The following is a 56502-nucleotide window of genomic DNA, read 5'->3' on the forward strand; positions in this document are numbered from 1 at the left end:
CAGCCGGACAGCTTACGCGGCCCGAAAGCGGACATTTCTATGTAGCCAAAAGCGGACATTTCAATCTAGCTACTACAACCAAAACTATCGATAATTCACGTTATGTAAAATTTAGTACCTTGGCTCATTAGTGTGTCACTTCCTGTCCCATTCCAAGAACTGCTTGATCCATCCAGCCAGTCCGATGCGTGACTAACACCCGGCACCCCTCGGTTCCCCGGGCGGCTCACAACGGCTCGTCCCGAGCGTCCTTCCTCCTGTGTCCTTCATCCCGCGACGTCGGGCAGCGCTGTCGGCCCATAAGCCATCTGCGTGCGCCGGCTCGTCGTTGATGCATGCCCGTTCGCGGGCCCTTTCCCATCCACGAAATCACCGGAGCCCGTTCATGGATATCGATTGTCACCGTATCGGCGGCACCTTGGGGATCGCCGCATGTTCGTTTGCCGCCGCACTTTCTTTCGCCGCGCAGGCGCAAGGGGCGACCGCCTGCTATGCCGTCGCCATGCGCGGAGGGCCGCTCTACGTCACGTCGGATGTGTTGCGCGAAGCCGCGCTCAGGGTCGCGAACGCGAAAGTCGACACTGCCGAGCATATGCCGCTGAGACCGGAAGCGCCCCCGCCCGACCCGAAACGTTGCGACGGGGCGAACGATCACCTTCCTGCGGCCGGTCCCGACAAGCGCAACTACTTCGGCAACGTCGTGAGCCCGTTGAAATTCCTGCGTCTCGCGGCCTATCAATGCGCTGGTGCAGAAGGCCGGAGCCAGTTCTTCTCGATGAACGAGGCCATTTATTATCGCCAGTGCGGAGGCGGACAATACTCGAACTACATTCACTTCTGGGGCCGAGCGAACGGGAACCCGAGCACGTGTTTCGCCAGCGACTACCCGACGATGTTTGCCAGGGCCGCCAAAGACAGGACGTCGGCGGAACTGCTCAAAGCGATGAAGACGGTTTACGCGGGCGGCCTGAGCGGAGCCGCCGCGAACGATCAGGCGCTCGGCAACGCGATGGCGGCGATCCTGATCGCCGAAAGCAATCGCGACTATCTCGTCAATCTCGAGAACTACATGCTGCTGGACCTGGCCGACCTGAAGAAAGCCACGCCGGAGCAAATCATCGGGGGCCACTGCGTGCCGAATGCCGACTCCTGCCAGAACCGTCGCGAGTCGCAGGACGGCAAGCACCCGCTCGCGTGGGGCGGCGCGCAGGAAACCATGATGGTGAACGGCTGGGGCCAGGCGGCAGGCGCCAATAGCCCCTTCGGCATGAGATTCGAAGGCCATCTGTCCGGCGAGTGGGCGGTCGCGAAAGAAAAGGTCAAAAGCGCGAAGGTCGCCGAATGCGGCGAGTTTCCGCCCAGCTACGGAGATCTGAACCCCGACCAGCAGAACGCAGTGAAAAGTGTCTTCGAGGGCATTCTGCCGATCCGCTGAGGTTCGCCGTCGGTCGACGCGCCCGAAAAAAAGCCGCCGCCCCCTACTCGGAAGCGGCGGCCTCGCGATGCTCGACCTGTCGTCAAACCGCCATCACGGTCACCGACTTCGTGACGAGATACGGCTCCAGCGCTTCCGGCCCGCCCTCCGACCCGTAGCCCGAATCCTTCACGCCGCCGAACGGCATTTCCGGCCACGGCGTCGCCGGCTGGTTGATCCACAGCATCCCGACCTCGAGGCGCTGCGTCAGCAGATGCACGTTCGCGAACGAGCGCGTGAACGCGTAGCCGGCCAGCCCGAACGGCAGACGGTTCGCCTCGGCGATCGCGTCCTCGAGCTTGTCGAAGCCGCGAATCGCCGCGACCGGGCCGAACGGCTCGTTGTTGAACACGTCGGCTTCGAGCGGCACGTTCGCGATCACGGTCGGAGCGAAGAAGTTGCCTTCCGCGCCGATGCGCTCGCCGCCGGTCTCGATGCTCGCACCGACCTTGCGCGCGTTGTCCACGACCGACGCCATCGCGGTCAGCCGTCGCGGGTTCGCGAGCGCGCCGAGCGTCGTGCCTTCGTCGAGGCCGTTGCCGACCTTCAGCCCTTCCGCATGCTTGACCAGCGCGCGCGTGAATTCGTCGCGGATGCTGTTGTGCACGAGGAAACGCGTCGGCGAAATGCAGACCTGCCCCGCGTTGCGGAACTTCGCACCGCCGGCGGCCTTCACCGCGAGCGCGACGTCCGCATCCTCGGCGACGATCACCGGCGCGTGGCCGCCCAGTTCCATCGTTGCGCGCTTCATGTGCTGGCCCGCGAGCGCGGCCAACTGCTTGCCGACCGGCGTCGAACCCGTGAACGTGACCTTGCGGATCACCGGGTGCGGAATCAGGTACGACGAGATTTCGGCCGGATCGCCGTACACGAGGCCGATCACGCCGGCCGGCACGCCTGCGTCGACGAACGCGCGCAGCAGCGCGGCCGGCGATGCCGGGGTTTCTTCCGGCGCCTTCACGAGGAACGAACAGCCGGTCGCGAGCGCCGCGCTCAGCTTGCGCACCACCTGGTTGACCGGGAAATTCCACGGCGTGAACGCCGCGACCGGGCCGACCGGCTCCTTCACGACCGTCTGCTGCGCACCGAGGTTGCGCGGCGGCACGATCCGGCCGTACACGCGGCGGCCCTCGTCCGCGAACCATTCGATGATGTCGGCCGCCGACAGCACTTCGATGCGCGCTTCGGTGAGCGGCTTGCCCTGCTCCTGCGTCATCAACTGCGCGATCGTGTCCGCGCGTTCGCGCACCAGTGCGGCCGCCTTGCGCATCGTCGCCGCGCGCTCGTGAGCGGGCACCTTGCGCCATGCTTCGAAGCCGCGCTGCGCGGCGGCGAGCGCGCGGTCGAGATCGGCGATGCCCGCGTGGGCCACCTTGCCGATCGGCTTGCCGGTCGCCGGGTTCACGACGTCGATCGTCTTGCCGCTCGCGGCGTCGACCCACTCGCCGTCGATCAGCAGTTGCGTATCCGTATAAGTCACGTTAGCCATCCAGACACCCCTACATTGCGTCGATAAAACGCGCGCTGCCGCGAACGGCCGCGCGCCGGTTGACAGAAAAAGCCACGCCGCCGGGGCAGGCACGCACCGGGCGGCATGGGCGGCAGGCACGGCGGCCCGCCATCGTTGCGCAGCGTGCCGCGCTCAGTGCGCGGCCGCCGTCGCCTTGCGGAGTTTCGCGACGTCCGCCGCCTGCACCGCCGGCGCGCCGTTGTTCCAGCCGGCGCGCATGAACGTCAGCACGTCGGCGATCTGCCGGTCGTTCAACTGGTTCGAGAATGCCGGCATCGGATAGGCGGACGGCACGCCGCCGATCACGAGCGTGTCGCTGCCGTTCAGCGTCACGTTGATCAGCGACGACGCATCGGCCTCCAGCACGTTCGGATTGCCGGCGAGCGGCGCAAGCAGCGGCGCATAGCCGCGCCCGTCCACGCCGTGGCAGTGCAGGCAGTAAGCGTTATACACCTTCGCGCCCGGATCGGTTGCCGGTCGGCCCAGCGCGGCCTGCGTCGCCTTCGGATCGTAGCGGTACGGCGGCGCGCCCGTGCCGCCTGCCGCCGGCAGCGATTTCAGGTAGCGCGAGATCGCGGCCAGATCATCGTCGGTCAGTTCCTGCGTGCTGTGGTTGATCACGCTCACCATCGAGCCGAACGCGGTCGCGTGCTGGTTCGCGCCGGTCTTCAGGAACTGCGCGACGTCGGCCTCGTTCCAGCGGCCGAGCCCCGTATTGTGCTCGCCGGTCAGGTTCGATGCGAACCAGTTGTCGATCGAGGCGCCCGACAGGAACGCCGCGCCGCTTTCGTCGAGCGCCTTCTCCTGGAAGCCGACGCCGCGCGGCGTGTGGCACGAACCGCAGTGTCCGAGCCCCTGCACGAGATACGCGCCGCGGTTCCACATCGCGTCCTTCGCCGGCTTGTCCGCGTAGGGCGTCGTGTCGAGGAACACCATGTTCCACAACGCGAGCGGCCAGCGCATGTTGAGCGGCCACGGGATGTCGGACGGCCGGTTCGCCTGCTTCACCGGTTCGACGCCGTGCATGAAGTACGCATACAGCGCCTTCACGTCGTCGTCCTTCAGCTTCGCGTACGACGGATACGGCATCGCCGGATACAGGTTGTGACCGTCCTTCGCGACGCCCTTGCGCAACGCGCCGGCGAAATCGGCTTCGGTATAGCCGCCGATGCCCGTCTCCGGATCGGGCGTGATGTTGGTCGTGTAGATCGCGCCCATCGGCGTGACCATCTTCAGGCCGCCGGCGAACGGCGTGCCGCGTGGCGCGGTGTGGCACGCGACGCAGTCGCCGGCTTTCGCGAGATACGCGCCGCGCGCGACGAGCGCGCTGTCGGCGGGCGCCGGCTGCGCGGCATGCGCGACCGTGCCGACCGCCAGTGCGGACAGCGCGAGCAACGAGGCGCGGAGCGCATTCAGGCTCGGGTTCAGGGTGAGATGTCGCATGGTCGTCCCCTCCCCTCAGGCCGTTTTCAGCTGGTTGCCGACCGGCAGCTTGCGCAGCCGCGTGCCGGTGGCCGCGAAGATCGCGTTCGACAGCGCCGCCGCGGTCGCGGCCGTGCCCGGCTCGCCGATTCCGCCCGGCGCTTCGCCGCTTTTCACCAGATGGACTTCGATCGGCGGCGTCTCGTTGATTCGCATCACCCGGTAGTCGGTAAAGTTGGTCTGCACGACGCGGCCGTCCTCGATCGTGATCTCGCCGTACAGCGCGCCCGTGATCCCGAAGACGATGCCGCCCTGCACTTGCGCCTCGATCGTGTTCGGATTCACGTACATGCCGCAGTCGACCGCGCACACGACGCGCTTGACCTGCACCTCGCCGCCATCCACCGCCACGTCGATGACGATCGAAAAGAAGCTGCCGAACGCGTGCATGACCGACACGCCGCGCCCTTGCCCCTTCGGCAGCGACGCGCCCCAGCCGGCCGCCTTCGTGGCGACGTCGAGCACGTTGCGCGCGCGCGGCGTCTTGTCGAGCAGTGCGCGGCGGTACTGCACCGGGTCGGTCTTGGTCTGCGCGGCCAGTTCGTCGATGAAGCTCTCGACGACGAACGTGCTGCGCGTGGGCCCGACGCCGCGCCAGAAGGCGGTCGGCACGTGGCGCGGCTCCTGGCGCACGTAGTCGACGAGCTGGTTCGGCAGGTCGTACGGCAGCTCGGCCGCGACCTCCACCGCGTCGGGATCGACGCCGTCCTTGACCGCGGGCGGCGCGAAGCGCGCGAGAATCGACGAGCCGACGATCCGGTGCTGCCACGCGATCGGCTTGCCGTTCGCGTCGAGGCCGGCCGAGATCGTGTCGTAGTAGCACGGCCGGTACATGTCGTGCTGGACGTCTTCCTCGCGCGTCCAGATCACCTTCACCGGCGCCGCGACCTGTTTGCCGACCTTCACGGCTTGGCCGACCATGTCGGTTTCGAGCCGCCGGCCGAACCCGCCGCCGAGCAGATGGTTGTGCACGACGATCTTGTCCGGCGCCAGCCCGGTCAGTTGCTGCGCCGTGTCGCGCACGCGGGTCGGCACCTGCGTGCCGACCCAGATCTCGCAGCCGTCGCCGCGCACGTGCACCGTGCAGTTCACGGGCTCCATCGTCGCGTGGGCGAGCAACGGCTGTTCGTAGACGGCGTCGACGCGCGTCTTCGCGTTCGCGAACGCCTTGCCGACGTCGCCTTCCTTGCGCGCGACCGCGCCCTTGCCGTTCGCCGCCGCATGCGCGAGATCCGCGAAAAGATCCTTCGTCGACACCTTTGCGTCCGCGCCTTCGTTCCACTTCACGACGAGCGCCGATGCGCCGCGCTTCGCGGCCCACGTGTGATCGCCGACCACCGCGACCGCGTTGTCGACGCGCACGACCTGGCGCACGCCGGGGATCTTCCTCGCGGCCGTGTCGTCGACGCTCGCGACCGTGCCGCCGAACACCGGGCTGTTCACGATCACCGCGTACAGCATGCCGGGCACGCGCACGTCGAGCCCGAACTGCGCGGTGCCGTCGACCTTCTCCGGCGAATCGAGGCGCTTCGCGGGCGTGCCGATCAGCTTGAAATCCGCCGGCTGTTTCAGCACGACGTCCTTCGGCACCGGCAGCTTCGCCGCGGCGTCGGCCAACTGGCCGTACGATGCGCGCCGGCCGCTCTGCGCATGCTGCACTTCGCCGTTCGCCGCGCGGCAACTGGCCGGATCGACGTTCCATTGCTTCGCGGCCGCCGCGACCAGCACCGTGCGCGCCGTGGCGCCCGCGCGGCGCAGCGGTTCCCACGCGTAGCGCACCGACGTCGAGCCACCGGTGAGCTGGCCGCCGAGCAGCGGGTCGAGGAACAGCTTCTCGTTCGGCGGCGCATGATCGAGCGTCACGCTCGACAGCGGCACTTCGAGCTCTTCCGCGATCAGCATCGGCAGCGCCGTATAGACACCCTGCCCCATCTCGACCTTCGGCATCACGAGCGTGACCTTGCCGGCGCGGTCGATCTGCACGAATGCGTTCGGTGCGAACACGCCGGGCGCAGCGGGTTCGGCTGCGTCGCCGCCGATCACCGAGCGGCGCGCATCGTCGCCCGCCGCCGGCAGGCTGAAGCCGAGCAGCAAGCCGCCGCCGGCCGCCGCGCCGAGCGACATCCCAAGTTTGAGAAACCCGCGGCGCGACACGCCCGCGCCGGCCCGACCTGCTTCGATCAGTCCACGTGACATGTCAGGCCTCCTTCGCGGCTTGTTTGACGGCCGCGCGAATCCGGTGATACGTGCCGCAGCGGCAGATGTTGCCGGCCATGGCCGCATCGATGTCGGCATCGCTCGGATTCGGGTTCGCCGCGATCAGCGCGGTGGCGGCCATCACCTGCCCCGACTGGCAGTAGCCGCACTGGACGACGTCGAGCTCGCGCCACGCCTGCTGGACCTTGTGGCCGGCCGGCGTTGCGCCGACGGCTTCGATCGTCGTGATCTTGCGGCCCGCGACGGCCGCGACCGGCAGCACGCACGAACGCGCGGCAACGCCGTCGAGATGCACGGTGCACGCGCCGCATTGCGCGATCCCGCAGCCGAACTTGGTGCCGGTGAGGCCGACGACGTCACGCAACACCCAGAGCAAGGGCATGTCGTCGGGGGCGTCGACCGAGCGGGTTTCGCCGTTGATGTTGAGGGTGATCATTCAGCCTCCGGGGCCGTTGTATTGGGGAAGCGGCGCGAACGGGGCGTGCTGCGCCGTGGGGTCGTCGTCGCCATTGCGTCGTGCGCAACGGCTGCCGCGCGGCCCGGGTGCGGGCGAGCCGCGGCGGTGGTGTTGCATGCTTGCGTCGTTACTCGGCCACGTCGATGCCCGACAGCACCTTGATGACCGGCGGTGCGGTGAACCAGTCGGCCGACTTCGTACGGAATTCGCCGAAATACGGGCTCGCGAGGTGTGCGTCGAACGCCGCCTGGTCGTCGTAGATTTCGTACAGATGCAGGTTCGGCGAACCGTCCTGCTCGCGGAACAGGTCATAGCGCCGGTTGCCCGGTTCGGTGCGCGTCTTGGCGACCATGCTGCGCAGTTCGGCCTCGGCGGCCTGCGCGTGTTCGGGTTTCAGGAACAGCGAAGCAATCACGTGAAGCGCCATTTTTTTCCACTCCTTTGAAAACGGAAACGAGCATGCCACAAGCCGGCGTCTCGCGACGCCAGCGTGCAGCGGTGGTCTATCGCCGAGCGGGGATCAGGCCAGTTCGTCCGGGCCGACCCGCACGACGACCTTGCCGAAATTCTTGCCGGCGAGCAAACCGATCAGCGCTTGCGGCGCGTCGGCGAGATCGGGAACGACGTCCTCGAGCGTCTTCACCTTGCCTTGCGCGACCCACTCGCTCATGTCCTTCAGGAACGGCGCATAGCCGGTTGCATAGTGATCGAGAATGATGAAACCCTGCACGCGGATGCGCTTGCGCAGGATCGCGCCCATCAGCGCCGGCACGCGGTCGCGGCCGGTCGACACGGCCTTGTCGTCGTATGCCGCGTCGTTGTAATGCGCGATGATTCCGCAGACGGGCACGCGCGCATGGTCGTTCAGCAGCGGCCACACCGCGTCGAACACGGCGCCGCCGACGTTTTCGAAATAAATGTCGATGCCGTTCGGGCACGCGTCCTTCAGCTTGGCGGCAAACGCCGGATCGCGATGGTCGACGCACGCGTCGAAGCCGAGCGTGCCGGTCACGTACGCGCACTTGTCGGCGCCGCCCGCGACGCCGACCACGCGGCAACCCTTCAGCTTCGCGATCTGTCCGACCACCGCGCCGACCGCGCCACTCGCGGCCGCGACGACCACGGTTTCGCCGGCCTTCGGTTCGCCGATCGTCAGCAGCCCTGTGTACGCGGTGAAGCCCGGCATGCCCAGCACGCCGAGCGCGTACGACGGGTGCGCGAAGTCGCGGCCGAGCGGGATCAGGTCGCGCCCGTCGGACAGCGCATAGTCCTGCCAGCCGGCGCTGGCCACGACGAGATCGCCTTCGCGAAACGCCGGCAGGTTCGACGCCACCACGCGGCTGACCGTGCCGCCGACCATCGGCTGGTCCAGCTCGGCCGGCGGCGCATAGGACGGCGCGTCGCTCATCCGGCCGCGCATGTACGGGTCGAGCGACAACCAGACGGTGCGCAGCAACACCTGGCCGGGGCCAGGCACCGGCACGTCGCCGGTTTCGGCGCGGAAGTTGTCCGGCGTCGGTGCGCCGACCGGGCGCGAATTCAGGACAATCTGGCGGTTTGCGGTTTTGCTTTGCGGCATGTGAGCCTCCGTCAACGGGAATGAACGTGCTGCGTGCGCACGCTCGGATCAGGGATGGACCAGCGGAAAGGGTGCGCCTGCGGCGGCGTCGGCGGTCGAGCCGGTGCGATCGCAGGCAGGCGATTGGAACGATCGGGACAGCGTAACGCGGTGTGAGGCATTCGTCATGAATGATTGAGTAGACCAGTCGTCTAGAATCAGGGCAAAAACAAGGCGCGCCCAAGCGCGCCCGGATTACGACTGCGCCCCGTTGCGTGGCGCGGCAGGCGGCAGGTTCAGCATGCGCCGCGTTTCGGCCATCGCCCTTTCGAGCGGTTTGCGGTTGCGGTGAATCTTTTCCAGCAGCGTCGCGCCCAGCCACAGCTCGTACAGGATCGCGGCGGTGTACGACGGATCGTCGACGCCGCTCAGCGAACCGTCGGCGAGGCCGGCCTCGATGCCGCCCGCGAGCCGCTCGATGATCTGGCTGGTGCCGCGCCGCAGTACCGTGCGCATCGCTTCCGACAGATCCGACACTTCCGCACCGAGCTTCACCGCGAGGCACTTGCCTTCCGGATCGTCCGCGCATTGCGTGTGCAGCCAGTTGCCCCAGTACGTCATCAGGCGCTCGGCGCCGGTGCCGGCCTGCTGCTTGAGCAGGTTGTCGAGATGCGCGAGATAGCCTTCGAAATACGATTCGAGCAGCGCTTCGCCGAATGCCTCTTTCGAGCCGAAATAATGGTAGAACGAGCCCTTCGGGATGCCCGCCGCGGCGAGAATCTCGTTCAGACCGACCGCCGAGAACCCCTTGTGGAGCATGATCGGCTTCGCGATATTCAGGATGTGCTGGCGGACTTCGGCGCCTGAAGATGCATTCATGATGGCGTATGGTAGCAACGATTAGACCGGTCGTCTAGTAATGTCGAACCGGCATGTTGAGCGGCACTTTACCCGATCCCCGCCACGGGCCCAATGCCTGGCCGGCGCGCTTCTCGCCTGCCCGGGGCGTACGCGCGTGGCACGACATCGCGGCGACTCGGTTGCGCCGTCAGCGCGGCGCTTCGTCGGCGCGCTTTCTCATGCGCGCCCGACGCTCGCTCCGTTCGGCGGCCGGGGCACTCTTGACCCCGCGCAACGGCGGCCGCCGCAACAGTGCCGCCATCTCGCGCCTCAACGCATCGAGTTCGTTGCCGCGCGCCGCCTCGGTCGCCAGTGCGCCATCGAGCTGCCCTTGAAGCACGCCGCAGCGATGCAGCGCGTCGCCGAGTTGTGCCTGTAGCGCGGCCATTTCTTTCCGCTGCTGCGCATCGCGTTGTTCCGCGCGCGATGTCGCCGCGTCGAGTTCCTTTTGCAATCGCGCGGCGGCGAGCCGCTCGCGATCGATTTCCTGAAGCGCCCGCTTCTCCGATGCGCGCAGGCGCTCCTCGGCGCGGCGGGCGTCGTCGCGTAACCGGTCGAGCTGGGTAGTGAAATCCGCACGGGCCTCGGCGAGCGCACGATCGCCCTCCGCGTTGTCGGCCGTCAGGCGTTCGATATCGGCTTGCAGCGCTTGCCGGGAGGCATCGTCGGCCGCCCTCGCCTGCTCCAGCTCCTGAATGCGGACCTGCGCGGCCAGCAACGCAGCCGTGCGTTGCTCCAGCGCGGTTTCGGTGCGGGCCAGTTCGGCCTGCAACGTCGCGACTTCCGTTTGCGCCGTGGCTCGCTGCGCTTCGACTTCCGCGCGCAGCGCGTCGAGGGCCGCTGCCGCAGCGGTGCTCGACCGGTTCCACAGCGCCGCGACGAGTTCACCGGCCGCCGCCTGCAGATCGGCCGGCAGGTCCGGATGCTCGATGCGCACGCGGCTTTTTTCCCGCAGCTCGGCCCAGAACTCGCCGAGAACGGCCGTCGGCGTGCTCATGCTGCCCTTGCGAACGAGCTGGTACAGGCGGTTCGCCGTCGGCGTGATGCCGAAGCGGAAGAACAGCAGCGCGCAGACTTCGCGGTACAGCTCGCGTGTTTTCGGGAAGTCGGCCTTGAGGCGCTCGATTTCGGCGGTCAGGCGAGGTTCATCGGCGACGAGATCGGACATGGCGGGTTCTATCGAGGAATTTCGTCGATAATATAACGTAAACCGTTAAATATCCAATCATCGGCCGGTTTCAGTTTGACATTATTTCTATAATGTCGAGAATTTCTCAGGGGAAGATGAACGAAGCCGGCCCCGCTCGTTACAGCGTGGCGCGGTGCGGCATCGAAACGCCGGAATCCCCTATCGGGTCATGTCCGCAGATTTCACCGAGCGTCTCGGGGCATCCGCTGGATCGGGACAGCCGCCCTTTGCACGGCAGCCGAACAAGTACGATCGCGCCACACGCGCGGCAACCAAACACCAGCGTGGGCGCGCCGACGGCGCGAAGCGCGCCTGCCTTCAGCGGCCGGGCGCCGCTTCCCTGAAGAAGTCGATCAATTGGCGCGTCAGGAAGGCCGGATTCTCGTCCGGCAGCCAATGGCCGGTGTTCGGCGCAACGGCTCCGCGCACGTCCAGCGCCAGCTCCCTCGCCATGTCGAGTTCCTTGGCGCCGTTGCTCTTGTCGCCGGCGAGCGCCAGCACCGGCATCGGGAGCTTGTGCTTCATGAACGCCTTGAACTGCGTCTCGTCCTGCGCAAACGCGCGATAGAGTTCGAATCCGGCGCGTAGCGCGCCTGGCGCCGCATAAGCGGCGGCGTAGACGGCGATATCGTCGTCCGACAGTGGGACGTGGGTTCTCTTCTTGTAGAAATCGAGGATGTACGCGTGCTCCTTGCCCGCAATCAGCATTTCGGCGATATCGCGCTGCTGATGCAAGCCGAAATGCCAGATCTGCGGATCGGCACGGGCCTTCGCTTCGTCCCAGATTCGCGTGCCCGGCACCGGAACGTCGAGCATCGCAAGCTTCGCGATCTCGGCAGGCCATTGCGCGGCGTACGCGTAGGCAACCATCACGCCGATGTCGCGGCCGACGAGGTGAATGCGCGTCGCGCCCAACTGGCGGACGAGCGCCCGGATGTCGCCTGCCATCGAGGCCTTGTCGTAGCCGCCGAGCGGCTTGTCCGATTCGCCCGCGCCGCGGTAATCGACCGCGACGACGCGATACCCCTCTTCCGCCAGCACCGGCATCACGTGACGCCACGTGTACCAGGTTTGCGGCCAGCCATGCAGCAGGATCACCATCTCGCCGTCGTCCGGCCCGCCGGTCACGTAATGGAGGCGTACGTCGTCGACCTGCGCGTAGCGCCGGCTGAATCGCTGATGGAAACCGGCCGGCAAGCCGGCCGCCGGCATCCCTGACATCGATCGTTCATTCTGCATGGGTCGTCATCCGTTACGTTGCCGGTCGCTCAGACTGTCGACCTGCTTCACGCCCCGGAGCAGCCATGGCCGAAGTTGCCTCGTGAGGAGCGGCATGATGATCCAGGTCAGCGACGAAGTCAGGAGTGCGGAGCTGAGCGCGAGTTGGACAGGACGCTCCAGCGCGGGAAGGAGCGCGTTCAGAAGGAAGGTGATCGACAGCAGGGCCGGATAAACCGCCAGCCACGTCACGAGAAACGTCTTCCACTTCGGTGCAGCGGGCTTGCCGGCAATCGCGAACCACGCATTCATGCCGACGGCGGCGTCGCGATGTTCGTCCGATATCTCGTCGCCCTTCGCAACCAGCTTTCGCCGTTCCCCGGAGGCCTCCCACGCATGCAGGTGCTCCGGCGAGTCGAAACGATAAACCAGATAGTTGATGCCGCTTGAATCGCTCAGGCGAACGTTTCCGAGATGCCCCGGGTAACGCCGCGCTGCCGCGTCGATCTCGCGCGCCCATCGATCGAATTGCCTTTCCCGTCCCGGATGAACGACGCGGCCGACGACGATCGTGCTCGACTCGCGAATCGTGTCCGACGGGGAAAGGCGTTGACTGTCGTGCATCTGATTGCTGAAGCGAAGGGGCGGTACATTTCGTCGCTCGGCGGTGCCCGATGGCGTCCGAGAAAAAACAGACGCCGTTTGGGCGAACATGCCGGGCTGTCGCGCGAGCAAATCACGGTCCTGCCCGCACGCCGGCAGCGGCGCTTGTCGCGCTTCGACGCTCGCGCGAGCGGCCTGCGTCGACGGCGCGGCAGCCTCATGCGATGCCGTCGAATTCGCTACCAACGAACGCGCGCTGTAATTTTTTCAGCATGATCGAAAGCGTGGGGGCGCTACGGGTGAGCGGAAAGTGGATCGCCGGGGGCCTAATCGTCGCTCAGGGCCTTCGTTCGGTCTGTCATTCGCGTGCCACCGTAGGCCGGTAACGTTCGAAGCCGCCCCGATTCCGACAAGCGAACCGACATGCAGCGCCCGTCGCGCGCCACGCCCCACGTTTACGCAGCCACGTCCCGCGCCCTCGCTATCAGCCTCGCGATCAACCTGCTGCTGCTCGCCGTCGAGACGGCGGCGGCATGGTTCGCGCATTCGTCGGGGCTGCTCGCGGACGTCGCGCACGCCGCGATCGATCTTGCGGCCGATGCGCTGATCCTCGTCGCCTGCCGGTTCGACGCGCGCCTGCCGCCGGAGCGGCGCCCGACCTACGAGCCGCTCGCACTCGCGGGCCTCGGCGCGTTGCTGGTCGCGACCGGCGCGCAGATGATCTGGCATGCGCTGACCCGGTTCGATACGCCGCCCGTCGTGCAGCCGGGCGCGACCGCGCTCGCGCTGGCTGCCGTCACGCTCGCCGGCAAGGCCGTGCTGTCGTACTGGATGCTGCGCCAGGCGCGCGAGACCGGCTCCGCGCTACTCGAGGCGAGCGGCTGGCACGTGCGGACCGATGCGCTGTCGTCGTTGCTCGCGGCGCTCGCGATGAGTGCGGCGCTGCTCGGCTTCGGCCGCCTCGACGATCTGGCGGCGCTCGCGATCGGTGCGCTCGTGATCCGCACGGGCGCCGGGTTCATCCGGCGCGGCTATGCGCAGTGGCCGGCACTGGCCGATTGGGCGAATCGCTCGACGCGCGGGTCGTGAACGCGGATCGTCGCGCCGCTCGTCGATGCTTCGATGCGCGTGATCGACTGCACGGAATGAAGAAGAGGCTCGCCCCCGCGAGCCTCTTTTGCGAGATGTCGCCATCGGCATGTCGTTCCTGGCGTACCGATGCTATCGCCCACCCGAGCGGCACGACACTCCCGGGCAAAATCCGCACGAGCGCCGCCGGGCAACGGCCGCGGCATACACATCGGACGGTTTCGCGCAATGGAATATCGGGCCGCCTTGCACGGCATCCCGCGACGCACACGTGTGCGCCGCAGGCGGCGTGATGGGGGGATGCGCGGGCATCGTGCGCGACGACCGCAGGCGGGTTGACCGATCGGGCTCCGCGTAACAGGCTATTGCTTGTATTTTGTTAATACAGTCTGTAGTATGTATTTTGACGATACATGCCATAGACTGTATTTTCAGATTACAAACGATCACCTGTCATCTCGCGGAGCGCCCGATGGCCTTTCCTGTCCAGACCTTGACCCAATTGCGCCCGATCCTCGTCGGTTTCCGCAAATCCGCGGGGCTCACGCAGGCGCAACTGGCCGCCCGCCTCGGCATCACCCAGCAATCTTATGCTCAGCTCGAAGCCAACCCGTCGGCGGTCAGCATCGAACGGCTTTTCAAGGTGATGAACGCGCTTGGCGTTCGCATGTTGCTCAGCCTCGACGAGCGGGATGCACCGGCGGAAGCGGCCGATTCGGCTCCCGATGCCGAACCGGTGGTGCGCCGCAAGCCGGTCGCGAGCAAGCGCGGCACCACGGCCGCCACAACCCCGACCGGGGCCGCCGTTAGAACTGCGCGGAAGCGCCCGACAGCGACGACTCGGGCCAGGCCTCGCGCGTCGGAGCGGGAGGACTGGTGACGATGGTCGCACGCGCCCGCAGCAACCGGCTCGACCTGTGGATGAACGGCATTCCTGTCGGCTACTGGGAAATCCGGCGTGGGGTCGAGCGTCTCGTCTACCTGCCGGACTGGCTCGACGATCCCCAGGGCCGGCCGCTGTCGTTGTCGCTGCCCTTCACGCCCGGCAACCAGCCGCACCAGGGCGCGATCGTGGCCGACTACTTCGACAATCTGCTGCCGGACAGCGAGCCGATCCGCCGTCGCATCGCGCAGCGTTACCGGCTCCGGTCGACAGCGCCATTCGACTTGCTCGCGTCGATCGGCCGCGATTGCGTCGGCGCGATTCAAATGCTGCCGCCCGACGAGACACCGGTCAATCTCAACGGAATCGAAGGCGCGCCGCTCGACGACGCAGCCGTTGCCGATGCGCTGCGCCACGCGACCGCCGCGCCGCTGCCCGGCCACGGGGAACCGCACGGCGACCTGCGCCTGTCGATTGCCGGCGCGCAGGAAAAGACCGCGCTGCTGCGTCAGCGCAACCGCTGGCTGCGGCCGTCGGGCAGCACGCCGACGACCCACATCTTCAAGCTGCCGCTCGGGCGCGTCGGCAACATGCAGGCCGACATGCGCACGTCCGTCGAAAACGAATGGTTGTGCTCGAAGATCGTCGCCGCGTACGGCTTGCCGGTCGCACCGTGCGAAATCGGCCGGTTCGACGATCAGAAGGCGCTGATCGTCGAGCGCTTCGACCGGCGCCCGTCGCGCGACGGCTCGTGGATCCTGCGGCTGCCGCAGGAGGACATGTGTCAGGCGACCGGCACGCCGTCGGGGGCGAAATACGAAGCGGACGGCGGCCCCGGCATCGAGACGATCATGGGTATCCTCGCGAATTCGGCCGACGCTTCCCGCGACCGGATGAATTTCTTCGTCGCACAGCTCGTGTTCTGGGTGTTGGCTGCGATCGACGGCCACGCGAAGAACTTCAGCATCGCGCACCTGCCCGGTAATACGTATCGCAGCACGCCGTTGTACGACGTGCTGTCCGCGCATCCGATCATCGGTACGCGCCGCAATCAGATCCCGCCGAGCCGCGCGCGCCTCGCGATGGCCGTCTGCGGGAAGAATCGGCACTACGTGATCGGGGAAATCCGGCCGCGCCACTGGATCGCACAGGGCCGGCGCGTCGGCCTGACCGAAGACGACGTGCGGGCCGCGATGACGGCCGTCGCTGCACGGACGGAGCCCGCGATTGCCGAAGCCGCCGCACAGATCCCGGCGGATTTTCCGGCGGACGTGGCAGACGCGATATTCGCGGGCATGCGTCGGCAAAGCCGCAAACTCGCGGCGGCCGGCGCGGCGTGACAAATCGACCGGCCGCGACGGGCTGCCGGTCTTCGCCGCAATACTTCGACCCTCGGTCGACGGGCGGTCCTGGCAGGACCGAAGCGGTTATGCCGCCGCAGATACAGACATCGAACGCCCGCCCCGAACCGCTTGCCGGCCGCCGGCGCCTGATCGTTCAGCCGGCGTCGCGCGCGCGGGCGAGTGCCGCGAGGTTGCCCTCGCCGAACCCGTGGTGCCCCTTGCGCTGCACGATCTCGAAGAAGATCTCGCCGGGGCGGCGTTTGACGAAGGTCTGGAAGAACAGTCTCGGCACCCCGTCGTCGCCGATCTCGCCGTCGACCAGCACCGCGCGGCGGCGCAGCGCGTCGAGATCGACACCGTGCGCGGGCAGCCGCGCGTCGACGTCGTCGTAATAGCGTACGGGCGGCTCGATGAATTCGACGCCGTTCGCGCGCAACGCATCGACGCACGCCAGGATGTCGTCGGTGGCCAGCGCGACGTGCTGCACGCCCTCGCCCGGATGGTCGGGCAGGTACGCATGCATCAGCTCGGTGCGCCGCGTACCTTCCTCGTAGACCGGAATCCGCACCGCGCCGCACGGCGACACCATCACGCGCGATTCCTCCGACACATGCCAGTGCGCGTCGATCTGGTGGATCTCGCGAAAATGCAGCAGGTCGTGGTAGAAATCCAGCCACTCCTGCATGCGGCCCGCGCCGACGGTTTGCGTGAAGTGGTCGACCTGCTGCAGGCCGACGCCCGCGCAATCGAGATCGGTATGCGCGGTCGCGATGTCGATCGGCCGGAAATCGATGTCGAAGATCGAGATGTCGCCGACGCCGCCGCGCTGGCCGCCCCGCCCGCGCCAGCGATCGACGAAATACAGGTGCGAATCGCCGATGCCCTGGATCGCCGGGATCCTCAGCTCGCCGACGCCGACCTTTTCGCCTTCGAACGCCCACGCCCCGAGCTGGATCGCGCGCTCGAACGCGCGCCGGGCGTTCGCCACGCGCAACCCGATCGCGCAGACGCCCATCCCGTATTCCTCCGCATAGCGCGCGGCGAACGAATCGGGCTCGGCGTTGATGAGGAAATGCATCTGCCCCTGCCGGTACAGCGTGACGTTCTTGCTGACGTGCCGCGCGATCGCCTTGAACCCGAACTGCTCGAAGCGCTGCGCGAGCGCTTCCGGCACGGGCGCCGCGAATTCGACGAATTCGAGGCCTGCCATCCCGAGCGGATTGGCGGCCGGATCGGCAACGGGCGGCGTATCGCTGGACAAGGGGTGGAAATTGCCGGGCATTCCAGTCTCCGGGGGCATGCGGTCGATGGGGGTTCGTGCCCGTCGCGTGCGGCATGCGCGGCCGATGCGGCGGCCTCGCGTCCGCCCCGAACGGGCGAGTTGTCGATGTTGCAGATTTTAACCAGATCGTTCACCGCGGCACACCCCGGCCAAACGGCATATCGTCGCGCCGCTTAGTGCAAACCCCAAAATCGTTCGATAATCGCACGTAATTGAACGATAATCGCGCACATTGTCCGATTGGCCAATTGCCGCCGTGCGGCCCGCGCCCTATTCTCCGTTCACTCATCGACTTCAATGCAGCATCGGACGCGGCGCCGCCACGATTCCACGATGCGCCGTGCCAGGAGACATCGCCATGACCCCCACCTTCGACACCCTCGACACCGCCGGCGCTCGCGCTCGCAGCCAGGCCCGCAAGGCTGCGATCGGCAGCTTTGTCGGCGCCGTCGTCGACTGGTACGACTTCCTGCTGTACGGGATCGTCGCCGCGCTGGTGTTCAATTCCGAGTTTTTCCCGAAAGTCAGCCCGACGATGGGCACGCTCGCGGCATTCGCCACCTTCGGCGTCGGCTTCCTGTTCCGGCCGCTCGGCGGCATCGTGTTCGGCCACTACGGCGACCGGCTCGGCCGCAAGCGGATGCTCGTGCTGACCGTCATGCTGATGGGGCTGTCGACGGTCGCGATCGGCCTGCTGCCGACGTTCTCGACGATCGGCTGGTGGGCGCCCGTGCTGCTGGTGCTGATGCGCGCGATCCAGGGCTTCGCGGTCGGCGGCGAATGGGGCGGCGCGGCGCTGATGGCCGTCGAGAGCGCGCCGAAGCAGAAGAAGGCGTTCTACAGCAGCGGCGTGCAAGTCGGCTACGGCGTCGGGCTCGTGCTGGCCACCGGCATCGTCTCGATCCTGAGCCATACGCTCGGCGAGGCGGCGTTCAAGTCGTGGGGCTGGCGCCTGCCGTTCGTGTTCAGCATCGTGCTGGTGCTGATCGGACTGTGGGTGCGCAAGAACATGGACGAATCGCAGGAGTTCGTCGAGAAGGTCGAGCACGGCAACCGCAAACTGCGCCTGCCGGTGCTGGAGGCGCTGACGCGCCACCCTAAGGCGTTCCTGCTGATCGTCGCGCTGCGGCTCGCCGAACTGTTCACGATGTATATCGTCACCGCGTTCGCGCTCAGTTATTCGACGACGAACCTCGGCATGTCGCGTGACCTGTTCCTGAACATCGGCCTGCTGGTGGGCGCGGTGAGCTGCGTGACGATCCCCTGCTTCGCATGGCTGGCCGACCGCTACGGCCTGCGCCGCATCTACCTGATCGGCGCGCTGATCGGCCTCGTATCGGCGGTGCCGTTCTTCGTCGCGCTGGAAGCTCGATCGATCGCGTGGATCGTGATCTTCTCGATCCTGCTGGCGAACGCCGCGCACGACATGGTCGTGAGCGTCCAGCAGCCGCTGTTCACCGAGCTGTTCGGCGCCGAATACCGCTACAGCGGCGCGGGCGTCGGCTACCAGTTCGCGAGCGTCGTAGGCGGCGGGTTCACGCCGTTCATCGCGGTCGGCCTCGTCAGCGTGGCAGGCGGTTCGTGGCACCTCGTCGCCGGCTATCTGGCGTTCGGCTGCCTGATCTCGCTGGCGGTCGCCGCGCGGATGCGGGCGGCGCAATGACGGCCTGACCGTTGGCCGACCCGATTCGCGGTCGGCCAACGCGGCGGTCGTTCGGCCATGCCGGCCGGCATTCGACCCGCCGCATCGCGGCGCGACGTCAAACACTGTCAGTTACGCGCGCCGATTCCCCTTTTCCCCTCCGAACACTCCACGCCGCATGCCGACCAATGGCATCATATGGGCCTACGTCAGTCACCGATACGCCCCCATATCATGTCGAATCTCATCGTCCACGGCGGCACTCCGCTGCGCGGGGACATCAAGCCGTCCGCGAACAAGAACGCCGTCCTGCCGATTCTGTGCGCCACCCTGTTGACCGATCAGCCGCTGCGCCTCGTCGGCGTGCCGGACATCACCGACGTACGCAAGATCCTCGACATCTTCCGCACGCTCGGCAGCGACGTGTCGGTCGATTTCACGACGGGTCTGCTCGAGCTTCACCATCGCAACACGCAATTCGATCCGGCCATCCACCGGCTGCCCGAGGCGATGCGTTCGTCGATCATGCTGATTCCGCCGCTGCTCGCGCGCTTCGGCGTCGCGCGCCTCGAGAACGACGTGAAGGGCTGCACGCTTGGCGTGCGCGAGATCGATCCGCACGTCGAGGTGTTCGAACGTTTCGGCGCACACATCGAGCGCACGCCCGATTCGCTGATCGTCCGTACCGACGGGCCGCTGACGGCCAACGCTCATTGGCTCGACTACGCGTCGGTGACGACCACCGAGAACTTCGCGCTGTGCGCGACGGCCGCGAACGGCACGTCGACGTTGATGAACGCGGCCTCCGAGCCGCACGTGCAGGAGTTCTGCCAGTTCCTCGCGATGATCGGCGTCGCGATCGAGGGCATCGGCACGTCGCGGCTCTGCGTGACGGGCGGCGGCAAGCTCGGCGGCGGCGAGTTCCGCTTCGCCGAGGATTTCCATGAAATCGCGACGTTCCTTGCGCTCGGCGCGATCACGGGCGGCGACATCACGGTGCGCAATTCGTCGCCCGAGCATTTCCCGCTGATCGACCGCACGTTCGCGAAATTCGGCGTCACCGTCACGCACCGGGACGGCTGGTCGCGCGCGGAGCGCGACGGCCCGCTGCGCGTGCGCCGGCCGTTCACGCAGAACATCCTGACCAAGGTCGAGGCCGCGCCATGGCCGTACCTGCCGGTCGACCTGCTGCCGATCTTCATCGCGCTCGGCGTGCGCGCGGAAGGCAGCGCGATGTTCTGGAACAAGGTCTACGACGGCGCACTCGGCTGGTCCGGCGAACTGTCGAAGTTCGGCGCGCACGTGTTGTTGTCCGACCCGCACCGGCTGATCACGTTCGGCGGACTGCAACTGACGCCGGCGCGCGTCGAGAGCCCGTACATCATCCGCGTCGCGATCGCGCTGCTGATGGTGGCCGCGAGCATCGAAGGCCGCTCGGAAATCATGAACGCGCTGCCGATCCGCCGCGCGCATCCGCATTTCGTCGAGAACCTGCGTTCGGTCGGCGCGAACGTCGAGTGGACGAGCAGCGAGTAAGGCCATGGCGGATGCGGCGCGCGTAACGGTCGCGTCGCATCCGGTTCCTCCGCTTTTCCGGTTCGTCCGCCCTCAAGCAAACGGGTTGCGCAATACCGGACCGCCTCCACTTGCAGGCCGCCGTACATGGCTTCGGTGTACAGATATTCGCCCCCTCGATCGAAGCAGTTGCCACGATGCATGCGTCGTAGAAGGACAAGCGATGCCACTCCGCCAGCCGCCGCGCGAGGTCGTGCGCATCGACGGTGAGCGGCACGACATGGCACAAACGCCTGATCGGCTCCAGAAACTCCCCTACCTCGCGCCACGGCATCCGCAGTTTGCGGTTGCAGACACTGGCGATCTCATTCAATACCTGGACGCTGATGGTTGGCCGGCGAAGGAACAGCGCCTCCGCACGATTTGCCTTGGTTTCGTCGTCGGACAGCAGATAAAGCACGACATTGCTGTCGACGAACGATTTCTCCGTCTCAATCCTGCTCATTCGCATCGTCCCGGCTGAACTTGAAATCCGCGGGCAACTTGCCCCTGAAACGCCGCAGTCGCTCCAGAATCTCGTCGGGCCTCGGCTTGCGGCTTACCGCGAAAACGCGGGGACTGTCGACCACGATCTCGATATCGTCGCCTTCGCGCAATTCCAGTGCGTCGACCACACTGGCCGGAAGCCGAACCGCCAGGCTATTGCCCCATTTAGCGACCTGCATCCGAGCCTCCATGGATATACGTCGTCGTTTGTATATTGTTGGTGCGAATCCGCAATTCGACTGAATGGACAATTGGGCCGGGCACGCGCGCCCCATTACCCATGATTCGCGCGATAATCGCTCACTTCCGCGCGAATAACGCGCATCCACTGCCCGCCTGCGACGATGAAAAAGCCGGATCTCGACCGACGCGACTGGATTGCCGGCCTCGAAAAAGGCCTGATGATCCTGGAGGCGTTCGACAGCCAGCACGCGCGCATGACGCCCACGCAGGCCGCCGCCCGCACCGGCCTCACGCGCACGGCCGCGCGGCGCTACCTGCTGACGCTCGAGTCGCTCGGCTACGTGTACACCGACGGCAAGCTGTACGGGCTCACGCCGCGCGTGCTGCGGGTCGGCTGGTCGTACTTCGATTCGGCGCGGCTGCCGCGCACGGTCCAGCCTTATCTGCAGCAACTGAGCGCGTCGCTGAACGAATCGGCGTACGTCAGCGTGCTCGACGGCTGGGAGCTCGTGTTCATCGCCCGCAACGGCGTGTCGCGCGTGATGACGACGGGCTTCGTGCTCGGCGCACGCGTGCCGGCGCCGCTGACGTCGCCCGGTGTCGTGCTGCTCGCCCATCATCCCGACCGCGAGGCCGTGCGCGCGTGGCTCGACGAGACCGAGTTGCCGCCGTTCACGCCGCACACGATCACCAACAAGGCGCGGCTGCTCGAACAGGTCGACCAGGCGCGCGACGCCGGCTACGCGGCGATCGAGCAGCAGTTGCAGGTTGGCGTGCGCGGGATCGCGGTGCCGCTGAAGAACCGTCACGGCGAAGTCGTCGCCGCGCTGAGCACGAACATGCCGATCGGCGCGGAGACGACCGACGCGGCCGTGCGGCGCGTGCTGCCGCATCTGCAGGAAGCGGCGCTCGCGATGCTCAACGTGCTGTAGCGCACCTTGCTCGCCGCGAACGGCCCCGGTGCAACGCCTGCAACCCCGCTACGTAACGAATAGCGCCCTGCGCCGCAACCGGCAGTCCGTCGGCCGGTTTTTGCCCTTCACCCGATCCGCCACCAACGCGGCAACAGATTGCGCACCTCGCGCCGCCGGTAACGGTCGTCGATCAGATGCACGACCCCCTCGTCGTGCTCGGTCCGGATCACGCGCCCGGCCGCCTGCACGACCTTCTGCAGCCCCGGGTACAGGTACATGTAGTCGTAACCGTTGCCGAAGCGCGCGTCCATCGCGCGCCGCATCTGCTCGTTGACGTCGTTGACCTGCGGCAATCCGAGCGTCGCGATGAACGCGCCGATCAGCCGCTCGCCGACCAGGTCGACGCCTTCCGAGAAAGCCCCGCCCAGCACCGCGAAACCGACGCCGCGGCCGGCCGCGTCGAAGCGCGCGAGAAACGCGTCGCGCTCGCTTTCGGCCATGCCGGGCGCTTGCGCCCACACGGGGACGTCCGGATGGCGCGTCTGCATCAGCGCGACCACGCGCCCGAGGTAGTCGAAGCTGCTCAGGAAGCCGAGATAGTTGCCGGGCCGGGCCGTGTATTGCGCGGCGATCAGGTCGGCGATCGGCTCGAGCGAGCGATCGCGGTCGCGCCAGCGCGTCGACACGTGGCTCGCGACGCGCACCGTCAGTTGCTCGGCGCGGAACGGCCCGTCGACGTCGAGCCAGCCCGTATCGCCGGGCAGCCCGAGCGTGTCGCGGTAGAAATGGAACGGGCTCAGCGTGCCCGAGAACAGCACGGTTGCGCGCGCGGCTTCGTAGCGCGGCGCCAGGAAACCGGCCGGGATCACGTTGCGCACGCACAGCGTCGACTGGACGCGGCGCCGGCGGCCGGCCGTCGCCACGCCGTCGAGCGCGGGCTGCCGCAGCATCGGTTCGCCATGCAGCGTCGCGTCGAAGATCGATGCGCTGTCGAACGCTTCGGCCAGCACGCCGAACTGGATCGCCTCGAAATGAAAGCGCAGCAGCGCGTCGCCGTTCGCGCGCGGCGCGTCGGTCAGGTGTTCGCCGATCGCCGCGACGAGGTTTTGCACGGCCGACACGATCGGGCCCGGCACGTCGGGATAGGCCGCATAGCGCTCGGCCTGTGCGCGATTGAGCGTGCCCCACGCACGGGCCAGCCGGTCGAATGCCTTGCGCAGCGCCGCGGGCGCGGCTTCGCGCGCGGCCGCGAACGCGAACGGATCGAGCGACGCGCTGTACATCTTGCGGGCGCGGTCGAGCAGGTTGTGCGCTTCGTCGACGAGCACGCCGACGCGCCACTGGTTCTGCTGCGCGAGCGTGTGCAGCATCGCGCTGCCGTCGTAGTAGTAGTTGTAGTCGCCGATCACCATGTCCGACCAGCGCGCGAGCTCCTGCGCCAGGTAGTACGGACAGACGTCGTGCGCGAGCGCCGCGGCGCGCACGGTGTCGCGATCGAGCAGCCCGGCGTCGATCGCCGCGTCGCGCGCGGCCGGCAGCCGGTCGTAGAAGCCTTTCGCAAGCGGGCACGATTCGCCGTGACACGCGTTGTCCGGATGCTCGCACGCCTTGTCGCGCGCGACGAGTTCCAGCACGCGCAGCGGCAGCGCGGGCGTGCCGGCGCCGAGCGTCGTCGCCGCTTCGAGTGCGAGCGCACGGCCGGGCGTTTTCGCGGTCAGGAAAAACACATGGTCGAGCTCGCCTTCGCCGCATGCCTTCAGCAGCGGGAACACGGTGCCGAGCGTCTTGCCGATGCCGGTCGGCGCCTGCGCCATCAGGCAGCGTTCGTCGCGCGCCGCGCGATAGACGGCCACCGCCAGCTCGCGCTGGCCGCTGCGAAACTGCCCGTGCGGAAACGCGAGCGCGCGCAGCGCCGCGTCGCGTGCGGCGCGATGGGCCGTCTCGCGTTCGGCCCAGCCGACGAAGCACGCGCACTGCTCGGCGAAGAACGTCGCGAGCGTGCCGGCATCCAGCGTTTCCGTCAGCACGGTCTCGCGCTCGGACACGATGTCGAAATACACGAGCGCGACGTCGATTTCCTCGAGATCGCGCGCGTCGCACATCAGGTGCGCATACACCTTGGCCTGCGCCCAGTGCAGCGCGCGATGGTTGGCCGGCATCGCGTCGAGGCTGCCGCGATAGGTCTTGATTTCCTCGAGCCGGTTCGCCACGGGATCGTAGCCGTCCGCGCGGCCGCGCACGGTGAGCGTCCCCCACGTGCCCGTCAGCGCGATCTCGGTTTCGTAGCGCGCGCCGCGCTTCGACGTGACCGCGCCGTGGCCGGCGATGCCTTCGAGCGCGGTCGGCGCGGGCGTGAAGCGCAGGTCGAGATCGCCGCGCCGCGCGGTGAACTCGCACATCGCCCGCACCGCGACGACGTAGCTCATGCGGACAACCCCGCCGCTTCGGCGTGCGCGACGGCCGCGCCGGCCCACTCGACGTCGACGACGCGCACCGGCATGCGGTGCGCGACGCAGTAGGCGAGCCAGCGTGTCTGGTTATCCTGCAGCCGGTCGCCCGGGCCCTTCACCTCGATCAGTTCGTAGCGGCGTTCGTCGGGCCAGAAGCGGACGAGATCGGGCAGGCCGGACCGGTTGCTGCGGATATCCGCGAGCAGGCGCGTGAACCATAGCCGCAGGTGCTCGGGCGGCAGGCAGGCGAGCGCTTCGTCGAGCAGCGTGTCGGTCAGCACGCCCCAGAACACGAACGGCGATTGCAGCCCGGCCTTCGTCGCGAAATGCCGGCGGATCGTGTCGCGGTACGCGCCCGAATCGAGCTGCGCGAAGCATGCGTCGAAGGCCGCCGCGCGGCGCATCGCGAAATCGGGTGCGTGCAGATCGGCCGGACCGCGCTGGAACGGGTGAAAAAACGCACCGGGCACGGCCGCGAACACGGGCTCCCAGCACAGCAGCCCGAACAGCGAATTGATCAGCGTGTTTTCGACGTAGTGGACCGGCGAAGCCGGCTGCGCGAGATGATCGCGCACGGCGAATTCGACGCTGACGGATGCGTCGGGGCGCGCCAGCACGAGCGTCTCGCGCGGTACGTCGGCGGCGGCAGCCGCGCGTTCGACCCGCTGGCCGGCGCGGCGTTGCAGGCGCGGCAGCATGCGCTCGACGCGCTGACGCTCCTCGTCGCTCTCGAAGCCGCCGCGTGCGTCGAGCGCCAGCGCGAGCGCGTCGTCGTCGCGTCCGCAGCGTTCGAGCACGCGGATGCGACGGTGGCGGCTGCCGGGCCACGCGCTGCGGGTGTACGCGTCGAGGGCGGTACCCCAGTCGGCACGGCGCTCGCACGCCTGGCCGAGCGCGAACAGCAGCTTCGCGCGGCGCGTCGCGAGCCACGGCTGCGCACAGTCGACTGCGGCCAGCGCGCGGATCAGGTCGTCGAACGGCAGATCGTCGGGCCATGCATCGAGCGCGTCGCGGCACATCTGCAGCGCGAGATACGCGTCGACGTCGCCACGCTGCTGGAACGCGCGCGACGACGGCGCGATCGGCACGCTTTCGTACTGGAACACGCCGAGATCGGCGAGCACGAATTCGCTCCAGTCCTGATGCAGATTGCCGAAGAACATCAGCCGCAGCCGGTCGCACAGTGCGCCGACCGTCACGCGCAGTACGCGGTCGTCGGCCTGTGCGCACCACGCGTCGAGCGGTTGCGCGACGTCGTGCGCGGGCCGCAGCCGGTCGAGCCAGTCGGCCTTGCGTTCGCCCGCGTGCGCGGCGAGCGACGGAAAGATGCGCAGCAGATCGGCCTTGGTCGACAGCGCGAACAGCTCGTCGAGCGTGAGCGGCGGTGCCGGATCGACCCAGCCGAGGGCGACGAGCGGCGCGGCGGCGTCGAGCGTGCAGCCGATCTCGTCGTACACGAGCTTGCTCGCGCGGAAATCGGACCCGTTGCGCATCAGCATCCGCACGAGCAGCGCCCGCGATGCCTGCGGCAGCGCCGCGAACTGCCGGACGAACGCGTGCTCGTGCGCGTCGAACAGGTCGTCGTAACGCTCGCCGAGCCAGGCCAGCGCGCGTTCGAAATTGGTCAGGTAGTAAAACGCCGGAGGCGTCGGTGAGGCAGGCGTCACGGGGATCGATCACTGTACGTTTGTACAGGTCGCAATCATATCAAATGTGACGGGCGATGCTGTACGCGGCATCGCCCTCCCGCTATCCGCCTGCGATCCGGCTTCGGTCAGAACTGGTAATTCACCGACATGTCGAACACGCCGTTGGTCGACTGCTGCGTGATCGGGCTGCGCGCCGCGCGACCGACGAGCTGCTCGATCGCGCCGTCCATCGTGACGAACCAGTGCTTGTTCACGAACCACACCATCGTCACGCCGAGGCCGGCCGACTTGATCCCGGCCCCCGACGAATAGGCCGGCAACCCCGAGCGCGCGGCCGCGCCCTGGTTCACGCCGAACCAGCTGTTCATGTAGCGGGAATCGGCGAACGACACGGTGGGCCCCGCGAACCAGAAGAAGTGCTCGTTGCTGCCGGGCATCGGCATGTACGCGGAGAAATCGCCGGTCCAGCCGTTCGACCCGCCGATGCTGCGCCGGACGTCCGCGCGCAGCACGAGCGGGAAATCCTTCGAGACGACGTAATCGGCGGCGAGCTTCATCACGGGCGCCGCGTTGATGTTGTCGAGGCCGTTCAGGTGGCCGAGATCGTCGGCCGAACGCCGTCCGAGGTCATAGCCGACCGCCAGGCTCACGCGCCAGTTCGGCCCGCGCAACACGTTCGCGCCGAGGCCCTCGCCGGTCGACAGGAAGAACAGGTCGCGATAACGGATGTCGAAATTCGGGCCGCCCATCACGCGATAGCGGTCGGAGCCCGCGTAGCGCGGCTGCAGCGTCATCGCGGCGCCGACGCTCACCTGCCAGGCGGGAATATTCGGATCGAAGAGTTTCTGGAGCGGTACGCCCGCCGTGTATTGCCATTCGCCGAGCGGCGACGGCGTCTGGGCCGCCGCGTCGCGCGCGCCGGCTGCAAGCGCCGCGCATGCCGACAGGCCGGATACGAACCGGCGTGCGCCGGGTGACAGCAACAGGCGAGCAACAGTGGTCAAGGCGGTCTCCGTCGGCTGCACGAAACGAACCTGAAGGAAAGCGTGTCGCGCTTCAGCGGCTGCAACAGTCGGCAGCCCGCTGCGCGAACGTAGTGTGCGCTGAATTAACGGACATCCTACGCGACACGCGTGCGGACGCAAAGCGCCCGTTGTGTACGGGCACTTTGCCGGAATCCGGCATGCGCCGGCGGATGATTGCGGAATCAGAAACGCTCGACGTGATAGTCGCCGGCGAGCGCGGCCGGGCTGCGCGTCGACATCATTCGCGAGAAGCCGTCGGCGAGGCGGCCGAGCGCGAGCTGCTTCTGGCTCGCGTCCCAGTGCGTATAAGTGTCGTATGCGGCATCGTCGAACGAAACGGTGACGGCGACCGGTCGGCCGCTGGCGCGAAAGCCGATCTGCAGCACGCCGCCCGGCAATTCCTCGATGTGATAGTGCAGCGAACGCGATTCGAAATAGCGGCCCAGTACCTGAGCGATCGCGCGCTTGTCTGGCGATTGCACGTGAATGTCCATGACGGTCCTCCTTTCAGTGTTCGCGCGGCCGGTGGTGGCGCACTGCCCCCGTCCGGCATCCGCATCGGCGGCGGGTTCGACGGCGGATCGCCTTGCGGCAGCCCGTCGGGCACGGGCGGGTCGACCGGGTCGTCGTGCCCGGGCGGCGGCGGATCCGGGTCGACGTCGGGTGTCGTCGGTTCGGGGCGGTGCAGCGTGGATGGCGTCTTCATGTCACTCCTGCGCGACGGCGCGCGCATTTCGATGGCGAAGCGAGCGCCCGCAAGCGCCGTGCCCGCTATCGCGCCGTGCCCCGTCGCCGTCGGGTTCAGTCGTCGTAGGCCGCCATGACGAGCCACATCGTGCGCCCCTCGGCGCTCAGTTGCACGGCAAGCGCGAACGGATCGGACGGTTCGCAATGGGCGACGAGCGCCTGCTGCGCGCGCTCCGGGCCGTCGTAGACGGTGTCGTTCAGCTCGCGTACCTCGTCCTTGCCGTCGAACATGCGCCGCTCCGGCCGATAGACCCGCGATTCCCGCTTCCACGTGTCGAAGCGCTCGCGCACGTGGCCGAAATCGCCGCCGCATACGTTCGCGTCGTAACGTATCCTTTCCCTGGCTGCATTCATCGCGATGTCCTCTCGTCCATACCGGCCCCGTGCGCGTCGTACCCGCATGCCCGGCCGGTCCTTGCGGCTTGCAAGCGCCGTGCCACGGTTGCCGCGGGTACGGCGCTTGCGCCTTCTCATCGACAAGGAGGTTCGATCATGACCGTTCACGCCCCCGGCCGCCGCGACGCCGTGTCACCGGCTGCCGGACTGCTCCGGTTCGCCACGTCGCGTCCGCCGTCCGAAGACAAGACGGAGGAACGCATCGACGAAGGGCTCGAGGAGACGTTCCCGGCCAGCGACCCGCCCGCCGTCGGCGGTGCGACGCGTATCGACCCCGCCAAGCCGTCCGGCGAGCGCGAACGTCGCGCGCCGCACGTCCCTTCCCCGCCCCGCGATCACGGCTGACGGCGGCACCCGGCACGCGCTGCGTGACAGCGCAGCCGCGCGCCGGCCCAATCAGGAGCGATCGATGAAAGTCCTTGAACGCAGATGGCATGAAGTAAGCGGCGCAGCCGGCGTCGCGGCGCTGGCCGCGATCGAAAGCGCGGTGGTCCTCGCAATCGTCACGATGACGGGCATCGGCCACTGACGTCCCGCGTCGACGGCCGCGTCTGCGCCGTGGAAGATGTACAAGCAGGCTGGCAAATTTCTCCGTCGCCGGCTATCCGGCGCAAGCCCGTTATCAGCGTGAAGAGGCCTTGGGCCCGACGCGTGCGCCTCGCGCGGCACGCGCGGTGCTCCCGCATCGTCCCCGCTCACGAAGGAGACGTTCATGTATCGCGTCAACGAGATCATGTCGCGCGACGTAGTGTGCGTCGCGCCGACCGACACGATTCGCCATGCAGCCGAATTGATGCAGCGCTTCGATATCGGCGTGCTGCCCGTTTGCGACGGCGCCGAACTCGTCGCGATCGTGACCGATCGCGATCTGGCGGTGCGGGCGCTGTCGCACGGCCATTCGCCCGATACGCCCGTGCAGGCGGTTGCGTCCAGACCCGTGCAATGGTGCGTCGAGGACGACGGCGTCGGCGATGTCCAGCAGCGGATGGCCGACGTGCAGTTGCACCGCTTGCCGGTGCTCGACCGCAATCTGAAGCTGGTCGGCATGGTGTCGCTCGGCGACATCGCCACGCGCGCGGGCGGCCCAGCTCGCGACGAGCTGGCCAACACGCTCGAGGACGTATCGCTGCCGCGCCGCCGCTGAGCGGCGTTCCCATCCATCATCCCGCGCGGCCTGCCGCCCCGGCGCAATACCCGCGCGACGAATTCGCGCGCGGGCCGGGTTGCCGCTTCGACCAGGAGGTTTTCGATGACAACGGACAAACCGTCGCGCGACGCCGCGCGCATCGTCGGCACGAATCCGCGTACGGCCGTCGGCGGCCCGGGCCCCGACGTGATGGCCGCCCGCACGCTCGAAGGCGATCGCGTGCTGACGCTGGACGGCGACGACATCGGCAAGGTCACCCACATCATGCTCGACGTGCGCGCCGGACGAATCGCATACGCGGTCGTGTCGTCGGGCGGCCTGCTCGGGATCGGCGACAAGCTGCTCGCGGTGCCGTGGAACGCGCTCGTACTCGATGCCGAGCGCGAATGCTTCGTGTTGCCGGTCGACACCGCGCGTGTGCGCGAGGCGCCCGGCTTCGACAAGAGCCGGTGGCCGACGATGGCCGACCCCGAATGGGCCGAAGCACTGCATGCGTACTACGGCCGTTCGCCGTACTGGCTGATCGAGGAAGGCGAAACGGCGCTCGATTCGCCGCCGTACGAGGCGTCGCCGGGCGGCCCCGAAGACGGCACGCGGCGGCACTGAAGCCCATCGGCCGAAAGGCGGATCACTGCGCGGCGGCCACCGTCTTCGCGAGTTGGCGGGAGGCGCTCAGGTGTGCGTTCAGCATCGGCAGCGTGCGGGCCGCGAATGCGCGAAGCTGCGGGTCGCGGCCGTCTTTCGCTTCGGTTTCGTAAAGCCGGACTGCCGCTTCGTGTGCGCGAGGCCCCGCCAACGCCACGTACGCCGTATCGAACGCGCGCCCGTTCTTCGCGCGCAATGCCGTCACCGCCGGGTCGACGAGCATGCGCGTCTGGACCGGTATGCCCTTTTGCGCGCCGATGTGCCGCAATTCGTCCGCGATACGTGCATGGTCGTCGACCATCCGGCGGGCGAAGGCCTTCACGTCCGCGTTCGACGAGCGATCGAGCGCAAGCTGCCCGGCCTGCCGTTCCACCTTGCCGATCATGCCGGCCTTGTCGACGAACTCGGCGTCGATGCCGATCGGCCGCTGGGTCATGCCCGCCTCGTCGGCGGTCGGGCCGGGGCGCACGACGCCCGGCGCGACCTGCGCGGACGAAGCAGGCAGCGCCTGCGCATGCGAGAGCGCGAACGCCAGCGCGCCCACGGCGGCAGTCAGGACGATTGCCGCCGATCGACGCCCGCGTGGCTTCATCCGGTTCGTTTTCGTCATCCGGGCCTCCGTATCGGGCAACGGAGCGTCACGCGGGACGATGGGCCGACGTGAAGAAATCGGTCCACTCGCCGTTGTGCCATGCGCCCTCGGTGCGCTCCACCGATAGCGCGCCGGCGGCGAGCATCGTCCGCTCCGCGAACGCGATCGTGCGCCGCGTCACGTGCGCGGCCAGCACGACGCCGTTTTCGCACTGCTTCAGCGCGCCATGCCCCTCCGGCGCATCGCCGCGCATCCGGCCGAGCGCGCCGCACAATGCGCCGACGTACCCGCCGACGAGCGGCACGCCGATCCACGCGAGCGGGGAATGAAGGCCGCCCAGATAGAGCAGCGCGGCCCCGGCGAGCCCGACGATCGCGCCGATGGCCACGCCTTCCAGCGCGCCGATGCCGCCAGGCCGCGCGGCGGAGTCCGCATAGACGTCGCCGCCGAGCCAGAACAGCGCGTGCTGTCCGGGCGGATTGAGAAAGAAGACCTTCACGTCGTCCCGATGCATGGCGTGGCCGCGCAACTGCTCCGCGCAGCGTTCCGCCTGCTCGAGCCGCGAGAAACGGCCCGCGATGATGGTGTCCATGTCGAACCTCCTGCCCGGTGACGCGCAGGACCGCGGGCGCGCGACGCCCGATCGGCCCGGCGCTGGCCCGCGCATCACGTTACTTCCGGCGGATCTGCAGCTTGTCGCGCACGCCGCTCACGCCGCTGACGTCGTGCGCGACGCGGATCGCGGTCGCGCGTTGTCGCTCGTCGGGCACGTTGCCCGTCAGTTCGACCACGCGGTCGCGAACCTGCACGTCGATGTCGCCGGAGGCCAGGCCGCGTTCGGCGACGAGCGCGGCCCTGACGCGGGACGCGAGCGTCGCATCGCGGATCTGCCCCCCGACGGCCGACGCCTGGCTCGCAAGCTTCGCACGGGTGCCCTCCTCGGCCGATGCGTAGCGGGGCGTCGCGATCCATGCACACGACAGCATCAGTATGCTCGCGATCGGCACGACCGGCGTCCTATGCCTGGTGCGTGCCGGCTCGCTGCCCGTGCCGTCGCGCGTCGTGCTTTTCGTTGCGTCCATCGCGCCTCCTTTCTCGTATGCGGCCGGACGGCCACGCGGCCGGATTGCCGCGCCGCGTGTGCGTCGGTTATACGTCGGGTATGTACCGCTACCGCTCGCGCGGCTTCCCGTCGCCCATGTCGTCCGGCACGACGTCGACGATCACGCTCGCGAGCGTCGACATGTCGACCGGCTTGCACAGATACGCATCGAACCCGGCGGCCATCACCCGGCGCCGGTCGGCCTTGCCTGCATGCGCGGTCACCGCGACGACCGGCAGATGTCCGCCGCCGTTCGGCAAATGCCGGATCCGGTCCAGCAGCCAGTAACCGTCGCCGTCCGGCATCGCGAGATCCGACAGCACGACGCTCGGCTGCTGCCGCTCCACCGCGTCGAGCGCATCGTGTCCCGACCAGGCGGTCGATACCTGCGCGCCCATGGTCTCCAGCGCCGCCGCGAGGCTGGTCCGCGACGTCGGATCGTCGTCGACCACCAGTACGCGCTGACCGTCGAGCGCGACCATGTCGGCCTTGCCCTTCGCGCGCGACGGCTGCTCGACCGGATCGTCGGCGTCCCAGCCCGCGGGCAGCGTCACCGTGACGGTCGTTCCGCGCTCGGCGCCTGCGCTCGTCGCGACGACCTCGCCGCCGTGCAGCTGCGCAATGTTGCGCACGATCGACAGGCCGAGCCCGAGGCCGCGCCGGGGGGACGTGAACGCGCCTTCCGGCCGGCTGAACGTATCGAACAAGTGCGGCAGGTATTCCGGCGCAATCCCTTGTCCGGTGTCGGAGACCGACAGCCGCACGCGCTCCCCCGCGCGGGTCAGCGACACGTTGATCCGCCCGCCCGGCGGCGTGAACTTGATCGCATTCGACAGCAGGTTCGACAGGACCTGGCGCAGGCGCTCGCCGTCCGCCGGGATCACGCAGGCCGGCATCGCATACGACGTCGACAGCACGAGCCCGTTCGCCTGCGCCGTCGCGTCCAGTTCGCGCGTGGCGTCGCGCACGATCCGAACGAGATCGACCGGCACGCGTTCGAGGCGCAGCCGGCCGGTCGCGAGGGACGATGCGTCGAGCAGATCGGCGACCATGTGCGACAACGACCGCGCGCTGCGATCGATCGCGTCGACCGCCTGCTGCGCGAAGCCTTGGCCGTCGGCGTTGCGCAGTACCTCGACCCAGCCGTAGATCACGTTCAGCGGCGTGCGCAGTTCGTGCGACACCGTCGCCAGCAACTCGTCCTTCAGCCGGTTCGACGTGTCGGCCTGCATGCGCGCGTCGCGTGCGCCGCGCAGCGAGCGAAGGTTGTAGCGCTCGTTGCGGCGGCGTTCGCCCGCTTCGCGCAGCGTCAGCGACAGGCCCGCGCAGCGGTCCTGCGCGTCGACGATCGGCGAGGCGACGAAGGTGGCGCGAAAACGGCCGCCGTCGCGGCGCACGCACAGTACGTCGAGCGGCCCGACCGGCTCGCGCAGGTCCGCGAACGACGCGGGCACCGCATGTCGGCGCAGCCAGCGCGGCGCGATCATCGTGGCGACGTCGCGTCCGTTCGCCTCGGCCGTATCGATGCCGAAGATTCTTGCCGCGGCCGGATTCCAGCTGGTGATCCTGCGCTGCGCATCGGTCCCGACGATCGCATCGGGCGACGCATCGACCACGCGGCGCAGCAGCGCGTCGTCGGACACGCAGGCGACGGACGACGGCTCACGGTGCGGTGGGTACGGATCGCCGTCGTCGTCATCGATCTCGCTCAAACGATCGTTTGCGAGCAGCGGCTTCACCGTCGTCACCAGCACGCATTCGGCGAAACCGATCGCGACGAACGCGCCGGCTTGCGCGAGCAGCGTCGCCAGCGACGCGTCGCGCCACCACAATGCGGCGATCACGCCGAGGCTGGCGGCGGTCGCGACAAGGCCGCCGGTGAGCGACGTCAGCCATGCGGCGGCGGCCACACCGGCGTAAAAAGGCAGCGGCGCAAAGGGCGCGTGCTTGCCGACAGCCTGAATCGCCCACGCCTGCAGCGCGGACGCCACCCCGACAGCCAGCACGATCCATGCACCCTGCCGAAGCAGCTCACGGGTCATAGTCCTCATTGCATCCTTGCATCGCGCCGGTTCCCGTCTGGTGCGGGGGGATGCCGCATTTCGACCATCCGGCATCCCGTCGAGCGCGCCGGGCGAGCAGGAACGCGTCAGCAAACGACGTACCCGGCGCTGGCCAAGGTCGCGCTCGCGGCAACGCATGGCCGCGCCCTACGCCCGCGCCGCCGGCGGGCCGGGCGGCGGGCCGGCGGCATCGCCGTGCGCCGCGCCGCGATGTATCGCCGGCCTTTTTTTCATCGGATTTCTGTAAAAAAGTGGCGATCCAACCCCGACCGCGGCGTCACACCGAGGGCGGGCGACCGGCCCGATGGCCCGTTTCTGTCGGTCATGTCGCGCACATTGGAATTTTCTATTCCGCGGCACCTTCGCGGCCGTTTCGCTGTCGATGATAAATATTGCAAGCAACGGAACCTGCGATGCCGTTTTTCAAAACGGCCCACGAACGCCTATGGGTGAATCCGCAAACCGGACGAAGCAGCGCGCGGACAGTCGCCGGTTGTCCGGCCGGTCCGCCGCGATGCGCACGCTGCTCGGCCGTATCGAGAAAATCGCGCCGACCCGCGCGAGCGTGATGATTGCCGGCGAAAGCGGGGTCGGCAAGGATATCGTCGCGCGGCGGCTGCACGATCTCAGCGCACGGCATGACGGCCCGTTCGTGCCCGTGAACTGCGGCGCGATTCCGCCCGAGCTGGCCGAGGCGCAATTGTTCGGGCACGAGAAAGGCAGCTTTACCGGCGCGACCACGCAGCGCGAAGGGTTCTTCGAAGCCGCGCGCGGCGGCACGCTGCTGCTCGACGAAATCGCGGAAATGCCCGCGGCGCTGCAGGTGAAGCTGTTGCGCGCGATCGAGTCGAATACGATCGTGCGCGTGGGCGGTACCGAATCGATTCCGCTCGACGTGCGGTTCGTGTCGGCCACCCGCCACAATCCGGCCGACGCCGTGCGCGACGGCCGGCTGCGCGAGGATCTGTTCTACCGGCTCGCCGCGTTCGCGATCTACGTGCCGCCACTGCGTCAGCGCGACGGCGACGTCGAGACGATCGCGCAGGAATTCGTCGACACGCTGAACGAGCGGCATCGCTCGCACAAGCGGCTGACCGGCGCGGCGATCGCCGCGTTGCGCGCGTATTCATGGCCAGGCAACGTGCGCGAACTGCGCAACACGATCGAGCGCGCGTACCTCTTGTCCGACGAAGGCATCGAGATCGCGCTGCCGAAGCAGCCGATGCCGGCAGTCGACAGCACGTCGGAAGGCGCGATGGCGCTGCCGCTCGGCGCGACGCTGCACCATGCGCAGCAGCGCTTCATTGTGGCGACGCTGCGTCACTTCGACGGTAACAAGCCGCGTGCGGCCAAGGCCCTCGGCATCAGCCTGAAGACGCTCTACAACCGGCTCGCGCTGATGCGCGACCAGGGCGGCTCGTGAGCATCGCGGGCCGTACGCCGCGGGCCGCCGGCCGCGTCAGGCGACCTTGAACTGCCCGACCGTCGTCGCCAGCGCGTTCGCTTGCGATTGCAGCGCGGTAGCCGCCGCGGTCGACTGTTCGACGAGCGCCGCATTCTGCTGCACCATTTCGTCGAGCTGGCTGACGGCGCGGTTCACTTCCTGGATGCCGCGCGTCTGCTCGTTCGCCGCGTGCGTGATCTCGGAGATGATGGTCGTCACGTTCGACACGTTGGACACGATCTCGCGCATCGTGTCGCCGGCCTGGCGCACCTGCCCCGATCCGGCCGACACGCTCGCGACCGTCGATTCGACCAGCACCTTCACTTCGCGCGCGGCCTGCGCGCTGCGTTGCGCCAGGCTGCGCACTTCCTGTGCGACGACCGCGAAGCCGCGGCCCTGTTCGCCCGCACGGGCCGCTTCCACCGCTGCGTTCAGCGCGAGGATGTTGGTCTGGAACGCGATCCCGTCGATCACGCCGATGATGTCGCCGATCCGGCCCGACGCTTCCTCGATCTTCCCCATCGTCGCGACGACGTCCGACACGACCACGCCGCCGTGCGACGCGATCCTCGACGCGGCCGCCGCGCGTTCGTCGGCCTGGCTCGCGGCTGCCGCCGACTGGCCGACGGTCGCGGTGATCTCTTCCATCGACGCCGCCGTTTCCTCGAGGCTCGCCGCCGCCGATTCGGTACGCGACGACAGGTCCTGGTTGCCCGCCGCGATCTCGTTCGCGGCCGTGCGCACCGATTCGCTCGCATCGCGGATCTGGCGCATCACGTCGTTCAGCTTGTCGACGAAACTGTTGAACGAGCGCGCGATGTCGGCGACTTCGTCGCGGCCGTCGGCCGGCAGGCGCTGCGTCAGGTCGCCGGCGCCCGAGCCGATCGCGGCCATCGCCTGGCGCACCTGCGACAGGCGGCGGAACGCGGTCGCGGTGATCGCGCCGATGATCAGCGACGCCACGCCGACGATCACGATCAGCGTCATCAGCGACGCGGTCAGCAGCGAACGCATCCCGGCCGTCGCTTCGGTCTTGTCGAGCAGCACCAGCGCGTACCAGTCGGTACCGGGCACCGGTTTCGCGCGCACCAGCTTCGCGTCGCCGCCGACGCCGACCTCGACCGGTGCGCTCGCCGCCGCGATCGATGCAACGCCCAGCGAGCCGAGTTCGGGCGATACGTCGGCAACCGGCTTCAGCGTGAGCTTCGCGTCCGGGTGCGCGACGACGTGGCCGCTGCTGTCGATCAGCATCCCGAAGCTGGCCGGTGTCGGGCGGATCGACTTGACGTTGGCGATCACGCTGTCCATCGACACGTCCGCGGCGACGACGCCCTTCAGCGCGCCGTCGCGCAGAATCGGCACCGCGAACGTGACGACGAGGTTGCCCGTGCCGGCATCGACGTACGGCGGCGTGACGACCGGCTTGCCGGCCTGTGCGGCCTGCTTGTACCACGGCCGGCCGGTCGGGTCGTAGTCGGGCGGGATGCCGGTCGGGTCGGAGAAGTGGAACGCCTTGTCGGCGTAGCCGGCATAGACGTTCGTGAAGCCGCCGGCCGCGGCCATCTGCTTGAACACCGGCAGCGGATCGGGCGTCAGCGCGGCATCCTGCAGCGACGCGATCATCCGGCTGCGGGTGGCGACCCAGTCGGCGATTCCGACCACGTGGCCGCTGGCGACCGAGGTCAGATTGCGGTCGATCGCATCGTCGTTGTACGAACGCGCGATGAAATAGTTGATCAGCGTCGTGGCGACGAGCGCGAATACGACGATGGCGACGCACGCGGCGAGGATGCGGGCGCGAATGGACGAGAACATGGCAACGACTCGGTAAGGGAGCGGGAACGCCCGGTGGACGAATTCACCGGGTAAACGGCAAATCGCGCCGCTTACTTGAGGTCGTTGTGACAATTCGTTGAAACGTATGACGAAACGCGCCGGCGACTGTCGGCAGATCGTCAGGATGGCCGGGCGGCGGGTGTGCCTCGCGCCGGTCCCGGCGCCCCGGCCGCTACCCGCTACAGCCGATGCCTCGGACGCGGATCGGCGTCCGCGGGCGCGTCATCGGCCCGGGTGTCGCGATCGAAATCGTCCTTCTGGCGCATCCGTTCGCGCAGGTGCCGGATCGCGAATACGTGAATGTAGTCGTGCACGCGTGCATCGGACGACAGCGCGCGCACTTCGTCGTCGAGCATCGCACGCAACTGATCCGCGCCGATCGCGCGCCGTTCGGCGGCTTCCTTGAGTGAATCGAGCAAATTGTCCTTGGACATCGACAGACTCCTGACGGTCGAGGAACGAAAAAGATGACGGTACTGGAAGCTTAAAGACTAAGACAGACGCGCGGCGTACGATGCGCCGGCGCGTGTTTGCGCGCGATCAACGGCACGTTGCGTGCCGCCGTGCGGATCCGTTTTCCGAATCGGCCGCGCAGCGTTCGTCGTGCACATGGCCCGCGAACGATACTGAAACCCTGTCACGCCACCCCGGGGCGCGGCACTGGCGACGGGCGACAAGTGGAACGCCGCGCGACGCCGATGCAGTGGGGAAACTTAGACCGTCCGAAATCATGCGTCAAGCGCGCTGCCATTCGTCCGACGAACGCGCCGGATCGGCCGATCGGCCGCCGCGCGTGTCAGCAGATTCCGATACGCGTCGCGCAATTTCCTGACAGCGACTTCAGCGCGCGCCGCTTGGCAGTGCGCCATCGCCACACGATACTGATCACATGAACCAGGCGTTCATACCCGAACATCGCCCAGCCGGCCATCGAGCCGGCACGCGGGGTTCGGCGCAGGAGACCACCATGGCACATCGCAACTTACCGGGCCACGGCCAGCGGCGCGCGTCGAGCAACGCGCGCGCCCTGCCCGACCGCACCGAGTCGGCCGGCAACCGTCCGTCCGACGACCTCGACACCTTGCTCGCGCTCGCACGCGAGGCCGGATTGCTCGTCACGCTCGACGGGCAGATAGGCCGCGAAAAGTATCAGAGCGTCGTGGGGTCGGTCCTCGCTTTGCAGCGGTTCGCCGCGGCGCTCCACGCGCGAAACGCAGCCGACGCACCAGCCAGGTCGGAGCCGCGTCGCAAGGCTCGCCCAGGCTGGCCGCATGCGAATCGTTTGCGCAACCGCACGTGCAACGCATGCGCACCGCTCCATGTCGTGCATCCGCATGCGCGGGTACGGCGCGGCGCGGACCGCCGGCACGACCAGCGATCGATTCTTCGTACCCTCTGATCGGCGCACGGAAACGACGCACGGCACGGGGCCACGCAATGGTTACGCGTACGATGGCGCGCCGCTCGACGCGGCCGCATTCAACATCATTGCTGCGGGGAAGCGAATTCGATGGGGCAAGGCGGAAAGCGGACGGGGTGACTTGCACCCCGCCCGTCCTCCAAGGCAACCGTCGGTTGCCTACCCTCGTGCCAGAGAGTTCCCGGTCGGATGACGCGCCGGACAAACACGTGGCGCCGCTCCTGAAAACGATGTGACGGCGGCAAGCGCGGTAGCGATCGCTTCCTGCATGCAGGCGCGGTCGGGAATCGCACATGCACGACGGGCCAGCCGCATCGCCGACGTTTCGTCACTGTCTCACGCGATGTGCGCCGCGTTTCTGATGCAGGTCAATCCAAACCCGCTTCGATCGCGATAACGCGGGATTCATTCCGCGCCACGCACCAGCAGCACGGGCACCTGCGCGAGATGCGCGACCCGCCGCGCGACGCTGCCGATCAGCCAGGCGGCGATGCCGCGATGGCCATGCGTGCCGACCACCAGCAGCTCCGCCCGCCAGTGCACGGCCTCGCGCATCAGCGCATGAGCCACGTCGTCGCTGGTCGGACGCGTTTCGACGATGCCGCGCTTGGTCGGATTGCCCGTCGCATGGAGCAGCGGGCCGATCTTCGCGAGCGCATCCTCGCCTTCCGCGCGGTACGCATCCTCGAGCGCGCGCACCGGCACGACATCGGTCAGGCGAACCGCGCGATCGATCACGTACGTCGCATACAGCAACGTCGTCGGCGCCGCGAAGCCGAGCCCGACGCGCAGCGCGTGCAGCGACGGCTCGCTGCCGTCGACCGCGAACATCAGCCGCTGCAGCGCGCCGTCCGACGGCCGTGCATAGGTGCCGGGCACGATCAGCAGCGCACAGCGCGCGCGTTTCGTCAGTGTGTCCGACATCGCGCCTTCGACGAGCCGCAACAACCCGTGATGCGGGTTCGCGCCGATCGCCAGCACGTTCGCGTGCCACGTCGACGTATCGTTCACCAGGGCGTCCGCCACCGAGCCGCCCGTGATCGACGTATCGATGACCGTTCGTTCGACGTCGACGCCGCTATCGGCGAACAGCGCCGCGATCCGCTCGCAGGTGGCTTGCGCTTCGCGCACCATGTCCTCGCGCGCGGACGTCAGCAGCGCGTCGATGCGCGGAATGTCGGGCAGCACGAGGCGCGGATTGTCGATCGCGCACACGATGCGCAATCGCATGCCGGGACGCAGCAGCGTGCGCACGTAACGTGCGGCGGTCAGCGATTCGGGCGTCGGATCGACGGCCAGCGCGATCCGCGCGAGCGTCGGGATGGACAGGGCAGGCTGCATGGCGAAGGTCTCCGTGCGTGCACGTCGTCGCCGAACGACGACGGGGGCTTCGCGCGGCAGCGGCGCCGCCGCGTCGGACCGCCGCCGTGGCCGCAGGATCGGCGGGCTGTCACGCGAAGCGCGGACGAGCAATGCGTTCGTTCAGCATAGGCCGTCCGGCCCGCGCGTGCATGATCGCGATCAACGATCGTGCGGCACCCTGCCTGCGCCGCTTACGGCTTCGTCGGCATCGACGCGGCCGGACGGTTCGCATAGAACAGCGCGTACGCGATGCCGAGCAGCACGATCCACACCGGCCCGATCACCAGCGCGACGCGCGTATCGGGCGTAAACGCCATCAGCACGACGACCAGCACGAGAAAGCCGAGCGCGACGAACGAACCGAGCGGATAGAACGGCACGCGGATCGGCAGGCGCGCGATCTTGTCGGCCGACAGCGTGCGGCGAAAACGCATCTGCGCGATCAGGATCACGCACCACGTCCAGATCGCGCCGAACGTCGATACCGACGTGAGCCACGTGAACACGTGCTGCGGCGCGAGATAGTTGAGCAACACGCCGATCAGCAGCAGCGCGACCGACACGGCCACACCGTACACGGGCACGCCGCTGCGATTCACGCGACCGAGCGCGGCCGGCGCCTGGCCCTGCTGCGCGAGGTTGTAGAGCATCCGCGCGGTGCTGAACAGGCCGCTGTTGCACGACGACAGCGCAGCGGTCAGCACGACGAAGTTGATGATGCCGGCGGCGGCCGGAATGCCGAGGCGCGAGAACGTCATCACGAACGGGCTGCCCTGCGTGCCGATCCGGTCCCACGGATAGAGCGACATGATCACGAACAGCGCGCCGATGTAGAAAATCAGCACGCGCCAGAACACCGAATTCACGGCCTTCGTCAGCGACTTCTCCGGGTTGCGCGCCTCGCCGGCCGTGAGGCCGAGCATCTCGACGCCGAGATACGCGAACATCACGATCGGCAGCGCGGCGATCACGCCATTGATCCCGTTCGGCATGAAGCCGCCGTGCGACCACAGGTTCGAGATGCCGGTCGCGACACCGCCGTTGCCGATGCCGAACGCGATCATCAGGCCGCCGCCGACGATCATCAGCACGATCGTGACGATCTTGATCAGCGCGAACCAGAATTCGAATTCGCCATACAGCTTGACCGCGATGAAGTTCACCGAGCCCATCGCCAGGAGCGCCGCGAGCGCCCAGATCCAGTTCGGCACGCCGGGGAACCACATGTGCATGTAGACGCCGACCGCCGTGATTTCCGCCATGCAGGTGACGATCCACACGAACCAGTAGGTCCAGCCGGTCAGGTAACCCGCGAGCGGGCCGAGGTAGTCGCGCGCATAGCGGCTGAAGGCGCCGGCGACCGGGTTGGTGATCGCCATCTCGCCGAGCGCGCGCATGATCAGGAAGATCGCGAGGCCGCCCAGCAGGTAGGTCAGCAGGATGGCCGGGCCGGCCGTGCGGATCGCGGTGGCCGAGCCGAGGAACAGGCCGACGCCGATCGTCGCGCCGAGCGCCATCAGGTTGATGTGCCGTTCTTCCAGCCCGCGGTGCAGTTGGTCTTCTGGTTGCTTCAAATTCGTCTCCTGGCGGCCGCGGGCGGGCCGCCGTCATTGTGTCGATGACAATGCGCGACCGTTCATGCCGATTTCGGCAGTCGAAAACGAAATAATCCCCATTGTCGATTTCCGAATAAGAAACGACACGGATGCCGCGTCAATTCGGTTGGAATTGCCGCGGATGATCCGTATTTCCCGGAACAGTCCGGATATACGGATAGGGCCTTTCACGGAATACACCCGACCGACCCGCGCGACGCGGCTGTGCGCGTGACGAGCGGCAACGGGATTCATCGCTTTCGGCGCGAACGAACGCGCGTCGAATGTGCGCAATCGAGCGCACGCAATATGCAGGCGGGATTATAGGGAGGATCGGCGGTTTCACGCCAGGCGATTTTCGGGAAAATCGCGGTGGGTGAAAGCGGTGATTGGATTCGAATGCGCGCGGCGGACGCGCATTCTTGAGTTCAGACCTCGATATACGAGACCGACTGTGATGCCGCCAGCTTCGGCGGCGTCGGAGATGCGCACCGACAGAGGTCGTCGCTGAGGGCTTTGCTATCACCCGCATACACGAAGTCGTCGCCGATCTGCTCGGGAATGCAGGCCAGTTTCGCCTCCCCGATGAGATTCATATCGCCACCGGTAGCGATGACGCGATCGAACAGGCCAGGATGCGCGCTCACACGCTCAGCGATACCAGCAACGCCGGCTGCATCACTTCGACAACGTCGCCCGCACCGTATACTCGCCTTCCAGCCCACCCTGCTCCGGCCGCACGAAATACCGCGACGAATCGAGATCCGCCGGCAGCGGCTCGACCGGATAACCGTGCTTTTCCCACGCATCGAGGCCGCCCTTCAGCGCCCGGATGTTGTGGATCATCTTCTTGCGCTGCATCTTCGCGATCAGCCGCTTCGCGGTCGCCTCGTTCGGGCACACGCAATAGACGACGATCGGCCGTTTCAGCACTTCCGGATCGAGCAGGTCCGGCGAATCGAGATCGACCGGCACCGCACCGGCAATCCGGTACGGCTCGCGTTCGCGAATCGCCTTCGGACGTGCATCGAAGATCAGCGGCGGCTCGTCGGACGTCATCATCTCCACGAGCTGCGGCGGCGAGATGCGCACCTGCGCGAGATAGCGGCGGAACTGCACGCGACGCACCCAGCGGTACAGCAGGAACGTGATGAAGATCGCGAGAAACGCGTCGAGAATCGTGCCGCCGCTCGCGCGCACCCACAGCACGAACTGGACGATCTGGTCGTGAATGGCCGCGCCGCCGATCAGCCAGAACGCCGCCCACAGCGACGCGCCCGCCAGATCCCAAAACAGGAATACGCCGATGCCGATCGCGGTCGTGCCGAGCAGCGGCGCCGACACGAGGCCGAGGCCCGGCAGGAATTTCGACAGCACGAGCAGCGGCGCGCCGTACCTTTCGAATACGTTACGCGCGAAACGCAGCGTCGTGTCGAGCGACAGCGAGAAGCGCACGAGGCCGTTCAGCAGGCGCCGGCCGCGCGTGCGGCCCATGAAGAACCAAAGGGAATCGGCCAGCATCGTCGCGCCGATCGCCGCCGCGAACATGCTGACCCAGGACGCCTGCCCCATCGCCGCCATCGTGCCGCCGAGAATCAGCATCGGCACGGCCGGCACCGGCACGCCGAGCTGCGTGATCAACACGCTCGCGAACACGGCCCACGGGCCGAGCGACGATGGAATAGCGATGGGAAAGTGCCACACGGCGGCGCTCCTGGAAGACATGCGGGCCGCGCGACAGGGCCGTCGGTACGGCGGCGCAACGGCCGCCGCGGCACGTCCGCGATCGACCGATGCATCATGCGCATTCTAAACGGGTTTGGCCTCGCTCGCGCGGAACACCGGCCGGCGGCGCGGGCTTTGCGCGCGGCGTGACGCGACCGTGACGGTCACACGTCGGAGCGCGGCGCGAGTTGTGCGACATGTTCCGCGTAGTCGGGAAACTCGGCCGCCAGCGCGGCCGCATCCGCCAGCTCGAACTCCGCGAACTCGAATCCGGGCGCAACCGTGCAGCCGACGAGCGCGACGTGCTGCGGCGACGCGCAGCGCGCGCCGAACCAGCTTCCGGCCTGCACTACCGTCTGGAACACGGTGCCCGGATGGGTGAGCGGGTTGCCGAGCCGGTGGATCGTCAGCCCGTCGCGCGCATCGAGCACCCACACTTCGATCGGATCGCCCGCGTAGAAATGCCAGACTTCGTCGGAACGGATGCGATGCCACGACGAATACGCGCCGTCGCACAGCAGGTAGTAGATCGCGGTCGACGCGGCACGCGGCGCGCCGTCGGACGGGCGCACGACCGACTCGGTCGCGCGGTAGGTTTCACGGAAATAGCCGCCCTCGGGATGCGGCTGCAGGTCGAACTGGCGAATCAGGTCGGTCGCGGAAATCGGCATGGCGGATGACGTCGGTAAGGTAGAAAACCGGCATCCGGCCGACTGTCCGATCGCGATTCATGCGCCCGGGTGCCGCCGGATGCCCCTGCGTCGATCGCGGCTGCCATGCACGCGGCGATCGAGCGGACACCGGCCGATGCTGCCAGAACTGCATGCCGGGATGCAACTGCGGACGCGCAATCGCGTATCGGCGATGCGTATCGGCGCTGCTCGCCGCGCCGTGTTGGGCGATTCGACGACGCAGCACACCCGCTCACGCAAGAAGTCCGGAATGCCGCGCGGCAGCCCGCCAACGGCGAGCGCCGGTGCCGCATCGGCCCGCCGTATCGCATCGGTCACGCAGCCGCCGACGTGCCCGCCTCGTCGTGCCGTACCAGCAGCACCGGCCGGTCGGCCGCACGCAGCAGCGATTCCGCCACGCTGCCGAGCAACAGCCTGCGCAGGCCGTGCCGCCCGCTCGTGCCCATCACGATCAGATCGGCGTCGGCTTCGGCCGCGGTACGCATCAGCACCGTCGCGATGTCCTCGCCGTACGCGTCGAGCGCACGCACCGTGCCTCGCACATGCTGCTGCGCGAGCATCGCTTTCGCTGCGTCGAGTACCGGCGTCGCGGCATCGGTCGCGGCGACATCGCCGTCGTGCTCGGCGGCGAAGCCGGCGTCGACGTCGACGAGCTGCGGCCGATGTTCGACGACGTACGCACACGTCACTTCGCCGCCGGACGCCGTCGCGATCCGGATCGCCTCGTTCAGCGCGAGACGCGCGCTCGGGCTGCCGTCGAGCCCGACGAAAATCCGCTTGTACATGGTCCGTCCCTCCGACCGGGCAGGCGTCGCGCGTTGCGCAACGACGGCCCGTCATCGCAAGCCGGCCCGGCGCCGGCTTGCCTGCCGAACAGTCTGCCCCACGTGCCGGCGCGTGCGTTGACGCGCGTCAACCGCGGCCTGCGCGCGCTGTTTCACGCCTTTGCCGCAATTTCAACCGACCCCATTACAAAAAACGTGTAAAACGCGCACAATTTCATCTTGAAAATAATCGTTGCATGCAGCCGGTGCGAGTTTTCCCCGGTTTTGCCGCGCTGCCCGAGTGCCCCGGGTAGTCCGAACAACAGAATGGCCATCGAATGACCGCCAGTGGAACCCCGACGCGGGACGCCCGAGGGCCCACGCGCCTTCAGATCATGTTACGCCAGCCACTCGCGGCCGGCGTCGTTACGCTGTGCGCGGGTGCGGTGCTATCGCTCGGTGTCGCGCTCCTGGTGCGCGAGCAGTGGCAAGGCGCCGTTCACACGCGTTTCGAACGCCGCACGACGCACGTGACCGCGATGCTGCGGCATGAACTGCAGGCCGGTGCCGCCGTGCTCGAAGGCGCGCGCGGCGCGTTCGGCCTCGTGCCGGACATGACGCCCGGCCAATGGCGCCGGTATGCGGAAACGCTCGATCTCGACAGCGGCCGCTCGCCGGTCCGGCAGATCGGCTATGCGCCGCTGACGCCCGCGGCGCGCGGTGCGCTGGCCGGCACGAAGCCGCTGCCGGCCGATGCGCTCGCGGCGGCGACGCTCAGCGCCCCCGCGTCGAACGCGCCGGTCGTGCGCTTCGGCGCGTTCGACGCGGCGCCGCTCACGCGTGCGCTGCGGACCGGCGATATCGCGCTCGGCGTCCACCCCGCCGACGACGACACCTCCCGCGACGCGCGCACCTTGACGCTGTTCCTGCCCGTGACGACCTCGCCGCTGGCCGCCGCCACGCCGTCCGGCACGCGCGAGGCCGGCGCCGACGGGATGCTGTTCGCGGCGCTGAGCGCGCGGCGCCTGGTCGAGCGCGCGCTCGACGCGGAGCGCGGGATCGATCTGCGGATGACCGCCGGCGGCGATTCGCGCGCGATCGTCAGCGTCGAGACGACGACCGACGAAGCGTCGGCGTCGCCCGACCTGATGCGGCGCACCGACGTGCTGAATTTCGGCGGCACCGCGCTGACGCTCGCCTATTCCGCCGACGGCCGGCCGAGCGCGACCGGCGCGCAGCGTGCGGCCGGCACCGTGCTCGCCGCCGGGCTGATCGCGTCGTTCGGGTTCGCGGCGCTCGTCCATGCGCTGCTGCGCGGGCGCGCCGATGCCGGCGCGAGCAGCCGCGGCATCCTCAACGAGGCGCGGATGATGGGCATCATCCGTTCGTCGATGGAAGCGATCATCACGATCGACGAAACGCAGAAGGTCGTGATCTTCAATCCGATGGCCGAACAGGTGTTCGGCGTGTCCGCGATGGAGGCGATCGGCGCGCCGCTGTCGCGCTTCATTCCCGAGCGGTTCCGCGCCGCACATGCGAAGCACGTCGACCAGTTCGGCGTGACGGGCGTGTCGGAGCGGCAGATGGGCCGCCAGCGCGTGCTGTTCGGGCTGCGGGCCAACGGCGAGGAATTCCCGATCGAAGCGTCGATCTCGCAGATCCGCGACGCGTCGGGCAAGCTTTATACGGTGATGCTGCGCGACATCACCGAGCGGCAGCGGGCCGAGAACGCGCTGAAGCAATCGCGCGAGGAATTGCGCGAATTGTCCGCGAACCTGCAGAACGTGCGCGAAGAGGAAAAGACCCGCATCGCGCGCGAGCTGCACGACGACCTCGGGCAGCAGCTCACCGCGTTGAAGATGGACCTGTCCGTCGTCGAGCAGCAATTGCGCATGCCCGGCCGCGCGCAGCCCGACGAAGGCGTGCAATTGCATCTGCAAGGCATGCGGCGGCTGATCGACGCGACGGTCGCGTCGGTGCGGCGCATCGCGGCCGACCTGCGGCCGGTGATGCTCGACGATCTCGGCCTCGTGCCCGCGATCGAATGGCTCGCGAACGATTTCACGAACCGCTACGGGATCGATGTCGAGCGTCACATCGAAACAGGCGGCCTCACGTTCACCAGTACGGGCGCGACCACGCTGTTCCGCATCGTCCAGGAAGCGCTGACGAACGTCGCGCGTCATGCGGATGCGACGCGCGTGACGTTGCGGCTCGACATCGAGGAAGGCTTTTGCGTGCTGCGCGTCGCGGACAACGGCCGCGGCGCGGCGCCCGGCGGTCCGGCCCACGAGGACAAGTCGTTCGGCCTGATCGGCATTCGCGAACGCGCACACATGCTGGGCGGCACCGTGACGATCGACACCGCGCTCGCGCGCGGCTTCTCGATTACCGTCGCGTTTCCGCTCGGCACCGTTCAACAGGACACGCTCATCACATGATCAAGGTGCTCATCGCCGACGACCATACGCTCGTACGCGACGGTCTGCGGCACATCCTCCAGAACGCCACCGGGTTCGAGGTGGCCGGCGAAGCCTGCGACGGCCCGTCGACGATCGCGCTGGTGCGTGCGACGCCCGCGCAGGTACTCGTGCTCGACCTGTCGATGCCGGGCCGCAACGGCGTCGAGCTGATCAAGCAGATCAAGGACGAGAAACCCGCGCTGCGCGTGCTGGTGCTGACGATGCACGCGGAGCAGCAATACGCGGTGCGCGCGTTCCGCGCGGGCGCGTCCGGCTATCTGACGAAGGAAAGCGCGAGCGCGGAGCTGGTCGGCGCGGTCGCGAAAGTGGCGTCGGGCGGCGTCTACGTGAGCCTCGCGATGGCCGAGCAGTTCGCGCAGAGCCTGAACGAGCCGGCCGAAACGCTGCCGCACCAGCGGCTGTCCCACCGCGAATTCGACGTGTTCCGGCGGATCGCCGCCGGCCAGACGCTGACCGAGATCGCGAATGCGCTGTGCGTGAGCGCGAAGACGGTCAGCACCTACAAGACGCGGATTCTCGAAAAGATGCAGATGCCGCACGAAGCGGCGCTCGTGCGTTACGCGATGCGGCACAAGCTGCTCGACGAAACGGACGACGTGTAACGGACGACGTGTAACGGAGACGTGTAGCGGACGACGTCTAGCCAGTGTAGTGCGGGCCTCGACGGGCCCGCGCGTGATCGTTACTTCGCGGGCACCGGGCACGCGAGGTCGCCCTCCTCGCAGGACAGATAGCCCTTCAGCGTTTCGGTGCGCGCTTTCGTCAAATCGTCGAGGCAGGTCGATACGACCATCGGATACGCACTGCCGCCCTCGGCATTCGCGCTCGAGAAATGGCATTCGGCATCGCGGTACGCGATCCACGCGCGCTGTGCATTCACGAGCTTGTCGGCAAGCGGACGCGCATCGCGCAGGCGCGCGGTGACGGCCTGGTAAGTCCGGTTCAGTTCCCCGTCGGATTTCTTGTACGCGCGATCGGCACACGCCGTCATCGTCGCCTGATCCGTCGCGTCCGCACAATTCGCCTGCGCATGGGCGACGCTCGCCACCAGCGCCAGCGAGCCCAGCAGACCGGTCAAGACACGCATGGATGCTCCTTGTTGTTCGTTGAAGTTGGAAACCCGGTGCCCCGCGGCGCCCCGTGTGGATTGGCCGCGCTCCCCGCGGCAACATCGACCGCGATGCTAGCGCACGCGCGGCGGATTGTCAGCGGGGGGCCGGGGTTGCAGCCGGACACTCGCTCGGGAACGATTGCGCATGCACCGTAATCACGGTCTCGGGTGCTGCGGGTGGTCGCGGTCGATTGCCCGCGGATCTTGCTCGAACGAACCCATGGAAAGAGAGACTTCCCGGCGTTGGCCCGAACGAACCCATGGGAAGAGAGACCTCCGGTATCGGCGAATATCGGATTGCCCGTCCGACGATTTCGCCCGCCGTGTGCGCCGGTTCGCTGAGCTTCGCATCATGGAAAAAGCCCGCACCCGGAACTGAACCGGATGCGGGCTTTCTCGATACGACGTCAGCCGCGGCCTTCAAGGCCGCGAAACGACGGCTGGCTTAGTGGCCGAAGTACACCGACGAGCGGTCGCTCACGGCCGGCACGACCGCGCGCGGGCCCGACTGCGACGTCGCGACCGGGTTCGAACCGTAGCCGGTTGCGTCGGCTTGCGCACCGGCGTTCTGCGCGGCGATCTTGGCCTGGGCGGCCTGGATGTTTTCCGGATAGTTCATCCAGTCGTTCGGGTTGTAGCCGGCCTTTTCGAGCTGGACCAGCTCGGCGCGCACTTGCGCGCGGGTCAGCGGCTGCTGGTTCGATTGGGCAAACGAGACGACCGGTGCGGCCACCAGGGCGGCCAGTGCAACTGCCTTGATCAGCGATTTCATGATGCGTTACCTCCGGGATTGTTTTGTCAGGCGCTTCGGACTCGAGGTCGTTGCGCATGAGTAGAAGTCTAGGAGGCTCGGCTATCAGGGTAAATACTTAAATCGCAAATTCACTGTTGATCGAAACCGTACAATCGAGCGGGAATAAGTCGTTTCGTCAGACGATTATCGCCGCCTGCGCGCCGAATGCCGCGACACGGCTTCATTACTGCGAAGCACCGGTCGCATCGGGCGCGGCCGGCGCCGGCACCGACGGCGGCGGAGCCGGCACGGCCGAAGGGGCGACGCCGATACCGGCGCTGCTTCCACTCGTGGCACTGGCGCCTGCCGGCGGCGGCGCAGGCTGCGGCTGCAGTTGCGAGGCGCCCGCCGACAGCGCGGCGGCCGATGCGGCCACTTCGGACGCCGGCACCCATTCCTCGACGATACCGCCGGACGCGGCATCCGGCGCCGATGCGGCGGATGCCGCCGATGCCGCCCCCTCGTCGGCCTCGGCCGGGCGCTCGATACGCTGCGTCCTGACCGGTGCGCTCGCTTTCTTCGGCTCGGGCGGGAACCACGTGTCGAACAGGTCGGCCGCGCGCTCGCGCAGCGACGCGAACCAGCCGGGCGACGGCTCGGTATCGAATTTCGCCTTGGTATCGACGATCCGGGCGCGCTGCGCACGCTGGAAGAAATCGCCGACGATCGGCAGCGCGCTGTGCGCACCCTGCCCCCAGTAGTCGCTGCGCAGCGTCACGCGGCCGTCGTCGAATCCGACCCACGCGCCGGCGACGAGTCCCGGCTGCATCAGGATGAACCAGCCGTCCGCGTTGTCCTGCGTCGTGCCGGTCTTGCCGGCCACGTCGCCGCGGATGCCGAAGCGCGTGCGGATGCTGCCGCCCGTGCCGCGCGTGACGACATCGCGCATCACGTCGAGCAGCATTTTGTCGGTTTCGGCATCGAGCGCGCGCTCGGGCGGCGCCGGTGCGTATTCGGCGAGCACGTCGCCCTGGCGATTCTCGATGCGCGTGACCATCTGCGGCTCGACGTACAGCCCGCCGTTCGCGATCGTCGCGTACGAGGCAACCATTTCCTTCAGCGTGACCGGGCTCGTGCCGAGCGCGAGCGACGGCACGCGTTCGAGCGGGCTTTCGCGCACGCCCATGTCGCGCGCCAGCCGCGCGACGGCGGCCGGGCCGACCTTCTCCATCACCTGCGCGGTGATCCGGTTGCGCGACAGCGCGACCGCGTCGCGCAAGGTCATCGGCTTGCCCGTAGGCGGCACGTCGTCGTTCGGACGCCAGATCTCGCCGCCTTTCAACGGGATCTCGACCGGCTGGTCGATGAACGTGTCGTCCGGCTTCATCCCGCTCGCAAACGCGGCGCCATAGACGAACGGCTTGAACGTCGAGCCCGGCTGACGCCGCGCCTGCGCGACGTGGTCGAACGGCTCGCGGGTGAAGTCGCGGCTGCCGACCCACGCGCGGATCTGCCCGTCGCGCGGATCGATTGCGAGGAAGCCGGCCTGCACGTCGGTCTTCGCCTTGCACAGCGCATGCAGGAAACCGCGGTCGGCCGCGAGCATCTTCATCGCCGCCGCGTCGTCCTTGCCGGCGTCCTGCGCCGCCTTGTACTCGGGCGATTCGCGCATGAAGGTGCGGAACACCTCGTTGTCGGTGCCGCAGCCGTCGCGGCCGCTCCATGCGTTGTTCGCGATGCCCTGCAACTGATTGCCCTGCAGCGTGAGCGCCTGCGTCGCCATCTGCTGGAGGCGCGAATCGATCGTCGTGCGCACGATCAGCCCGTCCGAGTAGATGTTGTAGTCGTTGCGGTCGGCCCACGCGATCAGCCATTTGCGCAACTGCTGCGCGAAATGCGGCGCCGGCCCGGGCGGCTCCTTCTGGCGTTCGAAGTCGATGCGCAGCGGCCGGCGCTGCAACTGCGCGAACTGCGCCGGCGACAGCTTGCCGTACTTCACCATCTGGCCGAGCACCGTGTTGCGCCGCTGCAGTGCGCGCTCGGGGTTCAGCACCGGGTTGTAGTAGCTGTTGCCCTTCAGCATCCCGACGAGCGTCGCGCTGTCGAGCACGTCGAGTTCGTCGGCCGACTTGTCGAAATAGGTGCGCGCGGCCATCTCGACGCCGTATGCGTTGTACAGGAACGGCACCGTGTTCAGGTAGGTCTCGAGGATCTGGTCCTTGCTGTAGACGGCCTCGATCTTCAGCGCGGTGATCGCCTCCTTCACCTTGCGCGTGAGCGTCGGCGCGCGGCCGATCTCGTCCGGATACAGGTTGCGCGCGAGCTGCTGCGTGATCGTCGAGCCGCCCTGGCGGCTCCCCGAGAACGTATGGAGCGCGGCCGACGCCGTGCGCTTCCAGTCGAGGCCATGGTGCGCGTAGAAGCGGTGATCCTCGGTCGCGATCAGCGCGTCGACCATGTGCGGCGAGATCTGCTTGAGCGGCACCCATTCCCGGTTCGACGGCTTGAATTCGGCCAGCAGCTTGCCGTCGGCCGACAGCACCTGCGCGGGCTGGTCGACGCGCGCCTTGCGGATGTCGCCGATGCCCGGCGTGAACGGAACGAGCACGACCACGTACGCCGCGAACAGCGCCGGCACGGCGGCGGCGGTGAGCAGCACGCCGCGGCGCGTCGGGTGGCGGACATGGTGCCACGCGGCGGCGGCGAGAGGCTTGACCCGCGCGACGGCGGCTGCCGCGACAGGTTGGGCGCGCGCGACCCATCTGGCACACAAGGCACGCACTGACGACACGTTTCGGCGATTCACGCGGGTGGAGCTCGGCTGAAAAGGCTGCATCGTACCAAACTCGCGCGGCCGTCCGACCCGCGGCGGCGCCGGGCGGGCACACGGCGATGCGGTTTCGCGACGGCGCCGACGCAAAAAAGGCGCGTGCTCCGCGACCGGAACGACGCGCCAAACCTGGTACCACAACCTGAACGCCGCGCGGCGAGGTCGCGACGAGGTCGCGACGGCGGCGCGACCGGCGCTGCGGCTCAGCGCACGAGAAATCCGTACGTGAGCGGATCGCGCTCGTCGACGATCCAGTTCGCGAACCCGCAGATATGCGCGCTGCCCTCCACTTCCGGGATCACGGCCGGGATATCGCCGACCGTCGTTTCGCGCAGCACGCGCCCCTTGAAGACCGTCCCGACGATCGATTCGTTGACGAGCGTGTCGCCCGCCGCGAGCAGCCCGCGCTGGTAGAGCTGCGCGACGCGGCCGCCGGTGCCGGAACCGGTCGGCGAGCGGTCGACCTCGCGATCCGCGAACACGCAACAGTTCGCCTGCGTCGAACCCGCGTGGCGCGGCGCGTTCGCGATGATCGTGCCGTAAATGTGGTTGATTTCCGGGATCTCCGGATGCACGACCGGATACTTTACGTTCGCGGCCGCCTTCACTTCCGCGCCGAAGCGGATCAGTTTTTCGACGGCCGATTCGCGCACCGGCAGGTCGAACGGCGCGCCATCGACATAGAAATAAAACGTGCCGCCATACGCGATGTCGCCGGTCACGGTGCCGAACGACGGCGTGTCGACCGACACGTCGCGCCGCCAGATGAACGACGGCACGTTGACGAAGCGCACAGGCCCGGCATGTTCGCCGTCCCATTTGACGAAGGCCTCGATGAAGCCGCACGGCGCGTCGATGCCGACCCGCGTCTCCGGCACCGTGCGCTGCACCCAGCCGAGTTCGACGGCCGCCGTCGACAGCGCGATCACGCCGTGTCCGCAATGGTCGCTGTAGCCTTCGTTGTGCACGAAGATCACGCCGAAATCCGCATGCGGCGACACGGGCTCGGTCAGGTAGCCGCCGTACATGTCGGCATGGCCGCGCGGTTCGAACATCAGCGCGCGGCGGATCTCGTCGGCGTTCTCCTTGAGCCACGCGCGGCGCTGGACGATCGTGTCGCCGGGCAGCCGCGGCAGCCCGCTCGTGACGATGCGGAACGCCTCGCCGCCGGTGTGCACTTCGACGGTGGAAAGGGAGCGGGAAATTTTCATGGGGATCGAATGCGTTGAAACGAAGGACGGCGGCGCGGCCGCCGTCCGGCGACGGGTGGGTGCGGCGATTACTTCGCGTACGGTTGCGGCAGCCCGTTGCGGATCACGTAGACGGTGGTCGGCGCGCCTTTCAGGTCGCCGTTCGCGTCGAACGAATAGGTGCCCGCGACACCCGCGTAGCTCGACTTCGCGAGCTGCGCGATCAGCTTCGCCTTGTCGGTGGTCGTGCCGGCCTTGACCATCGCGTCGGCGAGCAGCTTCACGCCGTCGTAGTAATTGACGCCGTAGACCTGCGTATCGGTGTGATAGGCGTCGTGGTATTTCTTCAGGAATTCGCGGCCGGCCGGCGTCTTCTCGAGCGCGACACCGCCCTGCGCGCAATAGACGATCGACGCCGCCTCGCCCGCGACCTTGCCCATGTCGGCCGAGCAGATGCCGTCGCCGCCGAGCAGCTTCGCGCGCAAGCCCCGCTGCTTCATCTGCCTGGCCATCGGCGCGCCCTGCGCCGCATAGCCGCCGAGGAAGATCACGTCGGGGTTGGCGGCCTTGATCTTGGTGAGAATGCCGAGGAAATCGGTGGCCGACGAATTCGTGTATTCCTGGTCGACGATCTTGATGCCGTTCGCCTTCGCGACGTTCATGAACTGCTCGGCGACGCCCTGCCCGTATGCGGTGCGATCGTCGATCACGGCGGCGGTTTTCGCGTTCAGCGTCTTCGCGGCGAACGTGGCCATCGTGCCGCCGAGCTGCTCGTCGCTCGCGCCGATCCGGAAGATGTTCTTGAAACCCTGCCGCGTGAGTGCCGGGTTCGACGCGACCGGCAGGATCGGCACGCCGGCGTTCGCATACACGCGCGAGGCCGGAATCGCGACGCCCGAGTTGTACGGCCCGAGCACCGCGACGACACCCTTGTCGACGAGGTTCTGCGCGACCTGTACGCCGGCCTTCGGATCGGCCTGATCGTCCTCGGAAACCAGTTTGAACGTAACGGTCTTCCCGCCGACCTTCACGCCGGCCTTGTTGAGCTCGTCGACCGCGAGCCGCGCGCCGTTTTCGTTGTCCTTGCCGTTGGCGGCCTGCGGGCCCGTCAGCGGCGCCGAATGGCCGATCGTCACGACTTCCTGCGCGTGCGCGGAAGTCAGCGCGCCGACGGCAGCAGCCACCGAGAGCACGGTCGTGAGGTGTCGCATGATGTCTCCTGATTGGTTTTGTGTGAAACCAATGTAGGACACACGTGGTCACATCGCAAGCAATTTCAAAATAATTCCGGATATTTTGGTCATTTGGAGGACCAGATAGAAGTGCGTGCAGGCGTGCTACTTCGGCGCGATATCGCGCCGCACGCGGCGAATGTGCTGTTCGACATAGAACGCGGCCGCATCGGCGTCGCCGGACACGATCGCCTCATAGATCAGCCGGTGTTCGGACACATAGAGCCGGATCCGGCCCGCGTCGTAGATGCCGTCGTCCTTCAGCCGCTTCCACAGCGGCTGGTCCATCGTCTTCGCGACTTCGTCCGCGATCTTCACGATCAGCGCATCGCCGGTCATCAGCGCGAGCTGCCGGTGGAACAGCCGGTCGCTCTCGTTCCACAGCGCACGCTGGTGCGGATCGTCGACGTCGGTGATGGTTTCCATCTGCGCGAGATAGCGCTCGGCGCCGGCGTCCGCGCGGGCATGGGCGGCCGCGAGGCGCGCGATCGCGGGCTCCAGGATCAGCCGCACGTCGAGCGTCGACGTCGGGCTGAAGTCGGCCTCGGAGGCCGTGTGCGCGTCGCCGCGCTGCGCGAGCACGTCGAGCGGCGCCGCGACGACGTAGGTGCCCGAATTGCGCTTCGTGAACACGAGCCCTTCGTTCTGCAGCGCGCCGAGCGCTTCGCGCACGGCCGGCCGGCCAACCTGGAACAGCGCCGCGAGCTCGCGCTCGGACGGCAGCCGCGATTCGGCCGCGTAGCGTCCCGCGCGGATCTCGTCGCGGATCTTTTCGGCTACCTGCTCGTAGATCTGCAGCGGCCTGAAACCGCCTTCGAGTGAGTCGGGACGCGCGGACATCATCGTATGGCTCCTGCCCGTTCGCGGGCGTGGATCTGGAATGGGTTCGCACTATACCGGAGCGGCACGGCCAGCGCGGCAGCGGCGAGCCTTCTGGCCAGATATTAGAACCAAAATCCACGAAACGCTTTATTTTCTGGGTTGCGGGTGCGCCAGAAAGTGGTATAGATTCGATCCACTGCCCTGTGTCACGGTATCCGGCAGATCTGTGGCGGGCGCGGCATGCGTCCGCCGTTCACGCTCACCGACGCCCACGACGTACACGATGACCGCCTCTTCCCCGCTTCCCGTTTTCGACGCGACCGATACGGCCGCGCTGCTCGACTACCCGGCGCTGCTCGCTACGCTCAGGCAAGCGGTCGTCGAATATGCGGCGGGCGACATCGTCAGCCCCGAACGCCTGGTCGTGCCGCTGCAAGGCGGCGGCGTGATGCTGTCGATGCCGTCGAGCGCCCACGACCTGGCGAGCCACAAGCTCGTGAACGTGTGCCCCGGCAACGGCGCACGTGGGCTGCCGACGATCCTCGGCCAGGTCACCGCGTACGACGCCACCACCGGCGCAATGCGCTTCGCGCTCGACGGCCCGACGGTCACCGGCCGCCGCACGGCGGCGATCACCGCGCTCGGCATCCAGGCGCTGCATGGCGCCGCACCCCGCGACATCCTGCTGATCGGCACCGGCAAGCAGGCGGCCAATCACGCGGAAGCGCTCGCGGCGATCTTTCCGGAAGCGCGCCTTCACGTGCGCGGCACGACAGCGGACAGCGCGGCCGCCTTCTGCGCCGCCCACCGCACGCATGCACCGCGACTCGTGCCGCTCGACGGCGATGCGGTTCCCGATGCGATCGACGTGGTCGTCACGCTGACGACGAGCCGCACGCCCGTCTACCGCGAAGCCGCGCGCGAAGGCCGGCTCGTGGTCGGCGTCGGCGCGTTCACCGCGGATGCCGCCGAGATCGACGCGAGCACGGTGCGTGGCAGCCGGCTCGTCGTCGACGATCCGGCCGGCGCGCGCCACGAAGCCGGCGATCTGATCGTTGCGCAGGTCGACTGGCGGCACGTCGCATCGCTCGCCGACGTGCTGAACGGCACGTTCGCCCGCGGCGGCCCGCTGCTGTTCAAGAGCGTCGGCTGCGCCGCGTGGGACCTGGCCGCGTGCCGCACCGCGCGCGACGCGCTGGCCGCGCGCCGCGCCGGCTGACCCGCACGCGCAACCGTTCACGCCGCACGCGCGGCATCGCATCGCCGGAGCCACGCCGGCGGTTTCCCGTACGCGGTGTAGGAAACGCCCTACACCGTGTCGACGCGGCCTACACGAAGTTCCAATTCGGCCGATTTCAATTTCGGCGGCGCAACACGATACTGCCGGCATGAATGCCAGCCTGTCACCCGCCGCGCTCAGGGTGTTCCTCGTCGATCACGCA

The 56502-nt window shown here is 67.9% G+C and carries 53 protein-coding genes and 1 pseudogene (1 of these 54 only partly in view); 17 read left to right on the top strand and 37 right to left on the bottom strand.

Annotated elements, in window-relative coordinates; translation table 11 throughout:
- Positions 1-385 precede the first annotated feature (385 nt).
- Complete coding sequence (locus WT24_RS24405; protein WP_156441864.1) at positions 386-1435, top strand: hypothetical protein; 1050 nt, start codon at positions 386-388, stop codon at positions 1433-1435.
- Between the two features lie 82 nt (positions 1436-1517).
- On the opposite strand, the gene WT24_RS24410 is transcribed toward WT24_RS24405, so the two are convergent.
- From WT24_RS24410 to WT24_RS24455, 10 genes are all read right to left on the bottom strand, one after another.
- Positions 1518-2963 carry an NAD-dependent succinate-semialdehyde dehydrogenase gene (locus WT24_RS24410; RefSeq protein WP_060036103.1) on the bottom strand — a complete coding sequence of 482 codons (1446 nt, stop codon included), beginning with the start codon at positions 2961-2963 and terminating at the stop codon, positions 1518-1520.
- 153 nt (positions 2964-3116) lie between these two features.
- Positions 3117-4427 (bottom strand): cytochrome c, encoded by a 1311-nt coding sequence (locus tag WT24_RS24415; protein WP_060036104.1) that lies wholly within the window; start codon positions 4425-4427, stop codon positions 3117-3119.
- 15 nt (positions 4428-4442) lie between these two features.
- On the bottom strand, positions 4443-6662 hold the full coding sequence (locus WT24_RS24420; protein WP_060036105.1) for a xanthine dehydrogenase family protein molybdopterin-binding subunit: 2220 nt from the start codon (positions 6660-6662) through the stop codon (positions 4443-4445).
- Between the two features lies 1 nt (position 6663).
- Positions 6664-7119 carry a (2Fe-2S)-binding protein gene (locus WT24_RS24425; protein WP_059505285.1) on the bottom strand — a complete coding sequence of 152 codons (456 nt, stop codon included), beginning with the start codon at positions 7117-7119 and terminating at the stop codon, positions 6664-6666.
- 148 nt (positions 7120-7267) lie between these two features.
- The gene (locus WT24_RS24430; protein WP_006482784.1) at positions 7268-7567 is read right to left on the bottom strand and encodes a putative quinol monooxygenase; all 300 of its coding nucleotides are present in this window, start codon (positions 7565-7567) and stop codon (positions 7268-7270) included.
- Between the two features lie 93 nt (positions 7568-7660).
- Positions 7661-8719, bottom strand: coding sequence for an NADP-dependent oxidoreductase (locus WT24_RS24435; protein WP_060036106.1), 1059 nt, complete (start codon positions 8717-8719; stop codon positions 7661-7663).
- A 234-nt stretch (positions 8720-8953) separates the two neighbouring features.
- A complete protein-coding gene (locus WT24_RS24440) occupies positions 8954-9577 on the bottom strand; it encodes a TetR/AcrR family transcriptional regulator (RefSeq protein WP_059789495.1) in 624 nt (207 codons plus the stop codon).
- Positions 9578-9746: 169 nt separating this feature from the next.
- A complete protein-coding gene (locus WT24_RS24445; protein WP_059505280.1) occupies positions 9747-10766 on the bottom strand; it encodes a DNA-binding protein in 1020 nt (339 codons plus the stop codon).
- Positions 10767-11105: 339 nt separating this feature from the next.
- Positions 11106-12026: an alpha/beta fold hydrolase gene (locus tag WT24_RS24450; RefSeq protein ID WP_060036107.1), complete on the bottom strand. Its 921-nt coding sequence runs from the start codon at positions 12024-12026 to the stop codon at positions 11106-11108.
- A gap of 6 nt (positions 12027-12032) precedes the next feature.
- The gene (locus WT24_RS24455; RefSeq protein WP_257127556.1) at positions 12033-12854 is read right to left on the bottom strand and encodes a hypothetical protein; all 822 of its coding nucleotides are present in this window, start codon (positions 12852-12854) and stop codon (positions 12033-12035) included.
- 177 nt (positions 12855-13031) lie between these two features.
- On the opposite strand from WT24_RS24455, the gene WT24_RS24460 reads away from it, so the two are divergent.
- The 3 genes from WT24_RS24460 to WT24_RS24470 all read left to right on the top strand — a co-directional run bounded on the left by WT24_RS24460 (position 13032) and on the right by WT24_RS24470 (position 15920).
- A complete protein-coding gene (locus WT24_RS24460) occupies positions 13032-13697 on the top strand; it encodes a cation diffusion facilitator family transporter (protein WP_060036109.1) in 666 nt (221 codons plus the stop codon).
- Between the two features lie 472 nt (positions 13698-14169).
- Positions 14170-14577 (top strand): helix-turn-helix domain-containing protein, encoded by a 408-nt coding sequence (locus tag WT24_RS24465; protein ID WP_059505272.1) that lies wholly within the window; start codon positions 14170-14172, stop codon positions 14575-14577.
- A 2-nt stretch (positions 14578-14579) separates the two neighbouring features.
- Positions 14580-15920: a type II toxin-antitoxin system HipA family toxin gene (locus WT24_RS24470; RefSeq protein ID WP_060036110.1), complete on the top strand. Its 1341-nt coding sequence runs from the start codon at positions 14580-14582 to the stop codon at positions 15918-15920.
- Between the two features lie 157 nt (positions 15921-16077).
- Here WT24_RS24470 and WT24_RS24475 read toward each other — a convergent pair whose 3' ends face one another.
- The gene (locus WT24_RS24475) at positions 16078-17205 is read right to left on the bottom strand and encodes a 4-hydroxyphenylpyruvate dioxygenase family protein (RefSeq protein ID WP_059505269.1); all 1128 of its coding nucleotides are present in this window, start codon (positions 17203-17205) and stop codon (positions 16078-16080) included.
- A 358-nt stretch (positions 17206-17563) separates the two neighbouring features.
- On the opposite strand from WT24_RS24475, the gene shiA reads away from it, so the two are divergent.
- Positions 17564-18868, top strand: a complete 1305-nt coding sequence (gene shiA, locus WT24_RS24480) for a shikimate transporter (protein ID WP_059505267.1) — start codon at positions 17564-17566, stop codon at positions 18866-18868.
- A 213-nt stretch (positions 18869-19081) separates the two neighbouring features.
- The gene (locus WT24_RS24485) at positions 19082-20383 is read left to right on the top strand and encodes a UDP-N-acetylglucosamine 1-carboxyvinyltransferase (RefSeq protein ID WP_059505265.1); all 1302 of its coding nucleotides are present in this window, start codon (positions 19082-19084) and stop codon (positions 20381-20383) included.
- Between the two features lie 72 nt (positions 20384-20455).
- Here the strand turns inward: WT24_RS24485 and WT24_RS33595 are convergent.
- A pseudogene (locus tag WT24_RS33595) lies at positions 20456-20867 on the bottom strand (PIN domain-containing protein).
- Positions 20854-21087, bottom strand: coding sequence for an AbrB/MazE/SpoVT family DNA-binding domain-containing protein (locus WT24_RS24490; protein ID WP_060036215.1), 234 nt, complete (start codon positions 21085-21087; stop codon positions 20854-20856). Before WT24_RS24490 ends, WT24_RS33595 begins: the two are co-directional and overlap by 14 nt.
- A 165-nt stretch (positions 21088-21252) precedes the next feature.
- Here WT24_RS24490 and WT24_RS24495 point away from each other — a divergent pair, with 165 nt between their 5' ends.
- Positions 21253-22023, top strand: a complete 771-nt coding sequence (locus tag WT24_RS24495; RefSeq protein WP_059505261.1) for an IclR family transcriptional regulator C-terminal domain-containing protein — start codon at positions 21253-21255, stop codon at positions 22021-22023.
- Between the two features lie 107 nt (positions 22024-22130).
- Here WT24_RS24495 and WT24_RS24500 read toward each other — a convergent pair whose 3' ends face one another.
- The 5 genes from WT24_RS24500 to WT24_RS24520 form a co-directional block, all read right to left on the bottom strand.
- Positions 22131-24431 (bottom strand): ATP-dependent DNA helicase, encoded by a 2301-nt coding sequence (locus WT24_RS24500; protein ID WP_060036111.1) that lies wholly within the window; start codon positions 24429-24431, stop codon positions 22131-22133.
- Complete coding sequence (locus WT24_RS24505) at positions 24428-26122, bottom strand: VRR-NUC domain-containing protein (RefSeq protein ID WP_060036112.1); 1695 nt, start codon at positions 26120-26122, stop codon at positions 24428-24430. Before WT24_RS24505 ends, WT24_RS24500 begins: the two co-directional genes overlap by 4 nt.
- A gap of 107 nt (positions 26123-26229) precedes the next feature.
- A complete protein-coding gene (locus tag WT24_RS24510) occupies positions 26230-27108 on the bottom strand; it encodes a MipA/OmpV family protein (protein ID WP_059505257.1) in 879 nt (292 codons plus the stop codon).
- Positions 27109-27311: 203 nt separating this feature from the next.
- Positions 27312-27623, bottom strand: coding sequence for a hypothetical protein (locus WT24_RS24515; RefSeq protein WP_006479035.1), 312 nt, complete (start codon positions 27621-27623; stop codon positions 27312-27314).
- Between the two features lie 307 nt (positions 27624-27930).
- Positions 27931-28230, bottom strand: a complete 300-nt coding sequence (locus tag WT24_RS24520; protein WP_060036113.1) for a hypothetical protein — start codon at positions 28228-28230, stop codon at positions 27931-27933.
- Between the two features lie 138 nt (positions 28231-28368).
- Between WT24_RS24520 and WT24_RS24525 the strand changes: the two genes are divergently transcribed.
- The 3 genes from WT24_RS24525 (at position 28369) to WT24_RS24535 (ending at position 30025) form a co-directional block, all read left to right on the top strand.
- Positions 28369-28617, top strand: coding sequence for a hypothetical protein (locus tag WT24_RS24525; RefSeq protein ID WP_059505253.1), 249 nt, complete (start codon positions 28369-28371; stop codon positions 28615-28617).
- A gap of 367 nt (positions 28618-28984) precedes the next feature.
- Positions 28985-29416: a CBS domain-containing protein gene (locus WT24_RS24530; protein WP_059505251.1), complete on the top strand. Its 432-nt coding sequence runs from the start codon at positions 28985-28987 to the stop codon at positions 29414-29416.
- Positions 29417-29521: 105 nt separating this feature from the next.
- On the top strand, positions 29522-30025 hold the full coding sequence (locus WT24_RS24535; protein WP_060036114.1) for a PRC-barrel domain-containing protein: 504 nt from the start codon (positions 29522-29524) through the stop codon (positions 30023-30025).
- A 22-nt stretch (positions 30026-30047) separates the two neighbouring features.
- On the opposite strand, the gene WT24_RS24540 is transcribed toward WT24_RS24535, so the two are convergent.
- From WT24_RS24540 to WT24_RS24555, 4 genes are all read right to left on the bottom strand, one after another.
- Positions 30048-30674, bottom strand: coding sequence for a DUF4142 domain-containing protein (locus tag WT24_RS24540; protein WP_060036216.1), 627 nt, complete (start codon positions 30672-30674; stop codon positions 30048-30050).
- A 28-nt stretch (positions 30675-30702) separates the two neighbouring features.
- Positions 30703-31248: a hypothetical protein gene (locus WT24_RS24545; RefSeq protein ID WP_034204843.1), complete on the bottom strand. Its 546-nt coding sequence runs from the start codon at positions 31246-31248 to the stop codon at positions 30703-30705.
- Between the two features lie 79 nt (positions 31249-31327).
- Entirely contained in the window at positions 31328-31738 is a 411-nt protein-coding gene (locus tag WT24_RS24550; RefSeq protein ID WP_060036115.1) for a BON domain-containing protein, read from the bottom strand.
- 88 nt (positions 31739-31826) lie between these two features.
- Positions 31827-33809: an ATP-binding protein gene (locus WT24_RS24555; RefSeq protein WP_060036116.1), complete on the bottom strand. Its 1983-nt coding sequence runs from the start codon at positions 33807-33809 to the stop codon at positions 31827-31829.
- A gap of 394 nt (positions 33810-34203) precedes the next feature.
- On the opposite strand from WT24_RS24555, the gene WT24_RS24560 reads away from it, so the two are divergent.
- Positions 34204-35244 (top strand): sigma-54-dependent Fis family transcriptional regulator, encoded by a 1041-nt coding sequence (locus WT24_RS24560; RefSeq protein WP_059789479.1) that lies wholly within the window; start codon positions 34204-34206, stop codon positions 35242-35244.
- 36 nt (positions 35245-35280) lie between these two features.
- Here WT24_RS24560 and WT24_RS24565 read toward each other — a convergent pair whose 3' ends face one another.
- Together WT24_RS24565 and WT24_RS24570 are read right to left on the bottom strand one after the other, a co-directional pair.
- A complete protein-coding gene (locus WT24_RS24565; RefSeq protein WP_059505240.1) occupies positions 35281-37080 on the bottom strand; it encodes a methyl-accepting chemotaxis protein in 1800 nt (599 codons plus the stop codon).
- Positions 37081-37280: 200 nt separating this feature from the next.
- Positions 37281-37535: a DUF3562 domain-containing protein gene (locus WT24_RS24570; RefSeq protein ID WP_059505238.1), complete on the bottom strand. Its 255-nt coding sequence runs from the start codon at positions 37533-37535 to the stop codon at positions 37281-37283.
- 533 nt (positions 37536-38068) lie between these two features.
- On the opposite strand from WT24_RS24570, the gene WT24_RS24575 reads away from it, so the two are divergent.
- Positions 38069-38500 (top strand): hypothetical protein, encoded by a 432-nt coding sequence (locus WT24_RS24575; protein ID WP_059505236.1) that lies wholly within the window; start codon positions 38069-38071, stop codon positions 38498-38500.
- A 426-nt stretch (positions 38501-38926) separates the two neighbouring features.
- Here the strand turns inward: WT24_RS24575 and WT24_RS24580 are convergent, their stop codons facing one another.
- From WT24_RS24580 to WT24_RS34655, 7 genes are all read right to left on the bottom strand, one after another.
- On the bottom strand, positions 38927-39862 hold the full coding sequence (locus WT24_RS24580; protein WP_060036117.1) for a universal stress protein: 936 nt from the start codon (positions 39860-39862) through the stop codon (positions 38927-38929).
- 212 nt (positions 39863-40074) lie between these two features.
- Positions 40075-41457 (bottom strand): amino acid permease, encoded by a 1383-nt coding sequence (locus tag WT24_RS24585; RefSeq protein WP_059505232.1) that lies wholly within the window; start codon positions 41455-41457, stop codon positions 40075-40077.
- A gap of 449 nt (positions 41458-41906) precedes the next feature.
- Positions 41907-42125, bottom strand: a complete 219-nt coding sequence (locus tag WT24_RS35475) for a hypothetical protein (protein WP_257127558.1) — start codon at positions 42123-42125, stop codon at positions 41907-41909.
- 31 nt (positions 42126-42156) lie between these two features.
- Positions 42157-43182, bottom strand: a complete 1026-nt coding sequence (locus WT24_RS24590; protein ID WP_050011042.1) for a DedA family protein/thiosulfate sulfurtransferase GlpE — start codon at positions 43180-43182, stop codon at positions 42157-42159.
- 185 nt (positions 43183-43367) lie between these two features.
- Entirely contained in the window at positions 43368-43874 is a 507-nt protein-coding gene (locus tag WT24_RS24595) for a cupin domain-containing protein (protein WP_060036118.1), read from the bottom strand.
- Between the two features lie 335 nt (positions 43875-44209).
- A complete protein-coding gene (locus tag WT24_RS24600) occupies positions 44210-44680 on the bottom strand; it encodes a universal stress protein (protein WP_059505227.1) in 471 nt (156 codons plus the stop codon).
- Between the two features lie 152 nt (positions 44681-44832).
- Complete coding sequence (locus WT24_RS34655; RefSeq protein WP_156440240.1) at positions 44833-44994, bottom strand: hypothetical protein; 162 nt, start codon at positions 44992-44994, stop codon at positions 44833-44835.
- Positions 44995-44997: 3 nt separating this feature from the next.
- Between WT24_RS34655 and WT24_RS24605 the strand changes: the two genes are divergently transcribed.
- Complete coding sequence (locus tag WT24_RS24605) at positions 44998-47100, top strand: PAS domain-containing sensor histidine kinase (protein WP_060036119.1); 2103 nt, start codon at positions 44998-45000, stop codon at positions 47098-47100.
- Complete coding sequence (locus WT24_RS24610) at positions 47097-47744, top strand: response regulator transcription factor (RefSeq protein WP_060036120.1); 648 nt, start codon at positions 47097-47099, stop codon at positions 47742-47744. Before WT24_RS24605 ends, WT24_RS24610 begins: the two co-directional genes overlap by 4 nt.
- Positions 47745-47824: 80 nt before the next feature.
- Here the strand turns inward: WT24_RS24610 and WT24_RS24615 are convergent, their stop codons facing one another.
- Positions 47825-48229 (bottom strand): lysozyme inhibitor LprI family protein, encoded by a 405-nt coding sequence (locus WT24_RS24615; protein ID WP_059505223.1) that lies wholly within the window; start codon positions 48227-48229, stop codon positions 47825-47827.
- Positions 48230-48513: 284 nt separating this feature from the next.
- Here WT24_RS24615 and WT24_RS34660 point away from each other — a divergent pair, with 284 nt between their 5' ends.
- Positions 48514-48702 (top strand): hypothetical protein, encoded by a 189-nt coding sequence (locus tag WT24_RS34660; protein ID WP_156441865.1) that lies wholly within the window; start codon positions 48514-48516, stop codon positions 48700-48702.
- Here the strand turns inward: WT24_RS34660 and WT24_RS24620 are convergent.
- From WT24_RS24620 to WT24_RS24640, 5 genes are all read right to left on the bottom strand, one after another.
- A complete protein-coding gene (locus tag WT24_RS24620) occupies positions 48699-49025 on the bottom strand; it encodes a DUF4148 domain-containing protein (protein WP_060036121.1) in 327 nt (108 codons plus the stop codon). The two genes, WT24_RS34660 and WT24_RS24620, sit on opposite strands and share 4 nt — an antisense overlap.
- Positions 49026-49230: 205 nt before the next feature.
- Positions 49231-51822: a penicillin-binding protein 1A gene (locus WT24_RS24625; protein ID WP_060036122.1), complete on the bottom strand. Its 2592-nt coding sequence runs from the start codon at positions 51820-51822 to the stop codon at positions 49231-49233.
- 197 nt (positions 51823-52019) lie between these two features.
- A complete protein-coding gene (lhpH, locus tag WT24_RS24630) occupies positions 52020-53027 on the bottom strand; it encodes a trans-3-hydroxy-L-proline dehydratase (protein ID WP_060036123.1) in 1008 nt (335 codons plus the stop codon).
- A gap of 68 nt (positions 53028-53095) precedes the next feature.
- Complete coding sequence (locus WT24_RS24635; RefSeq protein WP_059505216.1) at positions 53096-54217, bottom strand: branched-chain amino acid ABC transporter substrate-binding protein; 1122 nt, start codon at positions 54215-54217, stop codon at positions 53096-53098.
- A 126-nt stretch (positions 54218-54343) separates the two neighbouring features.
- Positions 54344-55081: a FadR/GntR family transcriptional regulator gene (locus WT24_RS24640; protein WP_059505215.1), complete on the bottom strand. Its 738-nt coding sequence runs from the start codon at positions 55079-55081 to the stop codon at positions 54344-54346.
- A gap of 262 nt (positions 55082-55343) precedes the next feature.
- On the opposite strand from WT24_RS24640, the gene lhpI reads away from it, so the two are divergent.
- A complete protein-coding gene (lhpI, locus tag WT24_RS24645; protein WP_059505213.1) occupies positions 55344-56279 on the top strand; it encodes a bifunctional Delta(1)-pyrroline-2-carboxylate/Delta(1)-piperideine-2-carboxylate reductase in 936 nt (311 codons plus the stop codon).
- 169 nt (positions 56280-56448) lie between these two features.
- Positions 56449-56502 carry the 5' portion of a response regulator transcription factor gene (locus WT24_RS24650; RefSeq protein ID WP_059789468.1) on the top strand. It continues 351 nt past the right edge of the window, so the window shows 54 of its 405 coding nt (coding positions 1-54); the start codon lies at positions 56449-56451; the stop codon falls past the right edge of the window.

Source organism: Burkholderia sp. MSMB1078WGS (assembly GCF_001528895.1).
GTDB lineage: Bacteria > Pseudomonadota > Gammaproteobacteria > Burkholderiales > Burkholderiaceae > Burkholderia.

Excerpts from the sequence above, each read along its gene's own strand:
- WT24_RS24405 (WP_156441864.1), top strand. The coding sequence starts at position 386 with ATGGATATCGATTGTCACCGTATCGGCGGCACCTTGGGGATCGCCGCA.
- WT24_RS24410 (WP_060036103.1), bottom strand. The coding sequence starts at position 2,963 with ATGGCTAACGTGACTTATACGGATACGCAACTGCTGATCGACGGCGAG.
- WT24_RS24415 (WP_060036104.1), bottom strand. The coding sequence starts at position 4,427 with ATGCGACATCTCACCCTGAACCCGAGCCTGAATGCGCTCCGCGCCTCG.
- WT24_RS24420 (WP_060036105.1), bottom strand. The coding sequence starts at position 6,662 with ATGTCACGTGGACTGATCGAAGCAGGTCGGGCCGGCGCGGGCGTGTCG.
- WT24_RS24425 (WP_059505285.1), bottom strand. The coding sequence starts at position 7,119 with ATGATCACCCTCAACATCAACGGCGAAACCCGCTCGGTCGACGCCCCC.
- WT24_RS24430 (WP_006482784.1), bottom strand. The coding sequence starts at position 7,567 with ATGGCGCTTCACGTGATTGCTTCGCTGTTCCTGAAACCCGAACACGCG.
- WT24_RS24435 (WP_060036106.1), bottom strand. The coding sequence starts at position 8,719 with ATGCCGCAAAGCAAAACCGCAAACCGCCAGATTGTCCTGAATTCGCGC.
- WT24_RS24440 (WP_059789495.1), bottom strand. The coding sequence starts at position 9,577 with ATGAATGCATCTTCAGGCGCCGAAGTCCGCCAGCACATCCTGAATATC.
- WT24_RS24445 (WP_059505280.1), bottom strand. The coding sequence starts at position 10,766 with ATGTCCGATCTCGTCGCCGATGAACCTCGCCTGACCGCCGAAATCGAG.
- WT24_RS24450 (WP_060036107.1), bottom strand. The coding sequence starts at position 12,026 with ATGCAGAATGAACGATCGATGTCAGGGATGCCGGCGGCCGGCTTGCCG.
- WT24_RS24460 (WP_060036109.1), top strand. The coding sequence starts at position 13,032 with ATGCAGCGCCCGTCGCGCGCCACGCCCCACGTTTACGCAGCCACGTCC.
- WT24_RS24465 (WP_059505272.1), top strand. The coding sequence starts at position 14,170 with ATGGCCTTTCCTGTCCAGACCTTGACCCAATTGCGCCCGATCCTCGTC.
- WT24_RS24470 (WP_060036110.1), top strand. The coding sequence starts at position 14,580 with ATGGTCGCACGCGCCCGCAGCAACCGGCTCGACCTGTGGATGAACGGC.
- WT24_RS24475 (WP_059505269.1), bottom strand. The coding sequence starts at position 17,205 with ATGCCCGGCAATTTCCACCCCTTGTCCAGCGATACGCCGCCCGTTGCC.
- shiA (WP_059505267.1), top strand. The coding sequence starts at position 17,564 with ATGACCCCCACCTTCGACACCCTCGACACCGCCGGCGCTCGCGCTCGC.
- WT24_RS24485 (WP_059505265.1), top strand. The coding sequence starts at position 19,082 with ATGTCGAATCTCATCGTCCACGGCGGCACTCCGCTGCGCGGGGACATC.
- WT24_RS24490 (WP_060036215.1), bottom strand. The coding sequence starts at position 21,087 with ATGCAGGTCGCTAAATGGGGCAATAGCCTGGCGGTTCGGCTTCCGGCC.
- WT24_RS24495 (WP_059505261.1), top strand. The coding sequence starts at position 21,253 with ATGAAAAAGCCGGATCTCGACCGACGCGACTGGATTGCCGGCCTCGAA.
- WT24_RS24500 (WP_060036111.1), bottom strand. The coding sequence starts at position 24,431 with ATGAGCTACGTCGTCGCGGTGCGGGCGATGTGCGAGTTCACCGCGCGG.
- WT24_RS24515 (WP_006479035.1), bottom strand. The coding sequence starts at position 27,623 with ATGGACATTCACGTGCAATCGCCAGACAAGCGCGCGATCGCTCAGGTA.
- WT24_RS24520 (WP_060036113.1), bottom strand. The coding sequence starts at position 28,230 with ATGAATGCAGCCAGGGAAAGGATACGTTACGACGCGAACGTATGCGGC.
- WT24_RS24525 (WP_059505253.1), top strand. The coding sequence starts at position 28,369 with ATGACCGTTCACGCCCCCGGCCGCCGCGACGCCGTGTCACCGGCTGCC.
- WT24_RS24530 (WP_059505251.1), top strand. The coding sequence starts at position 28,985 with ATGTATCGCGTCAACGAGATCATGTCGCGCGACGTAGTGTGCGTCGCG.
- WT24_RS24535 (WP_060036114.1), top strand. The coding sequence starts at position 29,522 with ATGACAACGGACAAACCGTCGCGCGACGCCGCGCGCATCGTCGGCACG.
- WT24_RS24540 (WP_060036216.1), bottom strand. The coding sequence starts at position 30,674 with ATGACGAAAACGAACCGGATGAAGCCACGCGGGCGTCGATCGGCGGCA.
- WT24_RS24545 (WP_034204843.1), bottom strand. The coding sequence starts at position 31,248 with ATGGACACCATCATCGCGGGCCGTTTCTCGCGGCTCGAGCAGGCGGAA.
- WT24_RS24550 (WP_060036115.1), bottom strand. The coding sequence starts at position 31,738 with ATGGACGCAACGAAAAGCACGACGCGCGACGGCACGGGCAGCGAGCCG.
- WT24_RS24555 (WP_060036116.1), bottom strand. The coding sequence starts at position 33,809 with ATGAGGACTATGACCCGTGAGCTGCTTCGGCAGGGTGCATGGATCGTG.
- WT24_RS24560 (WP_059789479.1), top strand. The coding sequence starts at position 34,204 with ATGATAAATATTGCAAGCAACGGAACCTGCGATGCCGTTTTTCAAAAC.
- WT24_RS24565 (WP_059505240.1), bottom strand. The coding sequence starts at position 37,080 with ATGTTCTCGTCCATTCGCGCCCGCATCCTCGCCGCGTGCGTCGCCATC.
- WT24_RS24570 (WP_059505238.1), bottom strand. The coding sequence starts at position 37,535 with ATGTCCAAGGACAATTTGCTCGATTCACTCAAGGAAGCCGCCGAACGG.
- WT24_RS24575 (WP_059505236.1), top strand. The coding sequence starts at position 38,069 with ATGGCACATCGCAACTTACCGGGCCACGGCCAGCGGCGCGCGTCGAGC.
- WT24_RS24580 (WP_060036117.1), bottom strand. The coding sequence starts at position 39,862 with ATGCAGCCTGCCCTGTCCATCCCGACGCTCGCGCGGATCGCGCTGGCC.
- WT24_RS24595 (WP_060036118.1), bottom strand. The coding sequence starts at position 43,874 with ATGCCGATTTCCGCGACCGACCTGATTCGCCAGTTCGACCTGCAGCCG.
- WT24_RS24600 (WP_059505227.1), bottom strand. The coding sequence starts at position 44,680 with ATGTACAAGCGGATTTTCGTCGGGCTCGACGGCAGCCCGAGCGCGCGT.
- WT24_RS34655 (WP_156440240.1), bottom strand. The coding sequence starts at position 44,994 with ATGGCCATTCTGTTGTTCGGACTACCCGGGGCACTCGGGCAGCGCGGC.
- WT24_RS24605 (WP_060036119.1), top strand. The coding sequence starts at position 44,998 with ATGACCGCCAGTGGAACCCCGACGCGGGACGCCCGAGGGCCCACGCGC.
- WT24_RS24610 (WP_060036120.1), top strand. The coding sequence starts at position 47,097 with ATGATCAAGGTGCTCATCGCCGACGACCATACGCTCGTACGCGACGGT.
- WT24_RS24615 (WP_059505223.1), bottom strand. The coding sequence starts at position 48,229 with ATGCGTGTCTTGACCGGTCTGCTGGGCTCGCTGGCGCTGGTGGCGAGC.
- WT24_RS34660 (WP_156441865.1), top strand. The coding sequence starts at position 48,514 with ATGGGAAGAGAGACCTCCGGTATCGGCGAATATCGGATTGCCCGTCCG.
- WT24_RS24620 (WP_060036121.1), bottom strand. The coding sequence starts at position 49,025 with ATGAAATCGCTGATCAAGGCAGTTGCACTGGCCGCCCTGGTGGCCGCA.
- WT24_RS24625 (WP_060036122.1), bottom strand. The coding sequence starts at position 51,822 with ATGCAGCCTTTTCAGCCGAGCTCCACCCGCGTGAATCGCCGAAACGTG.
- lhpH (WP_060036123.1), bottom strand. The coding sequence starts at position 53,027 with ATGAAAATTTCCCGCTCCCTTTCCACCGTCGAAGTGCACACCGGCGGC.
- WT24_RS24635 (WP_059505216.1), bottom strand. The coding sequence starts at position 54,217 with ATGCGACACCTCACGACCGTGCTCTCGGTGGCTGCTGCCGTCGGCGCG.
- WT24_RS24640 (WP_059505215.1), bottom strand. The coding sequence starts at position 55,081 with ATGATGTCCGCGCGTCCCGACTCACTCGAAGGCGGTTTCAGGCCGCTG.
- lhpI (WP_059505213.1), top strand. The coding sequence starts at position 55,344 with ATGACCGCCTCTTCCCCGCTTCCCGTTTTCGACGCGACCGATACGGCC.